At 49.8% G+C, this 57,671-nt stretch carries 55 protein-coding genes and 1 tRNA gene (2 of these 56 running past the window's edge); 23 read left to right on the top strand and 33 right to left on the bottom strand.

Annotation, left to right across the window (positions count from 1 at the left end; translation table 11 throughout):
- A protein-coding gene (locus McpAg1_RS01710) for a hypothetical protein (RefSeq protein WP_338093557.1) crosses the window boundary here: on the bottom strand, positions 1–1,722 show its 5' portion. Its footprint begins 192 nt before the window's first position; the window shows 1,722 of its 1,914 coding nt (coding positions 1–1,722); the start codon lies at positions 1,720–1,722; its stop codon lies beyond the left edge, outside the window.
- A gap of 110 nt (positions 1,723–1,832) precedes the next feature.
- Between McpAg1_RS01710 and McpAg1_RS01705 the strand changes: the two genes are divergently transcribed.
- The gene (locus tag McpAg1_RS01705) at positions 1,833–2,018 is read left to right on the top strand and encodes a DUF1858 domain-containing protein (RefSeq protein ID WP_338093556.1); all 186 of its coding nucleotides are present in this window, start codon (positions 1,833–1,835) and stop codon (positions 2,016–2,018) included.
- 235 nt (positions 2,019–2,253) lie between these two features.
- Here McpAg1_RS01705 and McpAg1_RS01700 read toward each other — a convergent pair whose 3' ends face one another.
- The 3 genes from McpAg1_RS01700 to McpAg1_RS01690 all read right to left on the bottom strand — a co-directional run bounded on the left by McpAg1_RS01700 (position 2,254) and on the right by McpAg1_RS01690 (position 5,499).
- On the bottom strand, positions 2,254–3,171 hold the full coding sequence (locus McpAg1_RS01700; protein WP_338093555.1) for an adenosylcobinamide amidohydrolase: 918 nt from the start codon (positions 3,169–3,171) through the stop codon (positions 2,254–2,256).
- Between the two features lie 7 nt (positions 3,172–3,178).
- Entirely contained in the window at positions 3,179–3,763 is a 585-nt protein-coding gene (locus McpAg1_RS01695) for a GNAT family N-acetyltransferase (protein ID WP_338093554.1), read from the bottom strand.
- 308 nt (positions 3,764–4,071) lie between these two features.
- Complete coding sequence (locus tag McpAg1_RS01690; RefSeq protein ID WP_338093553.1) at positions 4,072–5,499, bottom strand: DUF4346 domain-containing protein; 1,428 nt, start codon at positions 5,497–5,499, stop codon at positions 4,072–4,074.
- 640 nt (positions 5,500–6,139) lie between these two features.
- Between McpAg1_RS01690 and McpAg1_RS01685 the strand changes: the two genes are divergently transcribed.
- The gene (locus tag McpAg1_RS01685) at positions 6,140–6,859 is read left to right on the top strand and encodes a CehA/McbA family metallohydrolase (RefSeq protein WP_338093552.1); all 720 of its coding nucleotides are present in this window, start codon (positions 6,140–6,142) and stop codon (positions 6,857–6,859) included.
- Entirely contained in the window at positions 6,856–7,704 is an 849-nt protein-coding gene (gene truA, locus McpAg1_RS01680) for a tRNA pseudouridine(38-40) synthase TruA (protein WP_338093551.1), read from the top strand. Before McpAg1_RS01685 ends, truA begins: the two co-directional genes overlap by 4 nt.
- Before the next feature lie 244 nt (positions 7,705–7,948).
- Here the strand turns inward: truA and McpAg1_RS01675 are convergent, their stop codons facing one another.
- From McpAg1_RS01675 to McpAg1_RS01665, 3 genes are all read right to left on the bottom strand, one after another.
- Positions 7,949–8,533 carry a flavodoxin family protein gene (locus McpAg1_RS01675; protein WP_338093550.1) on the bottom strand — a complete coding sequence of 195 codons (585 nt, stop codon included), beginning with the start codon at positions 8,531–8,533 and terminating at the stop codon, positions 7,949–7,951.
- The gene (locus McpAg1_RS01670; protein ID WP_338093549.1) at positions 8,530–9,120 is read right to left on the bottom strand and encodes a flavodoxin family protein; all 591 of its coding nucleotides are present in this window, start codon (positions 9,118–9,120) and stop codon (positions 8,530–8,532) included. Before McpAg1_RS01670 ends, McpAg1_RS01675 begins: the two co-directional genes overlap by 4 nt.
- Positions 9,121–9,196: 76 nt before the next feature.
- Positions 9,197–9,278 (bottom strand) — tRNA-Leu (locus tag McpAg1_RS01665).
- Positions 9,279–9,487: 209 nt separating this feature from the next.
- On the opposite strand from McpAg1_RS01665, the gene McpAg1_RS01660 reads away from it, so the two are divergent.
- From McpAg1_RS01660 to McpAg1_RS01625, 8 genes are all read left to right on the top strand, one after another.
- Positions 9,488–9,871 carry a winged helix-turn-helix transcriptional regulator gene (locus tag McpAg1_RS01660; protein ID WP_338093548.1) on the top strand — a complete coding sequence of 128 codons (384 nt, stop codon included), beginning with the start codon at positions 9,488–9,490 and terminating at the stop codon, positions 9,869–9,871.
- Positions 9,872–10,152: 281 nt separating this feature from the next.
- Positions 10,153–10,560, top strand: a complete 408-nt coding sequence (locus McpAg1_RS01655; protein ID WP_338093547.1) for a hypothetical protein — start codon at positions 10,153–10,155, stop codon at positions 10,558–10,560.
- Between the two features lie 7 nt (positions 10,561–10,567).
- Complete coding sequence (locus tag McpAg1_RS01650; RefSeq protein WP_338093546.1) at positions 10,568–11,773, top strand: HD domain-containing protein; 1,206 nt, start codon at positions 10,568–10,570, stop codon at positions 11,771–11,773.
- 5 nt (positions 11,774–11,778) lie between these two features.
- Positions 11,779–12,327, top strand: coding sequence for a UbiX family flavin prenyltransferase (locus McpAg1_RS01645; protein ID WP_338093545.1), 549 nt, complete (start codon positions 11,779–11,781; stop codon positions 12,325–12,327).
- Entirely contained in the window at positions 12,324–13,568 is a 1,245-nt protein-coding gene (locus tag McpAg1_RS01640) for a UbiD family decarboxylase (RefSeq protein WP_338093544.1), read from the top strand. Before McpAg1_RS01645 ends, McpAg1_RS01640 begins: the two co-directional genes overlap by 4 nt.
- A 13-nt stretch (positions 13,569–13,581) precedes the next feature.
- The gene (locus McpAg1_RS01635) at positions 13,582–14,766 is read left to right on the top strand and encodes an aconitase X (RefSeq protein WP_338093543.1); all 1,185 of its coding nucleotides are present in this window, start codon (positions 13,582–13,584) and stop codon (positions 14,764–14,766) included.
- On the top strand, positions 14,759–15,463 hold the full coding sequence (locus tag McpAg1_RS01630) for a site-2 protease family protein (RefSeq protein WP_338093561.1): 705 nt from the start codon (positions 14,759–14,761) through the stop codon (positions 15,461–15,463). The genes McpAg1_RS01635 and McpAg1_RS01630 overlap by 8 nt, the downstream gene beginning before the upstream one ends.
- Positions 15,464–15,850: 387 nt before the next feature.
- Positions 15,851–16,744, top strand: coding sequence for a methionine synthase (locus McpAg1_RS01625; RefSeq protein ID WP_338093542.1), 894 nt, complete (start codon positions 15,851–15,853; stop codon positions 16,742–16,744).
- 160 nt (positions 16,745–16,904) lie between these two features.
- On the opposite strand, the gene McpAg1_RS01620 is transcribed toward McpAg1_RS01625, so the two are convergent.
- From McpAg1_RS01620 to McpAg1_RS01605, 4 genes are read right to left on the bottom strand one after another with little or no spacing between them, the layout of a single operon-like run.
- Positions 16,905–17,330: an N-acetyltransferase gene (locus McpAg1_RS01620; protein ID WP_338093541.1), complete on the bottom strand. Its 426-nt coding sequence runs from the start codon at positions 17,328–17,330 to the stop codon at positions 16,905–16,907.
- 11 nt (positions 17,331–17,341) lie between these two features.
- Complete coding sequence (locus McpAg1_RS01615; RefSeq protein ID WP_338093540.1) at positions 17,342–18,106, bottom strand: energy-coupling factor transporter transmembrane component T family protein; 765 nt, start codon at positions 18,104–18,106, stop codon at positions 17,342–17,344.
- A 2-nt stretch (positions 18,107–18,108) separates the two neighbouring features.
- Positions 18,109–20,073: an ABC transporter ATP-binding protein gene (locus tag McpAg1_RS01610; RefSeq protein WP_338093539.1), complete on the bottom strand. Its 1,965-nt coding sequence runs from the start codon at positions 20,071–20,073 to the stop codon at positions 18,109–18,111.
- A gap of 24 nt (positions 20,074–20,097) precedes the next feature.
- Positions 20,098–21,594, bottom strand: a complete 1,497-nt coding sequence (locus McpAg1_RS01605; protein WP_338093538.1) for a class I adenylate-forming enzyme family protein — start codon at positions 21,592–21,594, stop codon at positions 20,098–20,100.
- Between the two features lie 462 nt (positions 21,595–22,056).
- Here McpAg1_RS01605 and McpAg1_RS01600 point away from each other — a divergent pair, with 462 nt between their 5' ends.
- Both McpAg1_RS01600 and McpAg1_RS01595 read left to right on the top strand, forming a co-directional pair.
- Positions 22,057–22,746 carry a hypothetical protein gene (locus McpAg1_RS01600; protein WP_338093537.1) on the top strand — a complete coding sequence of 230 codons (690 nt, stop codon included), beginning with the start codon at positions 22,057–22,059 and terminating at the stop codon, positions 22,744–22,746.
- Positions 22,736–24,232, top strand: a complete 1,497-nt coding sequence (locus McpAg1_RS01595) for a hypothetical protein (protein ID WP_338093536.1) — start codon at positions 22,736–22,738, stop codon at positions 24,230–24,232. The genes McpAg1_RS01600 and McpAg1_RS01595 overlap by 11 nt, the downstream gene beginning before the upstream one ends.
- A 304-nt stretch (positions 24,233–24,536) precedes the next feature.
- On the opposite strand, the gene nadC is transcribed toward McpAg1_RS01595, so the two are convergent.
- Genes nadC through nadX form a run of 3 tightly spaced genes read right to left on the bottom strand, consistent with a single transcriptional unit; the run spans position 24,537 to position 27,021 of the window.
- Positions 24,537–25,367, bottom strand: coding sequence for a carboxylating nicotinate-nucleotide diphosphorylase (gene nadC / locus McpAg1_RS01590; RefSeq protein ID WP_338093535.1), 831 nt, complete (start codon positions 25,365–25,367; stop codon positions 24,537–24,539).
- Positions 25,364–26,266 (bottom strand): quinolinate synthase NadA, encoded by a 903-nt coding sequence (gene nadA / locus McpAg1_RS01585; RefSeq protein ID WP_338093534.1) that lies wholly within the window; start codon positions 26,264–26,266, stop codon positions 25,364–25,366. Before nadA ends, nadC begins: the two co-directional genes overlap by 4 nt.
- Positions 26,263–27,021, bottom strand: a complete 759-nt coding sequence (gene nadX, locus McpAg1_RS01580) for an aspartate dehydrogenase (protein ID WP_338093533.1) — start codon at positions 27,019–27,021, stop codon at positions 26,263–26,265. Before nadX ends, nadA begins: the two co-directional genes overlap by 4 nt.
- 105 nt (positions 27,022–27,126) lie before the next feature.
- Here nadX and McpAg1_RS01575 point away from each other — a divergent pair, with 105 nt between their 5' ends.
- Positions 27,127–28,560: a winged helix-turn-helix transcriptional regulator gene (locus tag McpAg1_RS01575; protein ID WP_338093532.1), complete on the top strand. Its 1,434-nt coding sequence runs from the start codon at positions 27,127–27,129 to the stop codon at positions 28,558–28,560.
- Between the two features lie 98 nt (positions 28,561–28,658).
- Here the strand turns inward: McpAg1_RS01575 and McpAg1_RS01570 are convergent, their stop codons facing one another.
- The 4 genes from McpAg1_RS01570 to McpAg1_RS01555 all read right to left on the bottom strand — a co-directional run bounded on the left by McpAg1_RS01570 (position 28,659) and on the right by McpAg1_RS01555 (position 30,391).
- Complete coding sequence (locus McpAg1_RS01570; RefSeq protein WP_338093531.1) at positions 28,659–28,877, bottom strand: helix-turn-helix domain-containing protein; 219 nt, start codon at positions 28,875–28,877, stop codon at positions 28,659–28,661.
- Between the two features lie 6 nt (positions 28,878–28,883).
- On the bottom strand, positions 28,884–29,468 hold the full coding sequence (locus McpAg1_RS01565) for a hypothetical protein (protein ID WP_338093530.1): 585 nt from the start codon (positions 29,466–29,468) through the stop codon (positions 28,884–28,886).
- Between the two features lie 155 nt (positions 29,469–29,623).
- The gene (locus McpAg1_RS01560; RefSeq protein WP_338093529.1) at positions 29,624–29,938 is read right to left on the bottom strand and encodes a hypothetical protein; all 315 of its coding nucleotides are present in this window, start codon (positions 29,936–29,938) and stop codon (positions 29,624–29,626) included.
- 36 nt (positions 29,939–29,974) lie between these two features.
- Entirely contained in the window at positions 29,975–30,391 is a 417-nt protein-coding gene (locus McpAg1_RS01555; RefSeq protein ID WP_338093528.1) for a DUF3566 domain-containing protein, read from the bottom strand.
- Between the two features lie 101 nt (positions 30,392–30,492).
- Here McpAg1_RS01555 and McpAg1_RS01550 point away from each other — a divergent pair, with 101 nt between their 5' ends.
- The 4 genes from McpAg1_RS01550 to McpAg1_RS01535 all read left to right on the top strand — a co-directional run bounded on the left by McpAg1_RS01550 (position 30,493) and on the right by McpAg1_RS01535 (position 34,323).
- Positions 30,493–31,437 (top strand): ROK family protein, encoded by a 945-nt coding sequence (locus McpAg1_RS01550; protein WP_338093527.1) that lies wholly within the window; start codon positions 30,493–30,495, stop codon positions 31,435–31,437.
- A 201-nt stretch (positions 31,438–31,638) separates the two neighbouring features.
- Entirely contained in the window at positions 31,639–32,103 is a 465-nt protein-coding gene (locus McpAg1_RS01545; RefSeq protein ID WP_338093526.1) for a zinc ribbon domain-containing protein, read from the top strand.
- Between the two features lie 12 nt (positions 32,104–32,115).
- The gene (locus McpAg1_RS01540) at positions 32,116–32,883 is read left to right on the top strand and encodes a zinc ribbon domain-containing protein (RefSeq protein WP_338093525.1); all 768 of its coding nucleotides are present in this window, start codon (positions 32,116–32,118) and stop codon (positions 32,881–32,883) included.
- A gap of 15 nt (positions 32,884–32,898) precedes the next feature.
- On the top strand, positions 32,899–34,323 hold the full coding sequence (locus McpAg1_RS01535) for a zinc ribbon domain-containing protein (RefSeq protein ID WP_338093524.1): 1,425 nt from the start codon (positions 32,899–32,901) through the stop codon (positions 34,321–34,323).
- 126 nt (positions 34,324–34,449) lie between these two features.
- On the opposite strand, the gene McpAg1_RS01530 is transcribed toward McpAg1_RS01535, so the two are convergent.
- A complete protein-coding gene (locus tag McpAg1_RS01530) occupies positions 34,450–35,406 on the bottom strand; it encodes an EamA family transporter (protein WP_338093523.1) in 957 nt (318 codons plus the stop codon).
- Between the two features lie 362 nt (positions 35,407–35,768).
- Here McpAg1_RS01530 and McpAg1_RS01525 point away from each other — a divergent pair, with 362 nt between their 5' ends.
- Positions 35,769–36,488 carry an SAM-dependent methyltransferase gene (locus McpAg1_RS01525; RefSeq protein WP_338093522.1) on the top strand — a complete coding sequence of 240 codons (720 nt, stop codon included), beginning with the start codon at positions 35,769–35,771 and terminating at the stop codon, positions 36,486–36,488.
- A 100-nt stretch (positions 36,489–36,588) separates the two neighbouring features.
- Here McpAg1_RS01525 and McpAg1_RS01520 read toward each other — a convergent pair whose 3' ends face one another.
- The 3 genes from McpAg1_RS01520 to McpAg1_RS01510 all read right to left on the bottom strand — a co-directional run bounded on the left by McpAg1_RS01520 (position 36,589) and on the right by McpAg1_RS01510 (position 40,974).
- Positions 36,589–37,797 carry an ABC transporter substrate-binding protein gene (locus tag McpAg1_RS01520; RefSeq protein ID WP_338093521.1) on the bottom strand — a complete coding sequence of 403 codons (1,209 nt, stop codon included), beginning with the start codon at positions 37,795–37,797 and terminating at the stop codon, positions 36,589–36,591.
- Positions 37,787–39,802, bottom strand: coding sequence for an Nramp family divalent metal transporter (locus McpAg1_RS01515; protein WP_338093520.1), 2,016 nt, complete (start codon positions 39,800–39,802; stop codon positions 37,787–37,789). The genes McpAg1_RS01520 and McpAg1_RS01515 overlap by 11 nt, the downstream gene beginning before the upstream one ends.
- A gap of 137 nt (positions 39,803–39,939) precedes the next feature.
- Positions 39,940–40,974 carry a hypothetical protein gene (locus McpAg1_RS01510; RefSeq protein ID WP_338093519.1) on the bottom strand — a complete coding sequence of 345 codons (1,035 nt, stop codon included), beginning with the start codon at positions 40,972–40,974 and terminating at the stop codon, positions 39,940–39,942.
- A gap of 126 nt (positions 40,975–41,100) precedes the next feature.
- On the opposite strand from McpAg1_RS01510, the gene McpAg1_RS01505 reads away from it, so the two are divergent.
- Positions 41,101–42,414 (top strand): uracil-xanthine permease family protein, encoded by a 1,314-nt coding sequence (locus tag McpAg1_RS01505; protein ID WP_338093518.1) that lies wholly within the window; start codon positions 41,101–41,103, stop codon positions 42,412–42,414.
- A 197-nt stretch (positions 42,415–42,611) separates the two neighbouring features.
- Here the strand turns inward: McpAg1_RS01505 and McpAg1_RS01500 are convergent, their stop codons facing one another.
- The 5 genes from McpAg1_RS01500 to McpAg1_RS01480 form a co-directional block, all read right to left on the bottom strand.
- On the bottom strand, positions 42,612–43,592 hold the full coding sequence (locus McpAg1_RS01500) for a magnesium transporter CorA family protein (RefSeq protein WP_338093517.1): 981 nt from the start codon (positions 43,590–43,592) through the stop codon (positions 42,612–42,614).
- 307 nt (positions 43,593–43,899) lie between these two features.
- Positions 43,900–44,691 carry a winged helix-turn-helix transcriptional regulator gene (locus tag McpAg1_RS01495; protein WP_338093516.1) on the bottom strand — a complete coding sequence of 264 codons (792 nt, stop codon included), beginning with the start codon at positions 44,689–44,691 and terminating at the stop codon, positions 43,900–43,902.
- Positions 44,666–45,487 carry a hypothetical protein gene (locus McpAg1_RS01490; RefSeq protein ID WP_338093515.1) on the bottom strand — a complete coding sequence of 274 codons (822 nt, stop codon included), beginning with the start codon at positions 45,485–45,487 and terminating at the stop codon, positions 44,666–44,668. The genes McpAg1_RS01495 and McpAg1_RS01490 overlap by 26 nt, the downstream gene beginning before the upstream one ends.
- 67 nt (positions 45,488–45,554) lie before the next feature.
- A complete protein-coding gene (locus McpAg1_RS01485) occupies positions 45,555–46,631 on the bottom strand; it encodes a hypothetical protein (RefSeq protein ID WP_338093514.1) in 1,077 nt (358 codons plus the stop codon).
- A 27-nt stretch (positions 46,632–46,658) separates the two neighbouring features.
- The gene (locus McpAg1_RS01480) at positions 46,659–47,468 is read right to left on the bottom strand and encodes a hypothetical protein (RefSeq protein ID WP_338093513.1); all 810 of its coding nucleotides are present in this window, start codon (positions 47,466–47,468) and stop codon (positions 46,659–46,661) included.
- Positions 47,469–47,673: 205 nt separating this feature from the next.
- On the opposite strand from McpAg1_RS01480, the gene McpAg1_RS01475 reads away from it, so the two are divergent.
- On the top strand, positions 47,674–48,909 hold the full coding sequence (locus tag McpAg1_RS01475) for a hypothetical protein (protein ID WP_338093512.1): 1,236 nt from the start codon (positions 47,674–47,676) through the stop codon (positions 48,907–48,909).
- Positions 48,910–49,040: 131 nt separating this feature from the next.
- On the opposite strand, the gene McpAg1_RS01470 is transcribed toward McpAg1_RS01475, so the two are convergent.
- From McpAg1_RS01470 to McpAg1_RS01460, 3 genes are all read right to left on the bottom strand, one after another.
- Positions 49,041–49,730 (bottom strand): hypothetical protein, encoded by a 690-nt coding sequence (locus McpAg1_RS01470; RefSeq protein WP_338093511.1) that lies wholly within the window; start codon positions 49,728–49,730, stop codon positions 49,041–49,043.
- A gap of 115 nt (positions 49,731–49,845) precedes the next feature.
- Complete coding sequence (locus tag McpAg1_RS01465; RefSeq protein WP_338093510.1) at positions 49,846–50,115, bottom strand: hypothetical protein; 270 nt, start codon at positions 50,113–50,115, stop codon at positions 49,846–49,848.
- Positions 50,116–50,291: 176 nt separating this feature from the next.
- Entirely contained in the window at positions 50,292–51,167 is an 876-nt protein-coding gene (locus McpAg1_RS01460; RefSeq protein ID WP_338093509.1) for a hypothetical protein, read from the bottom strand.
- Positions 51,168–52,136: 969 nt separating this feature from the next.
- Between McpAg1_RS01460 and McpAg1_RS01455 the strand changes: the two genes are divergently transcribed.
- Positions 52,137–52,736, top strand: a complete 600-nt coding sequence (locus McpAg1_RS01455) for a LytS/YhcK type 5TM receptor domain-containing protein (RefSeq protein WP_338093508.1) — start codon at positions 52,137–52,139, stop codon at positions 52,734–52,736.
- 269 nt (positions 52,737–53,005) lie between these two features.
- Positions 53,006–54,301 carry a uracil-xanthine permease family protein gene (locus McpAg1_RS01450; RefSeq protein ID WP_338093507.1) on the top strand — a complete coding sequence of 432 codons (1,296 nt, stop codon included), beginning with the start codon at positions 53,006–53,008 and terminating at the stop codon, positions 54,299–54,301.
- A 641-nt stretch (positions 54,302–54,942) separates the two neighbouring features.
- Here McpAg1_RS01450 and McpAg1_RS01445 read toward each other — a convergent pair.
- The 3 genes from McpAg1_RS01445 to McpAg1_RS01435 all read right to left on the bottom strand — a co-directional run.
- A complete protein-coding gene (locus McpAg1_RS01445) occupies positions 54,943–55,737 on the bottom strand; it encodes a winged helix-turn-helix transcriptional regulator (RefSeq protein ID WP_338093506.1) in 795 nt (264 codons plus the stop codon).
- 41 nt (positions 55,738–55,778) lie between these two features.
- Entirely contained in the window at positions 55,779–56,237 is a 459-nt protein-coding gene (locus tag McpAg1_RS01440; RefSeq protein WP_338093505.1) for a hypothetical protein, read from the bottom strand.
- 182 nt (positions 56,238–56,419) lie between these two features.
- Positions 56,420–57,671: the 3' portion of a chymotrypsin family serine protease gene (locus McpAg1_RS01435; RefSeq protein WP_338093504.1), read on the bottom strand. The gene runs 89 nt beyond the window's last position; the window shows 1,252 of its 1,341 coding nt (coding positions 90–1,341); the start codon falls outside the window, past its right edge; it ends in the stop codon at positions 56,420–56,422.

The raw sequence follows: 57,671 nt of genomic DNA, 5'->3' as shown, positions 1-57,671 counted from the left end.
ATCCGACGCAAGATCAATCGCCTGCTCCATAGTAACTCCGGTCAGAGCCTCGGTCACCTCGCGACCGATCAGCACATTATACGCCTTCTTCCCATCATCCAGAACTCCCTTGATCCGCAGATCATAATGGAAATTCGGCTGAATCTCGTGAACCGGACAGAAGTTCTGCCTGGACAGAACGCGGTTACATCCTTCAACAGAACACCGCTTCACCAGACCCGAGCCTCCGGAAATCTGCACAACTGCACCGGAAAACTCATCAGTTGCCGTACCGACCGCAATATCAGCCTCAGGTTCATCCGCCTCATATGTCGCAGGATTTAAGGTGAGCGAAAGCCGGCCGTTGTACTCATCCACCTTCGCGTTCGTCACATGATACACGCGGCCGGGCTCAAGCTTCTCCTTCGTATCATCCTTCCACAGAACAAACTTCACGCGGCCGGTCTCATCACCAACAAGACCGGTCTGCAGCATGCGCTCGCTCCGCGACTCCCACTCCTCAACAAACTTTACGCGAAGCGAAGCATACCCGACCGCAAGATCGCGGACGCTCGTCACCGGCAGAGGTGCCGTGGGCGCCACGCCCTGCACCGCAATATCCACCCCGTCTTCAACAACAGAGTACTCGGCACTGTTCAGCGCGAGCGACAAACGCCCGTTATATTCATCCACCTTCGCATTTTTGATCAGATACACCAGTCCCGGAACAAGTTTCTCTTTGGATGCATCCTTCCACAGAACAAACTTCGTGCGACCGGTCTCATCACCAACAAGACCGGTCTGCAGCATACGTTCGCTCCGAGACTCCCACTCCTCAACAAACTTCACGCGAACCGTCGCGTATCCGACCGCAAGATCGCGGATGTTTGTTACCGGCAGCTCCTCTTTGGGAGCAGACGTCACCACAGGAACGGAAATTTCTGCATCCTCATTCTCCATCCACACGCCGGAGTTCAGCGCGAGCGACAAACGCCCGCCAAACGAGTCCACACTCGCATAGAATATATTATACACAGACCCAAGAGTGAGTTTCTCTCTCCCTTCATCCTTCCACAGAACAAACTTCATCTTACCTGACGCGTCCGCAACAAGGCCGCTCTGCAGCATGCGCTCGCTCCGAGACTCCCACTCCTCAACAAACTTCACCTGCACCGACGCCGCAACGCCGGGCGTGAGAGTCGCCAGAGGGGCAGGAGGTGCCGGCATCAGACTTCGGTCATCAGCAATCGGCGTAACTTTGGAACCTGAATGAATCTTCAGACTCGGCACATCACGAAACGAGTCAACAACCGCCGACTCAATCCGGTACCAGTGCTCAAGCTCCATCTGGGGAATACCATCTGCCTTGGAAAACACCACAAACCGTACCGCACCCGAACTGTCCGCAAGGACACCGGTCTGCGCAATCGACGGGGAGTTTGGTGCCTGCAAAGACACAACCTTCACCTCAATGGTTACCCAGTCGTTTGGTTGAATGTCAGCGAGCGCGAACACGCCTCCTTCAGGAGCAGCTGCGGCTGCCGGCTGTTCGTCAGCCGGAATTTCATACAGCTTCAGCTGATCAGACAGAACTTTGCGTTCAGCCTCATATGCAACCACACCATACTCGTTGATGTAGCTTGCAAGTTTTTCCGTAATGCTCTGCCTGTCCGGCGAAACTCCTTTGGATTCTAATTTTTGGGAGATTCTGTCGGTAATCTGCTGGATCTGTTCTGGGTCCATAATGATCTCCAACAAACTGATTGGTGTGTTGAGATATAAAACCCTGACCACGCGTACTGAAAATGCTCAGTTCGGAAACATCAAGTAGTAAAGTAGCTAATCTACTATACATGGCAATTACCATCGATTCAACGATCGCAGAGCTTCTCCGTGAGAAACCACAGAGCGCAGCAGTCCTTCAGAGCTTTGGCATGGGCTGCCTTGGTTGTGCAATCGCAAACAATGAGACCATCCGCGAGGCCGCAATGGTTCACGGTATCCCCTTAGATGAGCTTACCAAGAAGCTCGGCATCTAAGTTTCAAAATACATTCACTTTTTTTGGCTTTGTGTTAGTTCGTTTTAGTCGCCCACGGAAAAACGGAACACACGGAGATTTCAAAGAAAAAAAACATCACGGGGCAGACGGGAACATCACGGAATACGAAAAAATTATTTCTGTGATATTCACGTCTGCTCCGTGATGTTTTTCCGTGATATTTTCAGTGTGTTCAGATTTTCCGTGGGCGGCTCAAACGTACATAATGCAACACTTACTTTTTTTGCATCAGTTTCAGTTCGGCAACGTCAGCTTCAGGATTTTCCAGCAGATGAGCCGTGACTTCAGGCACGTGAACGAGCCGGCAATCCATGCAGCTCCACACCTCTCCGTGCGGGGTTTCTATCATGGCGCCAAGCGAAGTATCCATGCAGGGGTAAAGCGGGCAGTAACAGAAACTGCACTGCTGGCGGGAGTAGTTATGGCAGGGATAATAGGGGCAGCCTTCCGGCACCCACTCGGTCCAGTGGTCTCCGCCGTAGCGGCTGTAGATAAAATAGGAGGGACGGGTCCGCTTTACGAACCCGGGAGCATCACGCGACCATCCACGGGAAACGCCCCATGTTGAAAGGAGATAGTTATCAAACCGAATCAGTGCTTCGGTGAGCGCCTGACGAACAGCTTTGGCAATCCTCTCTCCGGTTTCGGTGAGAATTCCTGCAAACATCTCAGGAGCGGAGCGGGATTTTTCTGCGGCAACCACGACTGCATCGGTAGGTGATGCGCCAGAAGGGAGTTTCCGGTCGGCAAGTACCTGCATTTTGACTTCGGTTGCAGTAGTCATTGCGCCAAGAAGTGCGGCGTCGGAAAGCGGTCGATTTGAAGTGATGATGATGTTTATGGTGCGGTTGTTGTCTGAGACGCCGGCGGTGACGAAGACGGTGATGTAGTCGTACTTGGCGATGCAAAGGTTGGTTATCGGGACTGCGGTCAGGAGTCCGAACTGGGGCTGAAGGAATCCCTGTTCGTTTGAGATGCGGTCGATTTCTCTGGACGCGTCACCGGAAAAATTTCTTGGGACGGTGACGTTGAGAACAGTTCGGACGTCGGCAATTCCGCCGCCCACTCCGCTGCTTGCCGCACGAAAGTCTCCTCTGACGATGAGGACGTTTTCTCTGAGATAGTACCGCATGGGAGATTCAGACGTCTTTTTGGTAGGTGTAGAGCGAGTAGTAGTCGACAACGGTTTTTTCAACTGGTTCTGCTGGTTTCTTTTCAAAGATTTTTCCAAGCAGTCCTTTTTTCGATTCATCGGCTGCGGAATTTTGATCGACTTTGACTGTTTTGACGTTGCGGTATCCGCGGGAGATCTCGCCTGCCGGGACGAAGCCGCATTTGGTGAGGAAATTGAGGGCGGCAGGATTCATACCTGAGACGCGTTGGCAGACGAGTGAGGAGAATCCAAGTTCGCGGGCGGTTTTGCTCGAGTGTTCGCTCATGGTTTTTCCAACACCTAAGTTGCGGAACGAGAATTTTACGGCATAGAGGACTTCGGCGATGTGAGCGCCTTTGCCGAGGTTGAGTTTGCGAAGCAGGTAGACACCGGCAACTTCGCTGCCGATTTTTGCGCAGTAAACACGGTACTGGTCCAGAAATTTTTGCATGTCTTCAGGGGTGAGGGCGGTTTCTTCGAGGAATGCATCACCTTCGGCGATGATGGAGTTCCAGACGGTCATGACATGATAGAGGTCTGTGGATTCGTATGGGCGGATGGTGATATTCATGGTACTATACAGTTATTGGGATGAATCTGATATAAGAACAATCCTGTGGGTACTGTATGATTTTTTTTGAAAAACGCGAAGAACGCGAATAGCACGAATCGCATGCCGAAGGCATGCTCACCGCTTCGCGGAATAACGCGAATAAAAATTGCCAATGGCGATATTCAAGAGTTTACTAAAGTAGCTTATTTTCAGACAAATCCATTCGTTCAGAAAAAAACAAAAAAAATATTTTCTAATGAAAAATCGCCATTGGCGATTTTTATTCGCGCTATTCGCGCTATTCGCGTTTTTCAAAAAAACAGCGTTCAAAACTCCCCATCCTGTTCAAAACTTCTGCCGAACCGGATCGCAAGCTCTGCTTTGTAGAGTTCCTTCCCAAGATATCCTGCATGGTCGAGGAGCGAGACGCCTTCTTCGGCGAGGATTGCCGAGAAGACATCATACCAGTTTGTACCACGAACGGCACGGCCGTTTCGTACCGCAACGATCATACCGTCTTCAATGCCTATGCGGAAATTGCCGCAGGGGTCGTACTGGGAGAGGTCATCTGATGCCGCAGGCACGTCAGAGATTTTTTCATACACGAGAGGAGGTTCTCTTCTGCATCGTTTTTCTTTGAGGATCAGAAGATCAACGCCGACGTCTTTGGGGTAAGGGCGGCCTTCTGATAACACCATCATCTCTGTCGCACGCCGCATCTCGGCGGTTGCGCCGTGCGTTTTGTCGGAGTGTTCGGAGACGAGGACGGCGGCGGCGGCGCACTCTGCGGCGGCTGAGGCAAGCAGGGCACAGATCCCCGGGCTGTCGGCGTCAACCATCTCAATCACGTTCACACAGCCGAGAACTTTGGGGCAGCCGAACTCAGGCAGGTAGCCGGCAAGCGAGGAGGCGAGTCCTGAGAGCGGCGGCTGAAGAAGCGGGTCGGCAAGGATCTTCAATAGACCGGCATTCTTCGCGGCGGCAACGGTCTCTTCAAGCGTTGCATTGCGGGGAATGAGAACTGCCGCGGTACCGCACTCTTTGACGGCGTCGGCAAGGAGAGGAATGGTTTCCTTGGTCAGGGAAAAGATCAAATCGCACCGAAACAGGGCCGCCCTGATAAGCTCGGGGTCGATCGTATCGACCGAGAGCGGGAGGTCGAGGTCGGCGACCGCGGAGAAACAGCGGACGACATCGTCAAAGGTCGCGTCAAATCCGAATCCGAGATCCACAACATCAGCCCCACAGGAAATTGCGGAGAAGACCGCGTCCCGCAGGGAGGGATGGCGATGGGCATCCATGATCTCATGGATGACCTTGATGCGGGAGGAGCCGCCGAACTTGACACCGCGAATGGTAAACTCAGGCGTTGCTGTGTCTTCGGATGCGGCAAGACGGGAGGCCGCAAGTTTTCGTCGAACGTCTGCGAGGAGGTCGTCGGCAGGAATGGTTTTCGAGAGTTTCCCTTCCAGAATCAAAGGAATGCAGAGCCGCATGTCTGCGGCATGGCGGGTTCCTTTTCGCACCGGAACGCCTGAGTGCTGCTCAACCGAATCGAAGGACGCTGTACACATGCCGGAGACGACAACGCAGTCGTATACCCCTGCATCCACGAGGCGGGTGAGAGTCCCCGGAGAAAGAAAGGATGCAATCTCCCCGGTCGGCACGATATCAAAGGTGAACGCATCAACACCAGCGAGAGCAGAACGCAGTGCCGCCTCACTCTGGCGGCCGGTAGGGAAGAGGACATGCATAGATGATTTATTCTATTGCCTTCCAACATCGAAATAGTTGGGGTTGAGGCTCTGCATCCTTTTGAATGATGAGCTGCCCACGATTCGCATGTTTTTGCCGCATATCGTAGCTCCGCCCACGGAAAAACGGAACACACAGAATTTTACAGAAAAAAACATCACGGAGCAGACGTGAACAACACGGAATTCGCACTTAATATAATAGATATTTCCGTGCTGTTCACGTCTGCTCCGTGATGTTTTTTCCGTGATATTTTCAGTGTGTTCCGTTTTTCCGTGGGCGGAACTACAATCAAAGATCTAAGACTGGAGAGTGAATGTAGCCGGAGGATGCGGCTACAAAATAACCGATGTTTGCGAAGCATTTTGGAAAAATACCTGTATACGCAGAAAATAAAAATAATGTAGTCGCTGAATCGACATTGTGATCTTTGGTAAAATATTACTCATAAACAGAATAGCAAAAACCCGGCTACATCGGCTACAAGATTTTTGAAAAACAAAGGAAATACCCCCATTGTTGAAAATATCCAAAATGGTTGGAAATTTTGTAGCCGCACATGTGACTACAGCTGCTCTGGCTTTAGAAATACAGTAGTAATGTTAATCAGGAATAAGAGAGAACTCCCTAATCATCAAAATGGTCCTTCTCAAATGTGATCTGCATGTTCACACAAACGCATCGCGGGACGGCGAGAGTTCGGTCGAAGAGGTCATCGCAGCAGCAGTAGCTGCAGGACTTGACGCGGTTGCCATCACCGATCACGACACAACAGAAGGGGCCATTCATGCACTCTCCCTGAAAAATCCGGGAATTTTAATCATCCCGGGAATCGAGGTCTCCACAAAACAGGGACATCTGCTGGTGCTTGGCACCACAAACATTCTTGCGCCAAAACAGGATGTGCTCAAAACAATAGCCGAGGCAAAATCCCTTGGAGCGGTAACGGTCGTTCCTCATCCGTTTCACCGGTGGCGGCACGGCGTCGGCCTCAAGTGCCGGAACGCACTGAAGGACGCGGACGCAGTTGAGGCGTTCAACAGCAGATACATTATCGGTACGGCAAACCAGAAGGCAGCAAAAGTCGCAAAGAAGTATCATCTACCGGTTACCGCAGGCTCTGATGCGCACAACTGCAGGTATGTCGGGTTTGGTGTGACCGAGATTGAGGCAGAGGAGCGATCGGTTGATGCGATTCTTGCGGCGATGAGAGCGGGAAGGATCACCTGCACCTGCAAAAAAACGCCGCTTCGCACCTACACCCGCCAGTCATGGGACAACACGGTGCGGAAAATGCGCAGACGCGTGCCAAAGTTCCGGCACCGGCCAAGGCGGAGAATGGTTCACCGGAAGAAATGAAGCTGGCATTTCTTGTCGGGTATAAGGGCGACGGGTTTGCCGGCTCTCAGTTTCAGCCGAACAAACGAACAGTCGAAGGCGAGTTTGTTGCAGCAGGTGTAGGTCTCGGCCTTTTTGCTGATGCAAAGGAGGCACATTTCCGGATAGCGGGCAGGACGGATAAGGGCGTGTCCGCACGGCGGCAGGTTGCATCCATTACTACGGATTATCCGGAGAAGGCAGTTGATGCGCTGAACTTCTGGCTGCCTGATGATATCTGGTGTCTTGGCTCAGCTGAGGTTGAGCCGGATTTTTATCCCCGCTATGCGGTGACGAGCCGGACCTATCGGTACTATTTTCCCTATCCGGCAGATATTGCTGCGATGAATGAGGCGGCGGAGAAGTTTGTCGGCGTGCACAATTTTACGCGGTTTGCCAAGATGGAGGAGGGACGCGATCCGAACCGGACGGTGACGAGTGCTTCGGTGTTTGCGGGGGCTGACGGGTGTCCGGTCTTTGAGGTGGCGGCGAAAAGTTTTCTCTGGAATATGGTGAGAGGTATGGCAGGCGCTCTTGCGTCAATAGGTGCTGGAGTTGCGGAACCTGCGATAATTGAGGAGCTGCTGAGCGAGACAGGCCATCGTGTGCATCCTGCTCCTCCTGAGGCGCTGATATTCTGGGATGCTGAGTGCGGTATTTTATTTCAGCCGATGCGGCAGGCGCGGGAGACGACAAGGATGCTCGGACGGGCGTCCACTGCCGCACGGGCTCAGGCACAGGTAGCTGAGGCTCTGATGGATGAGTCTCCCACAGAGATGTGGCGGCGGAGACTTGTGCGGGAGTATCCTGATATCAGGAAGGGGTGAAGGGTGTTTTGATCATAGCTCCGCCCACGGAAAAACGGAACACACGGAAATTTCACAGAAAAACATCACGGAGCAGACGTGAACAACACGGAACTTTGAATTTTTAAAACACAAGAAGCCTGCCCATGATTTATTCTGAATATATTTCCGTGATGTTCACGTCTGCTCCGTGATCTTTTTTCGTGATGTTTTCAGTGTGTTCCGTTTTTCCGTGGGCGGAGCTACAATCAAAAAAAAGAAAAAATCAGAGAAGGCCTGCAATCCGCCTACCTTCCTCCTCTGCCTTTGCCACCGACTCGGGCCAGCCCTTAACCCCGCCGTGCTGATCCATTCCCGGGAAGAGAACATTTTCCGTGTAGGAAAATCCGGCATCATTGAAAAACGCACGCACTACCGGAAACGCCCCGTCAAAGATGTGGGGGATGTCCTGACCCGACGTTCCGAGATATACCCCGACATGATTTGCAAGATGCTTTGGCGAAAACGACAGCGTCTTTGTGACGAACTTCTGCGCCCAGAGGAACTGGCCGCGGTCGATGAAGGACTTCATCTCGGCGGTAACCGTCATGGAGTAGATGGGGGACGCAAGCACCAAAATATCTGAAGACATCACCTCTTCAAAGATTGGCGTCAGATCATCATTGAGAATGCAGACCCCTTTTTTGTGGCATGCATTACAGCCCCGGCAGTTTTTGTGATCGATGTCCACAAGAGTTATCTTCGATACTGCGGCTCCCGCACGTTCCGCACCATGAAGAAACGCGTCAAGAACCGTCTCCGTGTTGCCGCGTTTACGCGGGCTTCCGTTGACTGCAAGAATACGGGTCATAACTCCTCGATGCCTGCCGCAAGAGCGGCGGCGATTTCTTTTGTTTGTGCGACCGCAGTTGAACTATTCACAAAGTCGGTCTTCTTATCAAGACCTTTGAGAAGGAGAAGCATTGTATGTTTCGGTTTGATGCCTGACACATCAAACAGAAATCTTGCTATCGGAACGGTGTGCTCAAAGATGTTGTCGCGGGTCTGGCCGGCGGTTGCGATGAAAAGGCCGGTCTTTTTTCCTTTCGGCTCCTCAAAGGTGTGCAGCACGTACTTTCGCGACCAGAAAACCTGACACCGGTCGATCAGAGCTTTTGCCTGCGAACAGACCGACATCGAGTAGACCGGAGAGGCGAGGACCAGCACGTCTGCTGCGAGAATTTTTTGCGAGAGGTCCTGAAAGTCATCCTCCTGAATGCAGCGGCCGAGCCTTTCACAGGCACCACATCCTTTGCAGGGAGCTACCGAGAGGTCAGAGAGGACAACTTTTTCCTTGGTGAACCGGTCGCCAAGTTCATCAAGAATCATATCAAGCGCAGACTCGGAGTTGCCGTGGCGGCGGGGGGAGGTGGCGATGGCGAGGATGTGCGGAGACATGATTGAGTATATCGACAGGAGGGGTCATAAACTCAATGGAGGGTGCAATATTTTCAGGGTTGACGAAAAAGAAAAGTGCGAGGGGAGGGATTCGAACCCGCGAACTCCTTGAGAGCAGATCTTGAGTCAGCCTCCGTTGGCCACTTGGATACCCTCGCAAAAAGATGGATAATATATTAGAGCGAAGAGAATTTCAACCTGTCGCATCTCTGATCAGCTCCGCCCACGGACCACACCGAACACACGGAATTTCAGGGAAAAAGATCACAGAGCAGACGTGAACATCACGGAAATAATGATGTAAAGTCTGATCGGTGTCTAACTTTATCATGAAGAAAAGTCCAAGTACTGAATAACGTGGTCTGCCATGCCTGAGGAGTCACCAATACATATGGAGATCTGTTTTTGTCCGCTGCACGGACTGCTTGATACGATCAGTAAAAAATGGGCTCTGATGATCATCGCGGTAATCGGGAATCACGGGTCTGCGGGATTTAATGAACTGAAGCGGTACCTCTGCAACATCAGTTCAAAGACACTTTCAAATACCCTGAAGGATCTTGAGGAGAACGGACTTATCAGTCGTCAGGTGGTGGACCAGACGCCGCCGGTTGTCCGGTATTATCTGACGGTTCCCGGCTGGGAGCTGCGTGAACTGCTTGTTCCCCTGCTTGCATGGGTGATGCGAAACGGGGGACACGCGGATGAAGGGTGCCCGATTCATTTTCACTCTGAGATGCTGGAGAAGTGATTTTTCGTTTTGCCGCCCACGGAAAATCAGAACATACGGAAATTCCTCGAAAAATCTCAAAAAAAAAATCACTTCCCGATTCCGTGCTGTTCACGTCTTCTCCGTGATGTTTTTTCCGCGGTATTTCAGTGTGTTCCGTTTTTCCGTGGGCGGAGCTACAAACAATCAAAGATGTAAATCCCGTCAAGTAACCAAGCAACCAAAAAAACCACAGCCCCATATAAAAAATCAGAACACAGTGTAAAGATTATTTAACAACCACTTGCATATAAATTACTATTATGGGAAAAAATAGCGCGGAAATCGTCGCAGTAGTAATTGCAGTAATGGTCGTATTCGCAGGAATCGCCGCAGGCCTTGGAGGATTCATGATTCAGGAGCCGAGTTCCGGATACGCAGACGCATTTGCGCAGAAAACAGGAACCACACTGACCACCGTAACCGCACCGATCGACTACGACGTCGACCAGATAGCAGTATTCGAGACACCGAACGGCATCTATATCAACGCAATATCCCTCCTCAACGCCTACCGCGGCAACGCTGACAGCGTCGTCGTCTATAATGTTGTGAACGGAACAATCGTCGGAGAACAGACCGCACCAATCACCTTCAACCATGCAGCAGGAATCCTGAACTCCGGAGCAGGACAGATGCTGATCAATTTCGCAACGGCAGCAAACACATAAACCCAGTATGCCAAAACATATCAAAGACCCAGTACACGGATACATCGAAGTACCTGCAGAACTCGTACCGCTCATGGACACCTGCGCGGTACAGCGTCTGCACCATATCCGCCAGCTGGGATTTGCATACCTGATATATCCCGGAGCAAACCACAGCAGATTCGAACACTCTCTTGGAGCAATGCATCTCGCCTCGCTCCTCTGCGGCAGACTCGGACTCAAAACATCCGAAACAAAAACCATCTGCACCGCAGCCCTTCTTCACGATATCGGGCACGGCCCGTACTCCCATGCAAGCGAACGGCTCATGCAGGAGTACCAACCCTTTTCTCACGACAACATCAGAAACCTTCTGACCGATCCAGCAATAGATGCCCAGCTTGGAAAAATTTCCGTAAGCCCGGACGAAGTAGCAGCTCTTGTCGCCGGCGGCCACCCGCATTCAGGCATCATACACGGAGACCTTGACGTCGATCGCATGGACTACCTGCTCCGTGACGCCCACTATACCGGTGCACCGTACGGAAACTTTGACGCCGGCAGACTTATTCAATCACTTGAGATCGTCTCCGGCAAACTCGTTCTCAACGAATCCGGCATCTCGGCAGCTGAGTCGCTTCTGATCGCACGAACCCTCATGGGGCCAACCGTGTACTATCATCATGCATGCAGAATCGCTGAAGAGATGTTTCTTCTTGCAGGCCGCTCCCACTTCGGCGACGACGCCGCCGGCATAGGAGAATTCATGCAGCTTGACGATGTGACAGCAGCCGCAGTTCTGCTCAACTCTCCTTCGGAGACCACGCGGGAACTGATCGACCGCATCAGAAAGCGAAGGCTCTACAAACGTTCGGTCTACGCAGGACGCGAACTGGTGGACGTCGATCATCTGCCGCAGACAAAAGAAAGCATCAGCCGCATGCATCAGGCAATTGTGGAGACCGCGGGCGTTGCGGACGAAGACGTCATCCTTGACATCCCGTCGCTTCGTAAGGAAATCCGCATGGACGTTTTAGTCAGAAGGCATCACGACCTCGTGCCGTTCAATGAAATTGTTCCCATGCTTGAGATGATGAACGCCACCCGTCACGGCCAGTGGCGGCTTGGCGTGTATGCACCTGCCGAACTTCGCGACCGGGTAGGCGAAGCCGCCCGCGAAGTATTCTCCCTGCGTCACGCAACAAAACAAGATAAACTCACAGATATAATATAAGAGAGATGAAGCGGATCGTTGTCGGAGTTACCGGAGCTTCCGGTACGCTGTACGCAAAACGGCTTATTGAAGCCCTCACGAAAACGGACGGCGTCGAAGTGTATCTGATAATCTCCGACACCGCAAGAACCGTCGCTCGCCTCGAAGAGGTCGACCTTTCCGGCTACCCGGTTCAGTATGAAGAAAACTGCGACCTTGCCGCAGGCATTGCGAGCGGCTCGTTTTTGTTTGATGCCATGGTCGTTATTCCATGCAGCATGAAGAGCCTCGCCTCAATTGCAGGCGGTTACGGAGCAACACTGATCTCCCGCGCCGCAGACGTCTGCCTCAAAGAGCGCAGAAAACTGATTCTTGTACCTCGGGAGACTCCGTATTCCCGGGTGCATTTAGTCAATATGCTTGCCGCACATGACGCGGGAGCGGTCATCATGCCTGCCTCCCCTCCGCTCTACACGCATCCGGAGACGATCAATGATCTCGCCGACATGATCGCCGCCCGCGTACTGGATCACTGCGGAATTTCCCATACACTTGGATCACGGTGGAAAGAATGAGAGAATTTATCAAACGAATGATTGCCAACGGACTGGTCGAGGAGATATCTGAACCAGTCTCTTCAGTATACGAAGCACCGAAGCAGGCCTACTACAACAGTAAGAAGATGCTCTACTTCCACAACTGCGACGGACACAAATGTGTGATGAACACGATCTTCGACCGCAGGAGTCTCTCGGTTGCGCTGAATATTCCTGAGGAAAAACTCGTGAAGACGCTTGCCGCCTGCACCTACTCAGGGAAAACCCATGACGCAGGAAAACTCACGTTTGTTCCGGCAAAACTTTCGGCACTCCCAATCATGAAGCACTTCCCCAAAGACGCCGGCAGATACCTGACGTCCGGCGTGGTCTTCTCCGCATTCAATGGTGTGGAGAACGCCTCGATTCACCGGCTGGAGGTACTTGACGACACGCATCTGATCGGAAGAATTGTGGAAGGCCGCCATACCTACAAGCTGCTTCAGCAGGCAAAGGCTGCCGGCAAAAAACTCCCGATCGCAATAACGATTGGAGCTCATCCTGCGGTAACGTTTGCCGCATGCACCCGCGTGCCGGAAGGAAAGGAGATGGCGTATGCAGCAGAAATTCTCGGCAAGGACATGCCGCTCTATGAATGTCCGAACGGCATCCGTGTGCCGGACGCAGAGATTGTGCTCTACGGCTACATGACTGCGGAGCTTCATGAAGAGGGGCCGTTCGTTGACATCAGCGGAACGTATGATCCCATCCGCATGCAACCGGTGATCGAACTCGAAGGCATGGCATGCAAACCTGACTTCATCTATCACGGCATTGTGCCGGCAGGCGCAGAACACAAGATGCTGATGGGTGCACCGTACGAGCCGAGAATTTATCAGGCCGCAGCAAACGTGACGAACGTTCGCGACGTGTACCTGACGCCCGGAGGCGCAGGCTATTTCCATGCAGTCGTGCAGGTAAAAAAGATGACCAACGGCGACGGCAAAAATGTGATCATGGCAGCGTTCGCCGCCCACACCTCACTGAAGCATGTCGTCGTCGTTGACGAAGACATCAACATCTATGACCCGAACGATGTGGAGTTTGCTATCGCAACACGCGTGCGTGCGGATCAGGATGTGATGATCATCGCAGGCGTTCGCGGCAGTTCACTTGACCCGTGCAGAATCGGTGACGGCATGAACGTGAAGATGGGTATTGACGCGACGATGGAACTCGGGCATGAGGATGAGTTTATCCGTGCTGACTGGAATGAATAAGTAAGGAGTGAAAATGGAACTGGATACGTACGATCAGGCGCTGCTGAACGGCGAACACGGCGAGAGCCGTCAGAAGATGATGGAGATTTTACTGGCTCTCGGGAAAATCTACGATGCCGAACGCTTTATTCCGGTAAAGAGTGTGCAGGTCTCCGGAGCTTCGTTCAAAACGATTGGCGATGCCGGTCTTGAGTGGCTGTCAAGTATTGATGCGAAGGCAGTTGTGCCGGCATTCTTAAATCCGATCGGCATGCCCCGCGAAGGATGGGAGGAACTCGGCATTCCGGCAAGTTTTGCCGAGAAGCAGAAGCAGGTAAACGAGGCATACGTCAGGCTCGGCATCCGGCCGACTTGTACCTGCACGCCGTACTACTTCAGCATTGTTGAGCGCGGCGATCATCTTGCATGGTCCGAGTCCTCAGCAGTCAGCTACGCAAACTCGGTGCTTGGTGCACGAACGAACCGCGAGGGCGGACCCTCCGCTCTTGCGGCTGCCCTGACCGGCAAGACGCCTGAGTACGGTCTGCATATTGTGAAAAACCGGCTGCCGCAGATTGAGTTCCGCTTGGACGACCCAGAAGCCGCGAAAAACTGGACGAATGCCGAGTACGGTGCGCTCGGTGTTGTTGCGGGCGGAGTTGCCGGCAACAGAATTCCTCTGTTCATGGACATCAGACCGAACCGTGATATGCTGAAGAGTCTTGGCGCGGCAATGGCTGCGTCAGGAGCGGTCGCACTCTATCATGTGAACGGGATTACGCCTGAGTCAAGGTTCCCGTTCTTCAAGAAACACATCGCCGAGGACGAGCGTGAGGTTGTCACGATCGAGGTTGCAGACGTGCTGAATGTGTTCGCTGATCTTGAGGTAACAGCTGTTGCGGTCGGCTGTCCGCATCTGTCAAAGGAGGAGGTGGCACGCGTTGCCCAGCTGCTTTCCGGCAAAAAAACGGTGATGCCGTTTTATGTGTTCATCGCTGAAGAGATGCGGGCGTCCTGCGCAACAGATCTTATGGTGATTGAGAAGGCAGGAGCAAAAGTGGTGCCTGATACCTGTATGGTGGTCTCACCGTTAATGGATCACACGGGAAGTGTTATGACCAACTCGGGCAAGGCGTTTTCGTACCTGCCCGGAATGTGTGGTGTGACTCCGCGGATGGGAACGCTGGAGGAGTGTGTGCGTGTGGGGTGCGGTGAGTAACTTGAGTCTTCTTGAAAAGATCTCTCCGTTTGAAAAGCGGGACCTGCTGATTGCATGGTTCTGTCTTGCGGTCGCATTCACGCTCGGTATCTCAGGGGGCATTGCGTTTGTCACCGACTTTACTAAAATTTCGATCGACACGCTTGCGCTGACGTTTATTGTTGCAGTCATAACGGTCGGGCTGTCTTTTGTTCTGCATGAGATGGCGCACAAGTTTGCGGCAATCAGATACGGTTACTGGGCAGAGTTTCGCAAGAACACACAGATGCTGCTGCTCGCAGTCGTCATTGCGGTGGTGACCGGTATTGTGTTTGCCGCGCCCGGAGCAACGCTGATCAATACTGCCGGACGCGAGATGACCAAGAAAGAGAATGGTATCATCTCTTTTGCGGGTCCTGCGATAAATCTGATTCTTGCAGTTCCGTTTTTTATCTGCATGATTGCAGGTATTGTTATGGGCGGGGCTGAGATTAGTCAGTTCACGGTTCCCGGATTCCTGTTCTATCTGGGAATGATCGGTTTCCAGGTAAATGCGATGCTGGCATTCTTCAACATGCTGCCGGTGGGCCCGCTTGACGGCAGAAAGATTCTCCGCTGGAATGTTGTGGTGTTTGTTGTGACCATTGTTGTGTCGCTTCTGATTCTCTACGTCTCGCTGCAGCCCTGGATGTTTGTGAAGATGCTGGTCTATAGTTGAGGGGGGTTCCCTCCGCGAAATTTTTTTGTGTTGCCCACGATTCGCATGTTTGTGGCCTGACCACTGCTCCGCCCACGGAAAAACGGAGCACACGGAAATTTCACGGAAAAAAACATCACTGAGCAGACGTGAACAACACGGAACTCTAAAACATTGATACAACAAAAAAATCTAATTCGTTTTTCGAAAAAAAATTTCACGAAATATTTTGTGACATCGCATGGAAATCTAAAATAATTCATTTCCGTGATGTTCACGTCTGCTCAGTGATGTTTTTTCTGTGAGATTTCCGTGTGTTCTGTGTGCTCCGTGGGCGGAGCAGAACGTAATGCACAAAGCCTGACGAAACCCAAACTTTTTTTATGTTCCCTCCCGTATGCTGTAGATATGCAGCTCCCGAAACTTCTTCCGACAACAGTTGTCGGTTCCTTTCCATGCGTGAAAGGTTCCGGCTTTCTCGGTCTGGTTGATCCCTACAAACATGCAGTGAAGTTTGCGGTTGCCGAACAGCTGAGAGCAGGCGTTGATATCATCTCGGATGGACAGGTGCGGGCCGATATGGTGCAGGCGTTTGTCTCAAAGCTTCCGGGCATCAACGGAAATACGGTGATAGGACCCATCGGTATTTCAGAAAAACCGATCACGGTCGCAGACACCAGATATGCTCTGACGCAGACAAAGTATGTGAAGGGAATTTTGACCGGACCGTGTACTCTCGCGTATGCGCTGAAGATTGAGACTCCTTCCTACCGCGACCGCGAGGAGCTGGTGCTGGATCTTGCAGCGGCCCTGCACTCTGAAGCGAAGTTTCTTGCGGCGACCGGCGTCTACATGATTCAGGTGGATGAACCGATTCTCTCGACCGGTGCGATGGATATTGAGACGGCAAAGGAAGCACTGAAGATTATTTTCAAAGGTATCGAGACACCGACCTGCATTCACACCTGCGGCCGGCTGAATACGGTCTCGTCGGAGTGGACGCGGCTGCCGGTGGATGTGATCGATTTCGAGTACTCGGTGAGTCCTGAGAATCTCTCCGACATCTCGCGTCATGATCTGCGGAACAAAAAGATCGGATGCGGTTGCGTGAAAAGTTCAGAGACGCAAGTCGAGTCGGTCGAGGAGATCGAGAAACGCGTGCGGTTGTGTGTGGAGTCGTTCGGGGCTGAGAATATTTTGATCGATCCAGACTGCGGGCTGCGGATGCTGACGCCTGAGGTGGCATTTGCGAAGCTCGCGAATATGTGCGAAGCGGTGAAGAACGTCAGAGCTGAGTTATAGGGCGTTGACATCTGTCACTCGCAATTTTTTTCAGAAAAAAAAAATAAACGAAATTTTTTGCAGCATCACATTTCATAATTCCTATTGAAAAAAAATTTTAAAAAAAAAAATCGAGTGAATTTTTTTCATGAATCACAAATAAAAATTCAAGCCAAAAAAATTATTCACAAAACCGCATCACGTACTCATCATGGCCGGTCTCGGTCGTGCGGCGCAACAAAATTACAAAACCCAATTTTTCATAAAATATTTTTGCAGCAATATTTTCCACGTACACACACAGCGTGAGATCTCTTTTGATCTCCTGCACATAACGAATCAGTGCAGAGCCGACGCCATGCCGCTGAAAACTTGGCGCAACAAAAAGTGCGCCGACCGTGTCCCCATCAAGAATGCTGACAAAACCGCGGATGAGATCATCCTCGACAAAAACATACGTCTCTGAGATCGGCAGGTACTGATCCCGCACAACAAAAAACTGTTCCTGCCAGTAAGCAGGAGAAAGAAAATCATGCGCCGTGATGCTTGCATCAAGCCATATTTTCATCACCGCATCCGTATCTGAAAAGCAGAACTGACGAATCATAAAAAAAATTTTTAGAGGAAGGTTATCGCCGCAACGCCGGCGAGCACCGCAATCACCAGAATGATCATGCCTGCGTCTGCAAGATGATACTCCAGTTTTCTCCGGTACTCAGAAGCCAGGCGGTAACCACGCATATCGATCGTTAACCCAAGGGTGTCAGCTTTTGCAAGCGAGTTCAGCATCAAAGGAAGCATGACAGGGCCGAGCTGCTTGAGTTTTCCGACAATTCCTCCGCCCGGGAAGTAGCCGCGGGAGAGCTGGGCCTCATTGATTCGTGCGCCTTCTCTCTGAAGCGTCGGGATAAACCGGATGGCAATCAGGAACATCAGCGCATAGTCGCCCGGAATCCGCAGAGTGTAGAGGGCATTCACCAGATCACGCGGTTGTGTCGAGATGACCAGCAGCTGGAAGGCAAATATAAGCACCGCAAACCGCAGAGCCATCTGCACTGCGAAGAGAATTGCTCCGGTTGTTATTGGCAGCAGATTGTTCGGCAGCAGATAGACGATGACTTCTCCCGTGGCGTTCGTGAGGACCGTCAGCACGACCAGTGCGAGGCCGAGGATGATCAGCAGCGGAACCTGACGAAGCAGAACCTTGAAGAGACCGCCGGCAGCTGCAACTATCAGCACGACTGCGATCAGTCCTGCGAGGATCGCAAGGTTCGTGGTGAAGATTGCGGCAAACATCATGCCGACAGCGAAGACGATCTTCGTCATCGGTGACAAGCGGTGAACAAACCGGTTGCCTGGGATATACTGCATAATGTCTTCCATTTTCACGCACCTCCATTTGCGGACGCACGAACTTTTGTCACGTGCCCGATCTCCATCTCAACAATTCTGTCGGCAAACATCTCGGCAAGCGAGGGGTTGTGCGTAACCATCAGAATGGTTTTGCCATTGTTTCTCATGCCGGTTAAGACCTGCATAATCTCATACGACTCCTGCATATCAAGGCCCGTGGTCGGTTCATCCATGATAACAATCTGCTGATCCATCGCAAGCACACAGGCAAGAGCCAGCCTCTGCCGCTCGCCGCGGCTTAAGTGGCGGGGGTTGACCTGCGCTTTTCCGGCAAGACCGACCGTCGCGAGCGCTGAAAGCGCTGCGGCAGGGTCAGGGTTGCCGATATTTTTGAGACCAAAGAGGATCTCTTTCTCGCAGGTGTTCTCAAACAGCATGGTGTCAGGATTCTGGAACACAAGGCCGACGGTTTTTGCAATCTCGGAGACGGATTTTTCGATGATGTCTGAACCATTCAGAAGAACTCTGCCAGCGTCAGGCCGGAGAAGTCCGTTCAAGTGTTTGACGAGGGTCGTCTTGCCCGATCCGTTTTCACCGAGGACTGCAACAATCTCACCTTTCGCAAAGGTGAGAGAGACGTTGTCAAGCGCAAGCACGTCGCCGAAGCGGTGGGTCAGAGACTCTGCCGCAAGGACAGTCTCCGTGCCGGCAGGGGTCTTCGGGATTTTCGCGAAGGAGAGGTTATCGGCCGCGGGCACTCCGTCGTAGACAATTTTTCCTGCATCAAGCCGGATCATTCTGGTGGCAAAGTCAAGCGTTTCATCAGTCATGTGTTCGACGAGAACGACGATGTGGCCGCGGTCGGTCAGGCTCCGAAGGAGTGTGTAGACCTGACGGCGTGCATTCTTGTCAAGCTCGGACGTTGCCTCGTCAAGTACGAGAATTGGGGTTTCGCGGGAAAGGGCAGCAGCCATTGCGACACGCTGTTTCTGTCCGCCGGAGAGGGCGTGCGGTGCCCGGTCCTTGAGATGACCGGTGCAGGTAACTTTGTAGATCTCATCCAGCTTTTGTGCGACCTCATCTGCGGAGAGTCCGCGAGTCTCAAGAGCGGTGAGAATTTCTTCTTCGACGGTGGTGAAGATCAGCTGTGCGTCCGCGTCATCGAAGACCATACCGACCTCTTTTGAGAGAGCGGTCACATCCTCGTACTCATCAGCATACTTTCCGGCGATTGCAATCGAGCCGGTAAGGTCGCCGCCGTAGGCGTGGATGAGAACTCCTGAAACCGCACGGGCAAACGTGGTCTTGCCGGCACCGGACGGGCCGGTTACCACGACGAACTCACCTTTCGCAAAGGAGAGTGAGATGTCGCGAAGCGACGGAACGTCTGATGCCTGATAGGTGAAACCGACATGATCGAGAACTATCGGAGCATTGGTCGGGGCAGGCGTTGTGTGCGGGGAGGCGGTGACGCTGCGGGTTTTCTGCATGACGGCGGTTGCCGGCATTGCAATTATCTGGGCGATGATTGTGTTGACAACTGCGGCGCTCGCAACGATTGGAACCATGGCGACGGCAAATGCAAGCACTGTTCCAACAGTTGCGTCCGGAGCTGTTGCCAGCATAACGCAGCAGGTGATGCCGATGAAGGTGAAGCCGCTCGCAGGAGTTGCGATTGCGGTCGCAATTGCCGGAGCGAGTCTGGTGTGATCTTTGATCAGTTTATAGACCGCAAGACAGACGACCGCACCGATGGGTTCGGAGATGAGGTTTCCGAGAGGAAATATGGAGTGCGAGAAGACCGCACAGATGATACCGGCCACAAGGCCGATGCCGAGTGCTTCCCGGAACTTCGGGACGACAAGGATGATCGCAAGGCAGTAGAAGGCAATCGTTAGGTTTGCAACAATTGCTCCCGGGACAAACAGGGAGATGTACCGGGCGATGGCACCGGCAGCAAGCAGTATGCCGACCAGTGCAATATCGCGTGATTTCATGAAGGTGACTTCCAGATATTGATATTATGAGAATTTTTCACGAAGCTCGCGTCTGAGGAGCTTCCATCCGTTTACGCGGGGGAGGGCATCCACCGTGTAAATTTTTCTGGGAACTTTGTACCCTGCCAGATGTTCCTTGGCAAATGCAAGGAGACCGGCTTCATTGTCCGAGCCGTCCCGGCCCGCCCGCCACACGACAGCGGCCGCGGGAACTTCGCCGCGATGCGGGTGCGGGATACCAAACACTGCAATCTCGGCAACTTCCTGATACTGAAGAAGGGTCTCCTCGACCTCGGTCGGATAAATTTTCCAGCCTGACATGACGATCATGTCCTTTTTGCGGTCAGTTAAGCAGAGCCTCTGATCTTTGTCAAGGTAGCCGATGTCGCCGGTAAGGAACCAGCCGTCCGGAAGAAATGCCCGTGCGGTTTCTTCAGGCAGTCCCCAGTATCCTTTGGCAACGGCGGGCCCTCGAAGAGCAATCTCTCCCGGGGTTTCGGGAGGCATTGTTTTGGAAGCATCAGCTTCGTCAACAATTTTCACTTCTGAGAAGCAGACCGGATGCCCGACACTCTGGAACCGGTCAGCGGAAGCATAATCTTCGGGTCGGATCACGGTTCCTGTTCCAATGACAACGGTCTCTGAAAGTCCGTAGGCGTTGATGACCGGAATGTTGTACCGGTAATGGAAGTTTTTCCAGGTTTCATGATGCAGAGGGCCGCCGCCTGAAATTATTTCGCGGGCGGTTGCAAGCATCTCTTCGGTTCCGGCAGGCGCTCCTTCCAGAAAGTGGATGACCGGCGGCATGCCTGAGAGAACAGTGACCTGATGTTTTTTGCAGAGGGCAAGATAGCTGTCAGGGTCGTACCTCTCCATCATGATGTAGAGTGCGCCCGCACGCATTGCGGCAACTCCCCATGAGAGGCCGACATGTCCCATCGGATAGATTCCGAGATACACGTCGTCCTGCTTGAGGGTGAGCACGTCGCACTCGTTGTGAACTGCGGTAAGCCAGTTGCCGTGCGTAAGCATGGCACCTTTTGGTTTGCCGGTCGTGCCTGAGGTGTACTGCAGCTGGCAGAGATCGTCTGACTCGGTTGGCTCGGGAGGAAGTACGGGCGCGGTTCGAAATGATTCGATATTTTCCGGGACAAAAATTCTGACACCCAGATCTTTTGCAATCTCTGCGCCATCAGGATCGGTGATGAAAACATTTGCTCCGGCATCTTTGATCATATAGCTGAGTTCGGTTGCGGTGTAGACGCGGTTTGTCGGAACAGCGACCGCACCAACTCTCCAGACGGCGAGGTACGAGAACAGATATTCAGGGCTGCTGTTCAGGTAGAGAAGTACCCGGTCACCTTTGTCAACGCCAAGGGATTTGAGGGTGCGGGCAATCTCTGAACTGATTCCAAGAACTTCGGATGAGGTATAGGAGGTGTTCCTCTCAGGGCAATAGAACACCGGCTTTGCAAGACGGCAGGCATTGGCATCAAGGAACGTGGTTATATTCAGCATCATACATCACAACATACAGACGTTGATGTATAATTATGTTCATCGAAGATATAAATGTGATAGATTTGGAGGTGATGTCTATTACATTCTGCTCCGTCTACGGCTCGCATGTTTCCACCTTGATCACTGCTCCGCCCACGGAAAAGCGGAACACACGGAAATTTCACAGAAAAAAACATCACGGAGCCGACGTGAACACCACGGAACTTTGAATTTTCAAAATACAAGATGCCCGTTCACGATTTACCTTGATATATTTCCGTGCTGTTCACGTCTGCTCCGTGATGTTTTTTTTCCGTGAAATTTTCTGTGTGTTCAGTGTGCTCCGTGGGCGGAGCTACAATGACGTCCACGCTAAATTTTTCATGAGAAAAATAATTCTTCAGAAAGCGCATTTTCAGAGAAAAATGGTTTCGTCACTGACAAAACATCTATGTGCGAAAACACGCATATATTCACGTATCTATGGCAGATGCACCAGAGGGGATGATAGTACATGAGCAGCAGGTCTGCGCATGGGTGATTCCTCCAAAAATAGGGGAGGAGGAGGCTACAGGAATTGTCCGCAAATGGCTGGGGTCAGATACAATTCCCTTCATTTCAATGGAAAAAGTTCGTTTTGGAAAAGCTGTGATGGTATACTTCCCTTTCTGGCGGTTCCGGCGCGAGGACGGCGGAGAGAACAAGACCCTCTACCGGCCGGCCGCAGGCACACTGCTGACCGGACTGCAGAACATCAGGTACTATGAGGATACAGGCCTCATCGAAACTCCGGAGGATGCAATCATTCTTCCGGCAACTGTGGATTCTTCCGTGTATCTGCCAGATCTTCACGGAATTGCACGCGGAGAGGAACTGATCGGTGTTCCGCTGTGGCTGATCAGCTATAAAGCGAAGAGCAATGTCTACATGATTAAGGTGGATGCAAACTCAGGCTCGGTGTATCCTGAGTGGCACCCGATCAAAGAGCCGATCAACTGGAAGAAGACCGCACTCACCGCATTCATTCCGATGTTTGCCCTCAGCCTTATTGCGATCTATCTCAACCCGTGGGTCTTCATTATTGTGGTGATCCTTTTGTTTATCTTCCTGTATCAGAGCGAGATGCTCGGAATAATTACCAAGAAGGAGAAGGAGGAAACACATGGGCCTTGAACGTTCGGTTGAGGACCGCATCGCTGAGGTGATGTACCGGTCAAAGATCACGAAGGGAGTTGCAGACCGCACCGTGCGCGACTGGTTCACGAAAGGAATCAAGGCGCCCGACCTTCCGGCAAAAGCGAACATGAACGAGCTGTACCTGGTCTACATTCCGTTCTGGCGGTTTATTGCTCAGGGAAAAGCGATCGCATGCGGGTACTCTGAGTTTGAGGAGAAGACCGGCAATGTGATCCGCAACATCTATGAAGAGATCATCGATGATGAGTTTGTGTGGACTGAGGCGGCGTGCGATACCGGAAAGTACGGCATAACAGAACTCTGGCTGGATCCGGGAAATGAAATTGCGTTCACTCCGGGAAAAGTTGTTGCAATGGAGCCGGGAGGTTCGGCAATTGAGGCAAGCAAGGCCGGCCGTGCAGCGATCCGGCAGATGATTGATGATGCGGCAGCGAAACGTATCGATACGCTGACGCTGGAGAAGTCGTTCCTGCTGCCGAAGGTGTTCGAACTGGTGTATGCGCCAATCTGGGTAGCGCACTATGAGTATCTGGGCGGCGACTATACGGCGATCGTTGATGCGGTGCGGGGAGAAGTCCTAGGCGGTACTGCCCCCATGAATCTGACGGCGAGATCACGAATGATGATTCTGGCTCTTGCCGCGGGAGGTATCATGATCGGATCTTCTGTTGCCATGCTGCTGCATACCGGAACTCATCAGATCTCTGAGCTGTTCCAGGTGATTTTGCTGCTGCTTGGTATTGCAATGTCGATGGCAGCATACCCGGCATTCAAGGAAGGACGAACGTATGTGACGTTTGGCACGATGAAAAACATCAACTCCCTCAGGCCCGCAAGCCGTGTGCCGAAACAGCTGACGGATCATGAAATTCTGAAGCGCGACTCAACCATTCTTGTCTGTCCGAAGTGCGGCGAGGCGGTGGAGCAGCCGTGGGGAGAGGTTATCTCGGTTTGTAAAAAATGCAGCCGGCTGCTGAATGTGACCGCAGACGAGGTAAAAATTGTGCCATACGATGTCGCGGAGCCTGACATTCTTGCAAAGACTGCGATGGAGGAGGAGCCGGAACATATTCCGTTCTGGAAGTTTGATGTGGATATCTCGGTGACCGATAAACTCGCCGGCGGGTCAACCGAGACAGGCCTTCCGGAGATTGCAGGAAAACGCAGTTACTACATCTGTGCGGCAAACACTCCCCGCTATCTTGCAGAGAAGTGGGAGGTGGATCTCACCATCCGTAATCCGGTTATTGCCGAGATTCCGCTGGACAAAGAGGTGGAACTCCAGCCGATCGTTATCAATCAGAATACGGCACGGGAACTGACAGAGTTTTTGTTCCTCAGATACGAGGCGGAAAAGCCGGGTGTTTTGCAGGTGCTGCGGTATGAGTATGCGGTTGATGAGGCACGGATTGTGTATGTGCCGTACTATCAGATGAACAAGACCTACATCCCGGGCATCTGAAATTTTTTTCTTTTTTTTTAATCATGTTCTGCTCCGCCCACGGAAAAACGGAGCACACAGAAAATTTCACGGAAAAAAACATCACGGAGCAGACGTGAACAGCACGGAATTCTAAAACATTGATACAACAAAAAAATTTAATTCGTTTTTCGAAAGCTCGCCATGAAAAAAATTTTGTGGCATCGGATAAAATTTTAAAAAAATTTATTTCCGTGCTGTTCACGTCTGCTCCGTGATGTTTTTTTCCGTGAAATTTTCTGTGTGGTCGGTGTGTTCCGTGGGCGGAGCTGATCAATGAAAAAAATTATTCGATCTCAAGACTCACATCAGCGTACTTCACCGAATGTGTAAGAGAGCCCATGCTGATAACATCCACATCAACCCCGGCCCACTTCTGAACATTCTCCACAGTGATGCCGCCCGAGACCTCAAGCACCAGCCGCTCGCGAAGTCCCCGGGAAGCGAGAGCAGCGATTGATCCGTGCACCGCAGAAGGCGTCATATTATCAAACATAATAATATCAGCGCCAGCTTCAGCAGCGGCGACTGCATCGATCAGATTTTCCACCTCGCACTCCACCTTGTGGTAGACCGAGTACGCCTTCGCACGGCGGACGGCTTCGGCGACCGGCAGAAGAGAGCGATGCGTGTCCTTGATCAAAAACGCATCAGACAAACTGTCGCGGTGCGGCTCACCGCCGCCGAGACGAATTGCTTTCTTGTCAAAGTAGCGAAGGCCCGGAGCAGTCTTTCTCGTTCCCGCAACCTTCACATGATCATTCACTGTGGCCACAAGCGTTTGCGCAGCAGCGGTCGCGGTCGCAATCCCGCTCATTCTTCCAAGAAGATTCAGACAGGTACGCTCAAGCGACAAAATCGCATGAACCGATCCTGCAAGCGACAGAATTTTTGTTCCCGCAGAAATTTTTTCGCCGTCATCAGCATGAACCGTTGCCCCGACACCGAAGTGTTCAAAGAGCCAGACGCACTCCTCAACGCCTGCGAGAACCATATCCGTCCGTGCTTCAACGCGGGCAGCGACAACTTTGTCCTCGACAAGAGCAAGCGTCGTGATATCTCCGAAGGGAACGTCCTCGGCAAAAAAAGAGAGAAGTTGATCAGTTGGCAGCATCATTTCGAAACCTCAATCATCCGCTCAATCGCGGTCCGCGCCTTTGCGGCGATGTGATCAGAAACCTGCACAGGATACACACCGTCGCGGAGCGTCACGTAGAGATCAAAAAGATCAATCAGCTTCATGTTCGGGCAGACCGCAGACGCCATCACGTGAAAGATTGTGTCAGGATATTTTTTCTGCAGCGGATGAGCGATGCCCTCCTCAGTAAAGATCACCCACTCCTTCTCTGTTCCGCAGTTGCGGATCATGTAGCCAGTTGATCCAACCATGTCGCTCGCCAGCTGAACCTCTCTGCTGCACTCGGGATGGCAGATGATCGTGGCATTCGGATACTCGCGGCGGGCGATCTCAACATCCCGCACCGAAAAGTTGTGATGCGTGGGGCAACCTCCGTTCTCTGGGACTGCAATGATCTCTTTTTCCGGCAGCTGGGCCTGCACCCATGCGGCAAGATTTGCATCAGGGCCGAACAGAATTTTTTTCTCCGGCAAGGATGCTGCGACTGCCGCGGCATTTGCCGAGGTGCAGGTGATGTCGCACTCAGCTTTTGTCGCTGCGTTTGAGTTCACGTAGACCACAAACGGCGAGCCGGGATGAGCGGTTTTTGCTGCACGCACGATTTCCGGAGTCAGCTGATCGGCCAGCGGACATCCTGCGTCAGGACGCGGGATGAGGACGGTCTTTTCCGGCGAGAGAATTTTTGCGGTCTCTGCCATGAAGTAGACACCGCAGAGAACAAGCGTGGACTCTTTTGCTTCCTTGGCAAGCCGGGCAAGCTCGAGCGAGTCGCCCGTGATGTCAGCGACGTCCTGAATCTCAGGCGGCTGATAGTTGTGGGCAAGGATCACGGCATTTTTTTCTGCGGCAAGTTTTTTGATCTGCTGTTCGTAGTTCATGCGCCTATCACCAAGGGGTTGTCAAGATTTTTCAACAGCGTGAGAATCGATAAGGCCGCAAGGTAGCTGGTTGCCGGGTTGTCGGGCGAAGGGAGGTTTCTCACTCTGATGTATGCTTCGCCGAACTCTCCTTCGAAGAATATTTCATGCATGTTGCGGTCTTCGTCTGGGTCCATCCACAGCTCGACGTCAACGTCGCGGCCGCAGGCGATCGACAGCGACTCGGCGACGTTGGTGTTTTTCGGGTACTGGCGGACACAGTCATGAGCTTTGCCTGAGAACAGCTGGGTCCGCTCGGTTGCTTCGCGGGCGAGGGATGCCGGATTTTTGGTTGTTCTCAGAACAAATTTGTCGATGCGGCTGATCTGGCCGATGCTGATGTTGTCAAGGCCCATGATGGCGCCGGACGGGATATGGATTTTGCGTTTCAGCTGCCGTGCGGTTTCGATGAGTCTGGAACGGTACTCAATATCTGCGAGTGCCCCGACACTCATGATGACGATGTCTTTTCCGGCCTCGAGTACCTCCTGCGCATGTTCGGTGGCGGCGAGAACTGACGCTGCTTCGACAATAATATCGGTTGGTTCGGCAAGGAAGGCGGTGAAGTCTGAGAATGGTTTTGCGTCGAACTCTTTGCCGAACGCCTCTACCCGCGCCGGGACTACGTCATACACGGCGGTTATTTTGAAGTTTTCCTGACCTGCGGCGATAACGCGGCCGATATTTCCGCATCCAAGCAGACCAACGGTGATCATATTACTAAATATCAGAGTTTACGTAGTTAAGGATTATGTAGAGGCACGTTTCCGATGCTTTGATCACACTTGATTTAATTGAGGAGAGCAGATTTTATTTTACTCATGTCAACGAAGCAGACGGCGGTTCTTCTGATACTATTCCTTGGAATTTTTGCTGCCGTTCTGATCTTTGTTCCCTCAGAAATTCCGCCTCCGCCACCGGAGGTGATCACCGCAAAGGAACCGGAGATTTGCACCATCAGTTTTGCCCGGTCGTACGGAGAGACCTGGGAACAGGCACAGATTCACAGCGGTGATGAGCATTACTATACACAAATTGAGAGTTGGTTTGAGAATGCTGATGATTTTCGTGAGGAGATGGATGCCTGGTACGGCAAGGACAACTGGCCGATTTACGGCGTACAGTTTGGATGGGCGGTAACTTTTCTCGCCCGTACCGGAACTTCAGAGGAGGAGATCGACCGAATCTATACAATGATGAATGCGTCGATGGAAAAAGTTGGGCTGGAAAATGTGGCGGTTACGTTCAAAAGCAGAATTCCGGTCACGGTGGTACAGCCTGTGATACAGGTCGCCCCGTACAATACGGTGGTGAAAACTTACGGAACAACGTGGGAAGAAATATGGGAGCGGGAAGGAAAGGAGTATGATTATGGGCGGATCTGGAGCTGGTACTACAACAATACCGGAAATTATGGAGAGGTCACGAAGGGCACAAAATATTATGGTGATCCTCTGAGAAATCCGATAAACCGGATTGAGTACGGCTGGACGATTACCGTCTGGACTGATCCGATCTCGCTTACGGAGATGGATCAGGTCTATGAAAAAATAAATCGATCAATGGCCAAAGAAGGACTCTGGGGAATTCCTGTTCAGTTCAAATACGGAGAAAAGTTCATTGCAGATTCCCAAGTCTACACAGTCTACATCACCGGTCATCTCACGTCAGGTCTCACGCTCACCACGGAAAAAGATTCCATCGTCCGAACGCGGCCGCAGCAAAATCATCTCAAATCATTTCTTCTCATCCTCCTGACCGCGGCGGTTGCGGCGGTAGGATTTTCCCGGGTTCTTGAACTGCCAAGCGACCCTGAGTCGCGGCCGCAGAAAATTGCAAAATTCATCGAAGTACATCCCGGCTGTTCGCAGAAAGAGATCACCGATGCCACCGGCTACTCACGGGGCTCTGTTCTTTACAATCTCAAACTGCTGGAACAGAAAAAGATCGTGCGGGAGGCGGCCTACTATGGAACCATCCGCTACTTTTCGCGGGAAGCGAACACGTCGGCGATGGAGAGAATGTTTCACACCATCCTTGATCAGGAAAAACCTGCACGCGTACTTCGTGCGATTGTAGAAAGTCCTGGAATCTCTGATACCGAGCTTGCAGAAAAAATTGGAATAGCAGGGACTACCCTTGCCTGGCATCTGGGAAGGTTCGCCGACGCAGGTATTGTCATGAGAACAAAGGAAGGGAGTGTGTTAACGCCAGAGGCTCTGGAGGTCTGGCAGAATTTATTTTACTCGGAGTGAGCACGGATCAAACAAAAGCTACGTCCACGAATAAACGAAACGCATACCAAAGGCATGCGTTTCGTTTTTCCGTGGAGAGCAGAATTTAGCCGGTAGGATCACTGACTCTCTTCATCAGGCTGATACTCAAGAATATCTCCCGGCTGGCAGTTGAGCGCCTTGCAGATCGCCTCAAGCGTCGAGAATCGTATCGCACTGATTTTACCGGTCTTGATCTTCGAAAGATTGACATTGGTCACGCCGACTTTTTCCGAAAGCTCGTTCAACGACATTTTTCGGTCAGCCATTACGCGGTCAAGTCTTAAAATGATGGACATAGTACCTCAGAGAGTTTCGTCTGCCTGCTGCTGCAGGAGAACACCGTACTCAAATATGTGGGCGAGGCAGTAAATAACTGCTGAAGCGATCAGAAGTTCAAAGCCAAATGGAATCAGCTCAACGTAAACGCCAATGATGAGACTGCCGACAACACCGATCAGATACGGAACAACAGCAACGAGAGCCATATAGATGGCAGCCTTCTTCAGCCGCTGGGCGTTTGCAGCGGTAAACGGCAGCAGGGTTTTTCTGACCTCGGAAAATATCTGTCCCATTGAGCGAAGCATTGCAGCAAGCAACCCCACATAGACAATTGCGGAAACAAGGAACACCGCGCTGGTTCGCACGAACATATCAAGAGGCGAAACTCCCGCGGGAAGAACAACTCCCGGACCGAAAATCTCCAGAACATTTTCTGCAGTGATGAACATGGAAAATCCTTCCGGCCCTGCAGCCGCATAGATCAGAAGCGTCAGCAGAAACACTCCGCCAAAGATCACAATAACAATCCACAAAAGGATCCATGCGATCTTAACGGCAATATCGGCAATCCTCGCACTTTTTTCAATATTTACTTGAATGGTATTCATAGAGATACACGTTTTTCTACATATAAATTTGGTCTTTGGTCTATACGAAATTATCGTGAAACGATAAAAATTCTCCATCGAAGGCGGCATTGAGTACTTTTTTTCTTCCGGAGAGTTTGGTGAGTCAAATTATTTTGAATACAGATTGATTCATGTCAGAGTTCCTTTTGCGGTGCTCCCGCACATTCGGTTACGGATGCCGCGAGGGCTCCTCTCTTCTGAATTTTGCGGGTGGTATGCAGATATGTGGTGATTGAGCGATACATTAGCGCCATCCAGAAGAGGATGTACACTATGCCGGAGATGAGTATGACAACAGCGGCGATGGAAAGAAATGCAGAGATCGATACGAGATGAATACCGGAGAGGATCGCCCATCCGAGGAGGATGAGAAGAGTGGTGAATGCCGCCGCAATTATGGCAGAGGCAAGAGTCAGCCGGTAAAGACGTTGGGATTTTGCTGTTGTCATGATTGATTTTTTTTTGGTGTGTTCGAATTTTTGAGATCAGGCGAGGTCGATTTTTATGCCTCCGAAGACTCCGGCAGCAATGTTGTAGATGAACGCAGCGATGGCGCCTGAGATGAAGCCGATGATCACTCCCATGACGGCAATTATCAGCATGGTGAGAGCCAGTGCGGCAATGCCGTTAGAGAGCGTGAGCGTGGTGGTGTATGCGTCAACTACGTTGATGCCGAAGTAGAGAAACAGGGCAGAGAAGACTGCACTGATCAAAGAAAAGATCAGGCAGATTGCAGCACAGAATTTTGCGACGGAAAGTACGCCGACATGTCTGATTTCACGGGTTTCCATCAGAAGTTCCTCCGGGTGTAACTGTTTGATCTGTTCAGGGGGTTGTTGTTCTGTTTTGTTGAAGATTCGTTCATGCTGAAGGTCCTCTTCTACATATAGATCATCATGCATTAATAAATTATCGTTTATCGATAAATATTATCTGAGAAACAAATATCGATTCGGAAAGGAATGGTTCATGTGGAGAGAGGTCAATAGAATATTCAAGGGCTATGAACGAGAACACCCATGTTGCATCAGTTGATCTCGGCGCAACGAACATTCGTGCGGGAATTATTCGTAAAGACGGGACGGTTGTTGCGTTTTCCGCAGAAGGTGTTTCGAAAGGTTCCTGCGCCGGCGGCAGGGCGGTGACCGAGCAGATCGCATCCATGATCTCGTCCATGATCAAAAAAACCGGCATTACTCCTGATGCGATCGGCATCAGTACAGCAGGCCCGGTGGATCAGAAGGCAGGATCTGTCATCAGGTCGCCGAATATGCACTGCCCGGAAATTTTTCTCCGCGAGCCGCTCAGTGATCTGTTCGGGGTGCCGGCAGTGATGCTCTCTGACTGCAAGGCAGGAGTTCTGGGCGAGTACTTTTACGGCGATGCGGCATCAGCGCACACCGTAGTTTACCTGACATTTTCAACAGGTATTGGCTGCGGCGTGATTGCAAACGAATCGCTTCTGTCGGGAGCTGATGGAAATGCCGGAGAAGTGGGGCATGTTCTTGTTGATATGAACTATCATGTTCAGTGCGGCTGCGGCGGTTTCGGCCACTGGGAGGCGTATGCGAGCGGGAGCGGCATTCCGAAATTTTTCCGCTCATGGTACGAAAAAAAATGCGAAGGCCGCTGCTTGGCAAAGGCAGATCTTTCCACGGGACAGATTTTACAGTCTGCAAATCTTGGAAGCAGACTATTTCTTGAGTTCACCGAAGAGCTCGCGGTGGTGAACGGCCGGGGACTCTCAACAGTGATTGCGGCATACAATCCTGATCTCATGATCCTTGACGGGCCGGTTGTCAGAAATTATCCGTCGCTTGTTGCAGGAAAAATGGCGACACAGGTTGAAGGGTATTTGCGAATGCCTGAGATCAGACTGACGAAACTTGAGGGAAAAGCTCCATTGATTGGGGCGGCTGCGGCGGCGTTTCGGATCGGGGTTTTGTAACTATACGTTGTGGTTCTGCAGTGAATTCATGAATAAATCCACAAAGTCATGGTTGGAGTTACTTTTATTATAAGCTATACTGAATATACTATCATCGGAGGATTTTTGCCCACTGAAAAAAGTCACATTTGTCGCAAAAAATAATTGATTCATCGAATAATCACGAAAAAATCACTCTAATCTGAAAAGCATTCGATTGTTGTGGAATTCAGATCAGAGGCTGTGGTTATCCGGCAATTGAACTCCAAAAAATCAGGATCTCTCGGCCCGGACCGCTGCGGCAGAAAAAAACATGTTTGTAAAATCAAGGAGAATACCAAGATGGCAAGCTACAAACAACCCTGTATTCACTGCGGAACGCTGGTTGATCGGGACGTCCGATTCTGTCCGTCCTGCGGCAGCCAAAGTCCATTCGGCTACCAGTGTCCCTCATGTCTCCTGCCGATTACCAAAGGCCAGGCACGATGTTCCGGATGCGGCAGACCACTCTATGTTATCTGCCCACACTGCGGAGAACAGACTTTTGTACAGGATACGTGCGAACACTGCGGCGGGAGCATGATGGTGCCATGCGAAAACAAACGCTGCGGCGTTCTGCAGTTTTTTGAAAACACCAAATGTACCGCCTGCGGAAAAAAGATCAAGCCAACGCTTGGCAAAAAATGAGGTTGAGAGAGTATGCTGAAATCATTTACCCGGAACTTTGAGGACAACTCAACAGATGCCGGATTCCAATTTACCTTTTACTGCGACATCTGCAGTGACGGATACAAAAGTTCCTTTATCGAAAGTGAGACCTACAAAAAGAAAAGCGGCCTGAAAGGACTGGGGCAGGGCATCGGAATTGTAGGCAGTCTGTTCGGAGGAGTGGCAGGTTCTGTCGGCAACGCCGCACAACGGGGAGGAAGTGTTCTATCCGAACGGTTTGACGGCAAAAGTCCCGAGTGGCAGAAGGAACATGAACGTGCCTTTGAAATGGCGCAGAACGAATCAAGGCAGCACTTCCATCGCTGTCCGTCCTGCAACAAGTACGTCTGTGATGCCTGCTGGAACGAAGAAGAAGGTCTCTGTACCGACTGCGCCCCGCGTCAGGAAATTTATGTGGCAAAAACCCGTGCGGATGCGATGAAACGCAACATCGATTCGGCAGGAGAGACGGCAACAGTCTGGCAGGGGGCGATTGAAAGCAAGACCACGATCTGCCCGGTCTGCGGCAAACCTGCCGGCAACGGAAAATTCTGCAACAACTGCGGAGCTTCGATGGAGCTGAAAGCCTGCCCGAACTGCGGAGCGAAAAATGCTCTGACAGTTCGGTTCTGCAACAACTGCGGTACAAATCTTGCTGAGGCTGCGGCGCCTCCTGCGCAGCCGGGAAAGTGTTCCTCCTGCGGGGCGGAAAATCCGCCGGGCACGAAGTTCTGCGGAGATTGCGGAGCGAAACTCTGAGTGCCGGAGAGCCTGATGTTGGATCAGCTGATGAAGGGCATGATGCCTGACGGCGGAAAAGAAAAGACCAAAGAGGAGAAACCAAAAAAATCAGAGTTCGAGGGGTTTGCGGAGTGCCTGCTGTTTTCCGAAACAGCGAGGATCACCGTCGATGAGGACGCTCTGCTGATCACCACTGCGCTTGATCAGCTGCCAATTCCGTACGGTGAGATCATCAGTTTTGTGTTCACAAACTACCGGCTGGAGATCGTGACCGTTCACGAAACGATCACGATCTCGCAGATGGGCCAGACCGGGCAGTGGCTGTACGATCATCTGTATGCCGCCTACAATGCTGCGGTGCTGAAGGCCTTTCTTGTGGAAGGCAGTCCTGAGATGGAGGTCAGGGGATCGTTCGAGACTGAGGATGCCGGAGGGACCATACAGGGGGAGGCGGTTGTCCGGCTCTATAAAAACTGTGTCTGTATCCTGCCTGCAAATGATCATGGCCGCAGGATTCCTCTCTGCTTTGTCTCTGGAATCGAGAAGGGAAATTTTTCTCTTACCCTTTCCCTTCTGACCGGCGAGCGGTACATGCTCTCGAAGATGGGATACGAGACCGACCATTTTATCGGAAAAGTGACCGAAGGTCTTCGCTCACTGCGGGAACGGTCAGTCACGCAGCTACAGGAATGTGATTCATCGCTTCGTTCTATGCAGGCGGCGATGGCAGCAAAACTGATGCCCGAAGGTGTGAACGCTGCGGTTGGAAAACTTTCCGCCGCAGCGCCCACACTTATGGCAGAGCTGGAGAAACTGATCAAAGAAAGCAGAATTTCCGGCAGTTATCCGGTACTGAAACGTTTGTGCGGGGACGAGCGATTATTTTTCGGGATGAAAGCGCCGGTAAAGGAGGAGGGAAAACAACCAACACTATCTGGAATGCCAGTGATCTCTGGCGGTGACGATTCCAAGATGAATGCGGCAGTACCCGGACCACAAAAGCCGCTGTTCTGGCTCATAGCTGTCGGGAAGGAAACAGCGGCAGTGGAGCTTGCACTGCCCGGAGATGAGGCGGCGGCAACGTATCTCTACCGCATTGAAGGTGAACCGGAAACGTTTGCGCTGATTTTGAATCACGGGATGGAGGCAACGGACTTCCGGCGGGAACTGTTCACGCTGACGGATGAGGAACTTGCAAAGCCCGGCCGTATGACCGAAGCCATGCTGATTCACAGAACACCTGCATTGCAGTTGATGCGGAAATGTTTTGTCGGACGCGTGATTCACTCAAGTCCAGAGAAATGGGAGAGAGAAATGGAAAAATATCTCTCATCCATACACGAGAGAGGAAAAGAAGGAGAGCAGCAGCAGCAGACGCGGTTCTGTACAAACTGCGGTGCAAAGATCAGCAGCGGCGCTAAATTTTGTGGAGAGTGCGGAGCGAAAATATCACTCTGATATTCTTACAGATATTTTCAGAAAAAAATACTACGATGAAACATTGTGGATGAACTGAGGAGAAATCATCACAAAATTTTTTTACAAAAAAAATTTCAAAGACGCAAACAAAAAAAATAAAAAAAATTATGCAGCGTCCTCAACAAGGCCGCTCGAAATTTTTTTCTCCATCAGATGCGGGAATGCAATACCTGCGAGAATGATCAACACACCAAGCCACTGCCATGCAGACACCGCCTCGACCAGAACGATCGCTGCGGCAAGCACCTCAACAGGCAGCTCGATGGAGTTTAAGATCGTCGCCATACCGGTACTGATACGGGGAGCGCCAATCGCAAGGAAAAGAACCGGCAGCGCAACACCGAACAGACCAAGGGCAATACCGTAGACAATCGCATCACTGCCGAAGATTCCTGCAGGAATTGCTGCCGGGCTGTCGATGCAGGCAATAAGAGCACAGACAAAGATGAATCCGGCGGTCGCAATGAAGAAACTCCGGTTCATCGGTCGCATCGAAGGCTCAACACGTCCGCTCAGGAACACGAAGAGTGCGTAGAAAAATGCTGCAAGAAGACCAAGCACAACACCGAACGGATTGATGTCCATACCAAATCCGATCGTTCCTCCGGCAAAGATCGTGCCGACAAAAATAATCAGTACCGCAATAAGCTGATTGCGTGACGGCATTTTGCGGTTTGCCACGGCTTCAATGACTACACCCATCCATGAAAACTGGAACAGAAGAATCACGGCAACCGAAACCGGCAGATAGCTCACCGAGTAGAAGTAGCAGACCGTCACCAGACACATCACAATGCCGGTAAAGAAAAGAACAACACCGCGTTTCCACGGAGGCAGCGTACTCTTTGCCGGTTTATCCGTTCTCGGGAACAGGAAGTGAACGACAATCACAAGAGCCAGAAGGATGACCCATCCGTAGAAGAATTTGCCAACCAGAATTACCGGGATTCCCACACCGTTTCCAAGAGCGATCTTGACGATCGTTGATAAAATACCGTAACAGCAGGCGGCAAGTACCACGAGAACCGAGCACAGCACTACTGATCCGGACAGTTTTTTCATATCCATATCAATCTTGAGTTATAGTGGGTGAAGAGCCGTATAATAATTATGCATTTATTTTCCGTAACACAGATTTGCTTGATGAGCGGGCAACTAAAAATGTGTGGGATGTACCTTCACTCGTGAGCCGCCCACGGAAAAACAGAACACACGGAAAAAACATCACGGAGTAGACGTGAACAACACGGAAGTGAATTATTTTTGATTATTTTCAGATTCCGTGATGTTCACGTCTGCTCCGTGATGTTTTTTCCGTGAAATTTCAGTGTACTCCGTTTTTCCGTGGGCGGAGCTACGATTCGCATGCCAAAACAAAAAAGAGGAAAAACTACTTTAGCAGAGGAAAAGATCTATTGAGTACCATGGACTTTGCGGAAATTGAAACAATAACACAGGGAACGCTCAAAATCATGAATCCGATTTCCGAAGAAAAGCTCCTGCAGGCAGGAAAGACAGCAGGACTTGCGCCAAAAAAACGGGTGCTTGATATCGGCTGTGGAAACGGAACCACGCTTTCCCTCTGGCACAAAGCATTCGGGATTACCGGAACCGGCATCGAGTTAAGGCAGAGCTCTGCGGCAACGGCCAGAAACACCCTTGCCGGAACAACGATTGAAATCCGCTGCGTCGATGCCGCAACACTTGTTCCAAAAGAGCCTTACAACACCGTTGCGGCTCTTGGCACATCCTTCATCTTCGGAGGAGCAGAAAAAGCCCTCGCACACCTCGCCGAACATGCAGACGAAAACGGCAGCACGATTGTTATCGGCGACCGGTTCTGGCGCACCGACCGAGTACCCGCAGAGTTCGCACGCGAGTGGAGGGAGGTTCCGACAGCCTACGAGATTGCCTCGACCGCACGCGATCTTGGATTCACGCTTGCCGGCATGATAACCGCATCAACTGATGAATGGGATGCATACGAATCGGCAATCTGGAAAAATGCCCTCGAGTACATCGATGCCCGCGAAAATGATCCGGCATCCGACGAGGTGGCGCTCTATCTTGAACAGATACAGGATGAGTACCTCGCCTACGGTCGCGAGTACATGGGATGGGGACTGTTTGTCCTGCGGCAGTGAGCTGATATTCTGAAACGCGAAGAACACGAAGAACGTGAATAAAAAATCGCCAATGGCGATTTTTTATTCGCGTCATTCGCGTTTTCTTTTCGAAAAAAATTTAGTGCGATAAATTATAATCGTAGGTCAGAATCTCATTCCACTTTAACGACTGCCATGATCCGTCCCGGATAACCATCAGATCATACGCTGGCTGCACATCACCATTCTCATCAAACACCCTGGGGCCGACAATACCGACATACCTGATCTTATCAAGCGAATCCTTCACTCCCTCATACGAATACCCGCCGTCCGCAATACAGGTCGCAAGAAGCATCACCGCATCATACCCGTACGACACTGGGAACGAGATCGACGTCGTCTCATTGTAGGTCTCCAGATACCGTTCACCAAACGACGGTGTTGTCAACCGGTGAGCCTGCGTGAACCCGACCATTCCCTCGGAATACTCGCCGACCTCGACCGGAACATCATGCGAAGTCATCGTATCCGAACCAAACCAGATAGGATCAAGACCTGCTGCGTTCGCGGCCTGCATGATATCAATACCCTGATCAGGATACACAATCAACACAACAGCGTTAGGATTAGCCTGTTTCATCACAGAGGTCACCTCTGCCGTATCGATCGGCTTGTTTTCATCAACCTCAATCTTGGTTACAGAGGTCATCGGCAGATAATAATCGACATCATGCTCAAACGAAGACAGCAGACTCTTTCCGTACTGATTTCCTAAGTAAAAAACAACCACCGAGTCCACACCATCAACGCCGCCAAGAATCTTGGTCATACCGCCGCCCTGATACACATCAGAAGAGACCGTCCGGTATGCATCCTGAAAACTGGTCAGGGCTGCCGCGGTCGAACCCGGAGACAGCATCAGAATATCATAAGCCTGTGCGTATGGAGCAATTGCAATCGAGTTTCCGCTGCCGATCGCACCGATCATTATCGGAATTCCCCTGTCCCGTATCTCATTGATCTGGGAAACAGAGATGTTCTCATCACCTTTGTCGTTAAAGTACTCAACCCTCAAAGGAACACCGCGGATACCGCCAGCCGCATTCACATCCTCCACCGCCATCTCGATACCGTGCTGATACTCAACACCGAAATCACGCAGAGGACCTTCCAAGGGAAGCATCGCGGCAATCACCACTTCATCCTCAGGGAACGGTTCGGAAAGTGTTGTCCCGAACGGATGAAACACGATGACGAACAGAACGATCATTATCACAATCAGCACTACGTCGATAAGATTCGTCCATTTCGTACGCGGCGGTTTGTTGTGGTGGCTACCTGACATTGTTATCCTCCTCTTCGTTTTCGTCCCCCTCTTCATCCGACGGACTCATCAGCTCACGAAGATCATTCCGGAATTTTTGCAGGTTAAAGAGCGGAGCTGTTCCTGAGGCGAAGGCATCATATGTTCGCACAAAGTAGGCAAAGATCAAAAGGCCTGCAATGTTGACCATACACATTGGAAGAATGGTGATGGTGATGATGTTCAAAACACCCTCCGCAGTCACCGAGCCAAACGGAATGGTAAGCGCCGGGAGAACAACCAGCAGATGCAGACACTCAACAAAGATGGCAAGAATAGCCGCACGGAACATTGAAAGTCTGCCCTTCCAGTACCGGATCACAAGACCCGCAACCACTCCGGCAAGAACGGTCGCGGCAAAGCAGGGAAGTGCGGTCGGCCCTCCTTCAAGATAGCGGTGGATGCCGCCGATAGCGCCAGCAGCAGCTCCAATGAAGGGGCCGCCAATAAGGCCTGCAATCATGGGGCCTACATCGCGGAAGTTAATGATGATGCCGCCGACGTCAACCGGAATGCCGCGGACCGTTCCGTAGATGGAAATCGCGCCAAACAAAATCACCGTCCAGAACTTGTCAAGGAGGTTGGCAGTTCCGTTCAGCAGTTTTCTGAACAGCTGGGTTTTTGAGAAGATGTAGAGCACGAACGCAACGACGAGCATCCGCTCGATTAAGGGAACGCCGTAGGTGAGGAACGCGGACTCAAGCAGGAGGGCGACGTAAATCGAGATGACGCTCCCGATTCCCATGATCATCAGCCACAGCCGGTTGCCGCGGGCGTACTTCGGAAGTTTGAGATCCAGATAGATGACGATGAATCCAAAAATACCAAACACGATCGCAGAGAATGCGGCAATTCTTCTGATGATCAGCATCGGGTCGCTGATGACAAAGGAGGCGATGATGATTCCTGAAAAGACGAGGAGCATTACCTGATAGAGCGTGTGTTCGGAAGGGAGCTGTCTGCCGGTGTCCTCGCCGACTCTGCCAATCACTTTTGCTATTGCACGGGCACGGCCGTCCATTCCAACAACAACCGCTCCAAAGAAGATGAAGGCAACGAGTGCAAGGAACACGTAGGCACCGTAGGGGATACTGCCGACAATGTAGAGTACCTGGGTGATGAGGGTGTCAAGGCTGAGGGTCGCACCATGACCCATGAAGGAGACGGTGTAGCCTGAGTAGCCGAGGAAAAGGAAACTGATGGTGATGAGGGCGACGAAGAAGAAACCGATCAGAACGTCAACGTTGACGCTGCGGATGTAGCGACGGAAGTGGGTCTCGTTCAAAAGGTCGCAGGATTTATCGATCTCTGCATGACGGCTGGCTTTTTCATGCAGCCAGACAGAGTAGAGCATGAGGTTGAGACCGGAACCCACAACGCCGATGATTGCAAGGATTGCCATCTCAGAGCCGGCAGGAATTGTTGGAATGACGCCTTCGAGGAAAAGGTTGAGCGGGATGGGGAACTCGACAAGGGAGATGACGATTGCAAGCGAAAGAACGCCGACGAGGACGGCGATGAACAGTTCGAGTACTTCATACGAGTTGGTCCGAAGCATGGCGAGGGCAACGACGAGTAAAAAGAGGGCGATCAGTACCGCACTGTAGACTCCGGGCAGCAGGTAGTCAAGGAAGTATGCGGCGAACATGAGCATGCCGCCAATCGCAAGCATTTCAACCAGGTAAACGATGATGATAAGAACAGAGCCCCAGTACTTGGGACCAGGGATTCGACCAAGGGCGTCAAATATGGTATGGCCGGTTGCGAGAGTGTAGCGGGCGATGCCGTTGGTGAATGCGTATTTGAAGACGAGTGTGAACAGAACAACCCAGATGAGAGCGAGACCATAGTGCGCACCAATCTCGGTGGCCTCGGTGACTCCCGCCTCACCTGCGGCAGTGATTGCAAGAAGAAGACCCGGACCGAAAAACACGAAGTTTTCCCGGAACCATTTTTTGAGCTTTTGCAGTAGAGAGGTTTCACTCATCGTTCGTTTTCGAAGTTATGTTGAAGAGAAGACCATATATAATTTGGGGAGGGCAGGACGCTGCGTTATTTCTGAGGCATTCGCGGAAAATCGAGGCGCATGCGTAAAGAAGCAACACCTGTAAAAAAGTAGAATGATCAGAACAAGGGCAGTTTTTTGCTCTGACTAAACACGGCGAACGCGAGGTAGACTGCAATTACCAGCTGAATAATATTCAGTGAACACAGGAAAACTGGATTTCCTGCGGTACCGAAAAATGAAAACAGCAGTACGCAGGAGCCGGACAGCACAATCATTATCGCTGGAAGAATTCTTGCATCGCTTCTCAGTGCCAGGAAAATTCCAACAAAGATGACCATCACACCAATTGGAACAAGCATCTCGATTGCACTCGTCTGCGACCCGAGGGCGAAGAAAAGTCCGAGAAGGAAAAACATGATCGGCGTGAACTTCATTTTCCCGACAGCCCAGAGAAGGATGCCGACAAACATCAGCATGAGACCTGCCGCAACTTCGAGAGCCGCAACATTTTCCGGCAAAATAATTGTCCATGCGGTACTGTGCAGAAGAGCCCAGACGGCAAAGATCATGCCAAGCAGCAGATAACCCAGAACCGAGCCGCTGGTTTTGAAGTCGGTTTCGGTATCTGCTCTGAGTGTATCTGAAAGTGGCAGCTTTAGTTTCTCACTCACACAAGCGAAGGCATAGTAGATCAGAATTACCGCGGCGAGAATCAGAAGAGCGGCGGAAAAACTGTTCGCCTCAAGAGCGGACGTCCACATCCAGTACACTGCAATAAGAATGAGGGGAACAGACAGCAGATATTTTGTTTTGTCCTTAGCGGTGAGGATAACCAGCGCTAAAAGGAGAAGGAACACTCCGGTAATAAGGGTCACCATATCAGGGGAGACAGCTTTTACTGTCTGAAGCGCCGGAAATGCGGTCACCAGTCCGGTCATGAGAAACGCAATTGCGGCGATGTCGCGTTTTCTCTCAATCGCAAGAATGGTGCCGAAGATTATCAGCGCAAGAGCGGCAAACAAGGAAACATTTCCGATAAAAGCCGCCGGCATTATCTGACAGATAAAAAATTCCATCAGAATAAATGCCAGAACGAGAAAACCTGCCGCAGTGGTGTAGTTTCTCATCTCTGATAATGAGGATTCATTCATGATTTTGTATATCGGCTCAAGGGTGATAAAAATATCCTTGGTTCTGCATATCATCTCTGAGTTGCCCACAAAAACAGTGAATTATGTTATTAATGATCAACCACACATACATCTAATAATTATTCCATGATGTTCCGCTACCAGATTGATGACCGGGTTCCCCTCAGAGAGTTGATAACATCCGGCATCATGTGGTCGATCTGTTCCTCGATTTTTGTCATAATTATCGCAAGTGTTGTGGGAAACCTCTACGGCTTCACCCTCGCAGACACCATCTGGTACACGCAAAAGATGCTCATCATCTCAGGAGTCGCCGTGATTTTGCAGGTGATCTTCGGCCACAAACTGCCGGTGGTGTTCGGGCCGTCCGTCATTTTTCTCACCGCCGTGACCGCGTCGGCTGATTTTTCCGTGGACGTTCTTGCAACATCCATCATCCTCTGCAGTGTCGCAGGAATTATTATTGCCAGAACAAAAATTCTCGAGTTCGTCGCACGGCTGTTTACGGTCAGGGTCATTGCAACCGTTCTGATGCTTTTGTCCATCACTCTTGTTCCGACATTCGTCCGGCTTCTGGTAAATATGGATCAGCCGGGAGGGACTGCGGCAAAACTTGCGTTCGCTTTTGTGCTTCTGGTGTGTATTATCGCCCTGAATCACAGGTTGAAGGGATTCTGGCGGGCGACGCTGATGTTGTGGATGCTGGTGCTTGGAACGGTTGCGGCATTTTTTTGTTTTCCCGGAACAACGCTGCCGTTTGTGGATATGTCAGAGCAGACCCAGGCATTTTCGGGTCTGTTCATCACGCCCGGGTTTGCGCCCGGGGTGTTTCTGTCGGTGTTCATCTGTTATCTTGCGGTGATGGTGAATGATATTGGAAGTGTCAAAAGTGTTGTCGAGGTTACCGGAGCCGATCCTGCCCAGACCGAGCCGCGTCTGCGGCGTGCTCTTTCGATTACGGGTGTGATGAATATCATCTCCGGAGCGTTCGGTGTTATCGGCGGTGTCAACTACTCCATCTCTTCAGGGATGGTGCTTGACACGAAGAATGCCAGCCGGTATCCACTGATTGCAGGAGGAGTTCTGATGATCGTCTGCGCCTGTATTCCGACGCTGATTATTCTCATCGATTCGATTCCAACCGTCGTCACCGGCTGTCTGCTGATTTTTATCATGACCACCCAGCTTGCCGCAGCGTTTGGTGTCCTTGCCGGACGCGACGATGCTCCTCCGATGACCTTCAACGGCGGAGTTATTATCGGATTTTCCCTGCTGATAGCAGCGACCGTTGCGTTCCTGCCTGCGGAGTTAGTGGATACGATTCCGGCAGTGCTGCGGCCGGTGGTGGCAAACGGGTTTGTGGCGGGAACTGTTGCGGTGATGATTCTTGAGCATGTAATATTCCGAAAATATGATGATGAAATTTTGAAACGCGAATAGCGCAAATAGCGCGAATAAAAAATCGCCAATGGCGATTTTTCAAAATAAAATTGTCTGTGATTTTCGGAAACGTGAGTTATCTCTAAAAATAAATAATTTTAGTGAATTTTGAAAAATCGCCATTGGCGATTTTTTTATTCGCGCTATTAGCGTTATTAGCGTTATTCGCGTTTCAGAATCACGCGTTTACCAAAAAATCAGATAACCCGCTTGTGGAACAACAGCCAGAGCAGTACTGCTGACATGCCAAGAGATCCTGCGATCAGCAGCAGAAACGCAAACGGATTGTCGGAGAAAAGATCAGGGATGATGACGTTCATCCCGAAAAAGCTCGCGATCATAGTGGGGATGGTGAGAACGATCGTCACAACAGTGAACAGCTTCATGATGCTGTTGACATTGTTGTTGATGATAGAAGCACACGTATCCATGATGCTGCCAAGTGTGCTGCTGTATGTCTGTGCCATCTCGAGTGCCTGCCGGTTTTCGATGATGGTGTCGTCAAGGAGGTCCTCGTCCTCTTCGTACATGCGGACTTCGGGTGTGGGAAACCGGGAGAGTTTGTCCAGCACGGCACCGTTCGCCTTGAGAGCGTTGGTGATGTAGACGAGGGATTTTGAGACGCGGAGCATGTCATACAACTCCTCGTTTCTGGTGGCCTTGTAAAGGTTTTGCTCTATTTCAACGGTAAGTTTGTCAATCTGGCGAAGATGCTGGATGAAGAGTTTGGCGTTTTTGTATAAGAACTGAAGAAGGAACCGTGTTTTTTTCACGGTGGAAAAATTTTTTATTTTTCCTTCGATGAAGGACTGAATTACGGGGTTTTGCCGAAGAGAGACAGTGATGATGATGTCGTCCATGACGATGAAACCGGACGGAATAGTACTGTAGCTCGCAACACCGTGCGGTTTTTCGGCAGAGGCTGTATCAATGTAGTCAGTTTCGATGTACGGTGTGTCAACAATAATGAGGGTTCTGCCGTCGTCATGTTCGATACGGGGGCTTTCTTCGTCATCAAGCAGGGTCGTGATGTCGTCGCGGGGGATTGATAAGGTGGTACAGACGCGGGTGATCTCATCTTCGGTCGGCTGAATCAGGCGAACCCAGCATCCGCTGGTGATCTCGTTTACGCGGGATGGTGTTGCGGAGTTATCTTGGGTTCGGTAGATTTCAAGCATGCAAAATTCCCCGACAGTATTTTGTGCGGGTGCTAAATGATGTATTTGTATGGAGAATATATAGGCTCTCGGGAAGTACTGTGATCTTCTGTCGCCCACGAAAAAGCGGAGTACACGGAAATTTGACGGAGAAAATATCACGGAGTAGACGTGAACAGCACGGAATCCGAAAATAATCAATTTCAGTGATGTTCACGTCTGCTCCGTGATGTTTTTTTCAGTGGTCTTCAGTGTGTTCTATTTTTCCGTGGGCGGAGCTACGATCAATACCGAAAGTACCGGAACTATACGAAAAAAATAGTGATGGTTATTCGTGAGGAAATATTCGCATGCCGCGTCCTGCCCGCTCGACCGTGACAAGATCATTCTTCTCAAGCCTGCCCAGATGCCACGTGAGTGTTCCTGAGGTGATTCCCGCACGAGCGGCAAGCACGGTTCCGGAGATGCCGGGATCTTGTTCGATGATCTCCAGAATTTTTTCGGTGGTGGGATTTTTGCACACGGTCATTTTGACGGTGTCATGATAACTCAGTGTTGAGCCGTTTGGGAAGTAGTAGTAGGTGTGTCCGGCATTTCTTGAGACAATCTGATGTTCTCTTTCCAGAACTGCGAGATGATATCTGAGGGTTGCATGATGGATGCCGGTTTTTTCCCTGAGGGCTGATGCAGAGCTGCCGGGCGCTTCGCGAATTTCATCAAAGATTCTGTCACGTACCGGACTGGGCGGGGCCTCGCGGGTTTTGCCGATCATAATCGGAAGAAAGTGAAGGGAGACGAAGACGATTACGGCAATGCTTGAGACTCCTGCGGCTGCGAGAATCCATGAGGGAACTTCGGACTCGGCACGCGCAGAATCGGCACGATTGATGTCTGAAAACCCTCCCGGATGTTCGGGAGGATTTTCATTGACATAGTAGCCTCCTTCAGAGGGAGTTTTTACTCCAAGTCCTCCGGTGATCCATGAAGGAACATCAGCAAAGCTGCGGGGGGCGTCGCCGCTCGCGGCAGTATCATCATCTGCGACCGCTGCGGGTATGAGACAGAGGCAGACGATGAGGACGGACGCAATCAGGTTAAATAGTGTAGTTCTGAACTCCATCGACTTTCACTCCTTGAATGCAGTACCACCATTCACCTTCGGCAACGCCTTCAGGACGAACGATGTAGGTATGAATCTGCATCTTTTGCGGGTTGCTGTAAAACGATTCAGCTTCAATGAACGGACCAAACACACATCTGTCCGGCGAGTAGATGGTGATGCTGAGATTGTTTTGGATGTTCGCAGGATTTTCCCACTGGAGATCAACAGAGATCCGGGTCACGTTTGCGGTGACATTTTTAGAGAACCATTGCGTCTCACCTTCGGTGATGGATGCACCACCGCGAACGCCGACATCCGGGCCACGCTGGGCACGTACCATGCCGCTCAGATGTTTTCTGAGATCCTCAGAGAGATCTAAATAAATCTCAGTCTGAGCAATTGCCTGATACTCACCTTCGGTGATCTCCAGTTTCTCAATGGCATCCATCAGAGCAAAACGCTCCCTGCCGATAGCTTCATTGAGAGTAAATCCAATACCGGTTCCACCATCAGTTCGATCAAGCTCTTTCAACTCCCATATATGAGTGAAAGCAGCGAGCTTTTCCTTGTGCTCGGGAGAGATTTTTGCATACACCTGAGGCCAGATCTTTTCCAGATATTCAGCGGTGGTCATTTCGGTCCCGTTGTACTGTTCCATCAGGTCAAGACTTTTTTGGATCTGCAGATAATTTTCCTCTGCTGGATCCACAGCGAGAGCAGGGATTATCAGCAGCAAAAACAGGAAACCTGCCAGAAGAATGGTTTGAGGTATTTTTTTAATTGATAGCACCTCCTTTGTTCGATATGCTTTCATTCGCATGGAGGCGTATATAATATCTCTGGCAGTTGTGTCAAAATGAATGTGAAAAAAATTTGAAAAATTATTTTTTTCTCCAGAGAACGGCAAGCACACATGCCAAAGCAAACGCGATCAGGCCGACGGTCATGCCAAGTGGTGTTCCTGTTTGTGTAGGTTGCGGAGACAAAGTTTGTTCCTCCATTTGAGATACGATAGTGGATCGAACAATAGGGGGAAGATCAACTTCAACAAGTTTCACCGTGATCACGCCGGTTCCTTCATCCCATTGAGACATGAGAGCATGTGGAGGATAGATCTGAGATGGATGGATCCCATTAGGAAGGATCAACGGTTCTTTCTCATGAGTTTTCAAATTGAGCATACGGTACTGCAGTGGATCTGGATACTCATTGTCCACAAGACTGAACAAACTATAGACGATAGTGTCCCCCCAGATATTTTCAAGATACTGGCTGTACCCATTTTCCTTTGGAAGAGTGGTCGTTTCTCCTGACGAGATGTTGTAGGCATAGAGATATCGTTTGGATGGATCTGCTACAAGCATTCCTGAATCTGAGTACACAAAATAATCTCCGGAAAGAAACATTGGATTATTTGGATCAGGATACCCACCGGGAAAAATCTGTTTCTTCTCCCCAGTTTGGAAATTATATAACATGAACGTAAGATCTCGTGGCCAGTAATTTCCATACCAATTAATAAAGTGAACTCCATCCGTAGCAAAACCATTACCACCCGAACTAACAGAGATATCGAGCTTAACTAATGTGTTGGATTCGGGAATATACGAGTAGAAGCCATTAGTTCCAATAAAATAAATTACTCCATTTGCCACAACTACGTTAGAACCGGCGGCAGAAAGAGACTCTGGAATAGTTGAAAGAGAGTGTTGAGACAGATCATAAAGATGTACTCTTCCTTTTTTATCCTTTTTTAAATGAAACTCGGGCATGACAATATATCTATCATCAGATACAGAAAGCCTCACAAAATAATCTGGCGTTGATTCATGAATTATCTGTGGCTCAGAGAGCGTCTTTACTTCGAGAGCTAATGCAGTGGGGAGACACATAATAATTAAAAGAGAAAATATGAATGTAAATAATAATTTAGATCCCATAATTAAATCAACTTCCATATAAAAAATAAATGATTTCCTAGATGATCACGGCCATCCGGGGTAATAAACGGATGAACTATCTGTTGCCTGTTCTTGATAATATGAGGCAGTTGATGCATATGCCATTGCATCTGCACGATAGGAACCTGCTGGAAGGTGATCAATCATATTGTTAGATGAAATATGATTATATCCAGAACTTACAGTAGGTATCTGAGATCCATCTTCATATGCAACAGTACTTCCTACTTTTGTGTTGCCACTGTTGTAGATAAATGTTTCTGCATAGTGGAATGTGGGCCGATAATAGGCATCAGTCCATGTCGCACCTGATGACAAATAGAATTTGAGATACATCCTGTCGATGGTAAATGTCGTATCAACATCCACCATCAATGACGAGGAAAGGGCAGACACCTGTCCACTTAACGCGATTTTCGTAGCCGCAGAATGCATGTTCGGGAGGTTTGCAAGATGGGCCTTCGTTTCGGCACTCATGTCTGCCCACAGTTCGGGCCAAACGATCTGCATGTACTCAGCCTCAGTGATTTCCAGATTCTCAACAGCATCCATCACAGCAAGGCGTTCTGGGCGGAAAGAGGTTAAAGCCATGGTTTTTCCATCGATAACAGTGCCTGACTCCATCTCCCAGACCTGATCAACTGTGGCAAGTTTTGCCTTGTCTGCGGGAGAAATCTTCTGATACACCTCTGGCCAAACAGTCTGAATGTATTGACCAGACGTCATCTCAGTTCCGCTGATCTGATCAATCAGTGCAGCACGTGCCTGATCCTGCAGCGGGCTATATGCCTGCACATCTGCAACCACAGGAACTGCTGCAAAAAGCAACAGCAAAGCGATTGCACATGACAGTACAATAAATAATCTGTTTTTCTTCATTTTCGACACCATTGTTTCCGTCAGTAAAGAACTGACTAATGACTCACTTGATCGGACACACTATAAATAATATCTGGCAGATCTATCAAAATATCATGAACAAATACTTTGAGAAAACTTAGATAAAACATAAATATCGTCAAGAGAAAGAACAAAAAACATGAAAAAATATTTTTCAGGAGTTTTTGCATTATGCGTGGTGGCAATATTGATCAGTTCTCCGGCATATGCTCTTGAAATATCCGAAAAACCAGAAATAATCTACGAATTTCAGGACGAATATTTTTACAAAAATATTGCAACAGATGGAAACTACATTCTGATCTCCGAACTCAAATCAAACAAGGATCAACAAAATGATCTCACATCTGAATTCAGATGGATTGGAAATTTCTACCTTTACGATATCAGCGACAAAACATTGCGGGCAATTGCGGGAGACTCTCCGGTTCCGGGACTCGCAAAAATTCTTGATGGTGTCGTGTACTACAAGAGTGCAAGCAAGCAAAATCCCGCTTATTATCGATACAAACCTGAAACTATCTCTCCTGAAAAACTCAATATCCCGACAGATCGGGGAAGTGAAAATTTCATTACTGATGGAACATACTTCATAGTTGCAACAGGAACTTCCTGGCCGGATAATGTTATTTTAACTCTCTATAATCTTCAGACAGGTGACAGTCAAAAAATCCCGACCCTCGTAAATCCTGATCCTGATAGATTTTACCTCTCCGGCACAGACATTATCTATCAGCAGTTGAGAGATGCCGGAAACAACCTCATATACATCTACAATATAACCTCAGGACAAACAAAAACCACTGGAACGCAGGATAACTACCAGATGCTGTTGGGTGCCTCAGAAAACAATATTCTGTATCTTTGGAATGAAGAAGCTACTCCGCAGGATGGAAAATATCAGCTGGACGTGCAGGATATCAAAACCGGAAAGACAACGATCATCTGTGATGAGCCAATGTATTTGGCAGCGGCACCTGAAAGAAAAACCATGAACTATCAGATGGCACAGATTGGGGGGTCTACCATTCTCTGGCCAGGTACCACATATGAATCCGATATTCGTCATTCGAGCACACAACTCTACGGGATTTCGCTGAACGAAAATACCGGAGTACAACTTCTTTTGAAAGATTTCCCAGGATGGGAACAGATATTTTCAAAAGATATTCTCGCATGGATTGATACCGATGATCAAACAGGCACAACCACCGTGTACATGACAGAGCTTATTGTATCTCCGGCAACGGAGACACAAGGACCGGTTTCCGTTGCACCATCATCAACAACAGCAGGAAGTTCGATTGGCATGGTTGTCGGAACAGTTGCATTCATCTTGGCTTGCGTACTTGCGGTTCTTTGGAGAAAAAAATAATTATCATAATTTCAATCGAAAATAGAGACAACTGAAAAAAAGAGAAGTCACTACAATGGGCTTCGCCAAATTTTGGATTGGATTTTTTTGGAAAAAATTCAAAAAAATATTGGAATAAAAATTCCGAAAAATTATTTATTTCTCCAGATGATCGCGAGAACACATGCCAAAGCAAATGTAATCAGGCCGAAAGTCATAGCGAGAGGTGAGCCAGCACGAGTGCTCTCCGGGAGAACCATCTGCTCTGTACTTGAAACTGCAGCGATTGACTGAACAACGGGAGGCATCTCAAGAGTGGCGAGTTTTATCAAAATTTTATCCGATGCCTCATTATACTCAGGCAATACAGCGTACGGCGGATACACCCAAGAGGGATTGCTCCCCTCCGGTAACTGAAGAGATTCAGTCTCGTGGGTTTTCAGATTGATCGTTTCAAAACGTGGAGGCGTCAAATTCGATCGTTTCGCGGGATCTCCCAGTTCACACGCAAGGATGTCTCCCCAGATATTCTGAAGATATCGGGAGTACCCTTCCTCATTGTTCTCAATCAGATCTTCAGTTTCGGAACTGAGATTGTAGACATGGATTTGATCGGCTGCATCAGAGATTCCTGCAGATGGATCAGGAAAATATACGAGATAATCTCCGGAAATCAGTATCGCATCGGGAGATGGCGTCCCTCCTAAATACAACGGCTTCTGCTCCCGGGTCAGAAGATCGGAGAGGGTGAAGGTGATATCACGCGGCCAGTAGTCACTCTGCATGGAAAGGAAGTAATGACCGTCCGTAACAAAATCCTCACCCGGTACATTCAGCTTCACGGGAGCGGAATCTCCCGGAGTATAGGAGTAGAATCCTGTATGCCAAGAAGGGTTTCCATACTGATCAGCATTTGGAACGCAATATTTGGGAGTAAGCCAGTACACCGTTCCATTTTTAGCAAGTTGGGCTTTTAGTGAAGGAATATTTCCAGGGATAGTAATGAGTATTTTTTTTGTCAATGTCATAGAGATACAGGGAACCGCCACTGAGATATCCTTCTTTATGATCGCGGGATGCGGCCACTGAATCATTCCAGAGAAATTCGGTCATCAGGATGTAGTTTTCATTGATGAGGAGATCATTCAGAGCATATCCTTCCTGAAACTCACAGATAACCTCCGGCTCACCGACGATGTTCACGTCAAGAGCCGATACAGAAAACATACAGCAGGACACAACAACACAAAACAAAAACACGTACACACATTTGCTCATGTCGCTTCCTTTTCAAATGTATGTATTTATTTTTTCTCTGACTTGTGTCAAAAGGTCAGCACAAAAAAATTCTGATAAAAATATTTCAAAAAAAGAGAGTGAAAACTCTCAGATTATTTTTCTAATCAGATATTTTTCCGCATGTTTGGAATGCGGGCAAGATTCTTGCGGGTATCATCATTCATATCCAGATACAACTCAGGATTGACGATCTGCATATACTCAGCTTCGGAGATATTCAGTTTCTCAACCGCCTCCTGAATCGCGAACCGCTCCGGCCCCTGTGGATCATGGAGAGTCAGACCGATTCCGCGACCGCCCTCCGTAACATTCAGAGGTACCAGCTCCCACACATGGGAAAACGTTGAAAGCTTCTCCTTGTGTTCCGGCGCAATCATCGAATACACATCCGGCCAGACTTTTTCCAGAAACTCAGCGGACGTCATGACTGTTCCGTTCAGCTCCTCAATAAGAGCAAACCGTTTTTTACCGGTCAGATCATCTCCAAGTCTGTCAGCAAGGCGATCACGTTCCTCCTCGGAGATGACAACCGGCTGAGAGGTTGCGGTTTCCTTTGGATGGTGCATGTTCGGCATGTGGGCAAGCTGTTCACGATTTGCCTCGCTCATATCTGCATACAGCTCTGGCCATACAATCTGCATATAGACAGCTTCAGAGATGTCAAGATCTGAGACGGCATCCATCAGAGCATAACGCTCCACAGCCTGAGGGTCCTCAAGCGTCATGTCAAGACCATGACCACCTTCGGTTTTCTTAATCTCCTTGTACTCCCACACATGAGGAATGGAAGAAAGAATATCTTTGTTTTCAGGCGTGATCTGAGAGTACACGCCCGGCCAGTACGTATCAAGATACTCTGCCGAACTCATCGGTTGGTTGGCGGGTTCCTCAGAAGCACTCATCGGAACTGCTGCAAATGCAAGCAGCAGAATTACTACGGCAGCTCCGAGAATACCTGCAATATTATAGGATTGTTTCATGATAATTCACCTGTTCTATCAGGAATATTCCTGACATACAGCAAACTGGGCATTACAGGATATAAGAAAACTCTCTCAGATCTATCAAAATATCAGAAAATTTCAGAGGATAAATAAAACAGATCATCAAAAGAGTTAGAGAGAACCAAAAAAATTTGTGAAGGACCAAAACAACGGGTACTGTCATCTGTTTTTCAGTTCTTGGGGTGTTACAAAATAAAATACGACATACCAGCATATAAACCCCGGACCGCGCGTACTGAAAGTGCTCGTAATTCATCATTGCGAAAAAATAACAGCCGCCAAATACACAACTGCGAAGCCGAACCAAAAACATAACAGAAATAACACCCTCGAAAACGAAAAACTCCGATGCCCAAAATATTTTGATCATCAGTCACAAATTCCTGCGAAAAGAGTAGGAGAGGCAGGGACTCATGAAGGACCAAAACCACGGGTACTGTCAGAGGGCCGCTGTCTCGAGGGGTGTTACAAAATACAATACGACATATCAGCATATAAACCCCGGACCGCGCGTACTGAAAGTGCCCCCACTGATTTTTCGGGACAAACATGAGTCTCCCAAAATGACAACGTCAAAAAACCGGATGGCAGCCAGAAAGGAGAGAAGGGCATCCCTAAATCCCTCATAAACAAGGATTTTCGGGTTTTTGAGGGATTTTGCAGTACAGACCCTCATTCTCAGAAGGATGAATCACCTTAGGGCACTATATATAGAGGTTTAAAAGGCGTTTACAGAGGTCAGGTATGGGAAGGGTATCTGAGCAGAACAAAAAGATGAAATTTTCAGCAAATTACCAGAGATCTCAACCCCTCAATGCCCCCACATGGCAGAGATAGAAAGTTGACGCGATAGTGTATCTCTAATGCATGAAAACTGAAAAATTTTACCTCATATTCACGCATAATTTATTAGGGAATTAGCGAAAATACCCTATCTGAGTACATATGGACATAGTGATTCTTGCCTGTTTTTTAATCATAAACCTCGGTCTTGCGGCATTGTCCGGTTACTACCTTGGGAAGACAAAACTGTTGGATATCGAAGGGGGAAAACTCACCGGATGGGCCCGCAACCTCTGCGGAATTGTAATCTTCGGCGTTATCTCGATCATCGGAACCCTGTCCGCAATCGATGTAAACGGCACGATTCTCAACAACCGTGACAGTGGACCGGTTTCCGGCGGTCTCTACTTCGGACCGGTAATTGGTATCGGGGCAGCAGCAATGAGTGCACTCTTCCGCGTAACGCAAGGCGGCGTTACGATGATCCCCTGCAGTCTTGGAACATTTTTTGCCGGATGTATTGCCGCGGCCGCAGGTTACTACTTCCGTGACCGCCCGTCCATCTGGCTCGCCGCAGTTATCGGTGTGATTGTTGTTCTGGTACACTCGATTCTCGTGATCTTCCTGAGCGAGGGAGGCATTGAAGCAGGATGGCACATCGTCATGCAGACGCCGGCAGCCGCAGGATACGGAATCACTGTGATCATCTCGATTATTCTTTTCTCGTGGACCTACAAAATCGCGAGAGAGAAAACAGAATAATTTTTTCTTTTTTCGATCTCGTTTCAAAGATTGGTCTGCTCCGCCCACGGAAAAACGGAGCACACTGAATATCTTTGAAAAACATCACGGAGCAGACGTGAACAGCACGGAACTCATATTCAACGTGATATTTCCGTGGTGTTCACGTCTGCTCCGTGATGTTTTTTTCCGTGAAATTTTCTGTGCGTTCCGTTTTTCCGTGGGCGGAGCAAATCAAAACCAAAGCCCCCCACACCTTATACCATTCAAGCACAAAGAGATCATAACGAATGTCCTTTCGCTACAACGTCAATGACAAAGTCCCCGCAAAAGAGATGGCAACGTCCGGCCTCATGTGGACAATTTGCTCCGCAGCATTTGTCATCATCTTTGCAAACGTTGTAGCAGGACTCTATCAGGCAAGCCCTGCGGAGACCGTCTGGTACGCCCAGAAACTTTTAGTGATCACCGGAGCTGCCGTAATTTTGCAGGTGATGTTCGGCCACAAACTGCCGGTGGTGTTCGGGCCGTCCGCAATTCTTCTGACCGCCGCAGTTGCTTCGACCGACTTTGCGCCCGCGGCATTTTCGACAGCCCTTGTTCTCTGCGGTGTTCTCGGTATTGTGATTGCGCAGACAGGCCTGCTTGGTCTGCTTGCAAAATTGTTCACGCCCAGAGTAATCGGGACAGTGCTGACGCTGATTCCCCTCACGCTCGTGCCGACATTTGTGAGCCTTATCGCAAACCCGAGTCAGCCGGGGAGCCTGGCCGGAAAAGTCATCTTCGCATTTGTTCTGCTGATTGTAATCTTTGCAGCAAATCATCGGCTGAGAGGATTCTGGCGGGCGACGCTGATGCTGTGGATGCTCATCTTTGGAACAGTTGCGGCTCTCGTCTGTTTCCCGGGAACGATGCTTTCCTTTGGAGCGGAAGGGGCTGTTCCCCTGACCGAGGGGCTGCTGCTTTCGCCGCTTGTTGCTCCGGGCGTGATTCTCTCGGTATTCATCTGTTATGTGGCGTTGATTGTGAATGATGTCGGAAGTATCCGCGGCGTTGCGGCGGTGGCAAAGTCGCCGGCGTCGGAGATAAAAGGGCAGCTTCGCCGCGGAATTACGATCACCGGCATTGCAAATATTTTGTCGGGCGGGGCAGGGGTAATCGGCGGAGTAAACTACTCCATCTCGACAGGAATGATTCAGGATACGAAGAATGCGAGCCGGTATCCTCTGCTGATCGCAGGAGTCGTGATGATCATCTGTGCCGCAATTCCGCAGGTGATTGCGTTGATTTCTTCGATTCCAACCGTTGTCACCGGCTGTCTTCTGATCTTTATTATGACGAGTCAGCTCTCTGCGGCTCTGGGTATTCTGATCGATCATGCAGAGTCAGCGCCGTTCACATTTGACAACGGGGTCGTGATCGGATTTGCGGTAATTATTGCGGCGACGTTTTCGTTTCTGCCGGAAGCAGCGGTCGCGGCAATTCCTGCGGTTGTCCGGCCGGTGCTTGCGAACGGATTTGTTGCGGGAACTATTGCGGTGATGGTGCTTGAGCATGTGGTGTTTCGGGAGAAAAAGCGTCGATAGAAACTACACCGGCATGGAAAAAATATTTTCAGATAGGAGTTACGCGGTGTGGTGCCAAAAAAAAATTGAATCTGTTTTTTTTGAAAATTGTAAGCGAGTAACTAATGAACGTGGTCTCATGTGAAATAACCGCCACGGATTCACACAGATTTCGAATTTGCCAATCGCTGTTATCTTGCGTTCGGTCGGGACTCCGGCTAATCGCCTGCGTCCTTTTCGCCCTCACTGGATAACAGCTGGCAAATTTCTTCGGTTTTTTGTTGAGTGGTGAATATAATTTATCTCATCCCCTCCCCTCCCATTTTTCAGAAAACACCATCTATACGAATATGTAATTGATTTTTTCCTTCCAGACAAAGCCGCATTTACCACTCCAACAAAAAACCGATAAAATTTGCCAGTTGTTATCCAGTGAGGGCGAAAAGGACGGAGGCGATTAGCCGGAGTCCCGCCCGAACGCAAGATAACAGCGATTGGCAAATTTGGAATCTGCGTGAATCTGCGGTTGGTTTTTCTCATCATACCCATCCACCACTAACCCAGTCAACATTTTTCAGAAAAAAAAACGGATAAGTTTTCCTTGACATCATACCGCGTAACTCCTATTCAGAGAAATTTTTCAATGCCGAAGAATTTTCTTATCACGACGATTGAGTTTTTGCAGAATCAGATTTTTCATGTTCGCCAGAAAATCCGTACTGATCCGCGTACTTCTGAGAAGCAGTGTACTGCGTCAGGTTTCGATCTTTTTCCATGCAGATCACCTGATATTTTTCAAGACGGGATAGATGCCACCTCAGAGTGCTTGTTGGAAGTCCGGTACGTTCGCCAATCTGCTTTTGCGAGATGCCGGGATTTTTGGCAATGACGGTAAAAATTTTCAGCGGCTTTTCATGAGTGAGAAGTACCAGACCAAGATCCTTTTCATCATATTTGGTTCCGGCAGGAACATAGGTCACCGCCTCCTCTCCGTCAATTTTTCGGATTTTCTTCTTCCGAATAAGACGTATCAGATTGTACGAAACAGAGCCGCGGGAAAAACCGGTACCAGTGATGATGTCAGACTGCCGGCATCCGTGATGCTCGGTGATGAAGGCAAGTATCTGCATCGGGCGGGAGGCCGGGTCTTCGGAAAGTTTTCTGCGGGTAAAGAGAAATGCAGCAAAACCTCCGGTAAAAACTGCAAGGGCAAGGGCAATGCCTTCTGCTGCCCATACCGGGATATCATGGATGTTGAAAAGATCCAGAAAGAGGGCGACGAAGGCGGGTTTGGAGAAGTCAAAGCCGGTGACTTCGATAATAGGATTTTCATCATCCATTCCATCTGAGATGAGATCAGGATCTCCTGGGGAGACGGTGATGCCGGAGAGGGGAAAATATACGACTCCTTCCTGAGCAGCTGTTACCGAGCTGACGCTTATACAAACAAACAGCAAGGCAAGGCAAACAATTCTCAGGAAAGATTTACGGGAGGACATTAACGACTGTTAATAATTATGTTGAATGGCTGAGAACCTGATACTTTTGTTCCAACTACCTCACTGCGCCAGTACCCACTTTCAAGAGGAGATGACGAGGTAATTGCTATCGGAATGATTCCGTTTTTGACGGATGATTCATAGGTATCAGTGTATTCTCCCACAAGAAAACCCTTTGGAGTGAAGAGTCTGAGAGTCAGTGAGTTGTAATTCGGTAATAAATCCCAAGATACTTTGATGTCCAGTTGTTTGCATCCGGAGGACACATAGTAATCAAATTTCTCCACCCCGTTTTGCACAACAGATGAGGACTGGGAAGAACGAAGTTCTGAAACAGAACTATCGAACCACGGCATTATCTGATATTCAGATACAGTTAGATCATCTACAGCTGCGACCGGAATGGAACATAATGCTAGTAAAAGAAATATTCCAAAAACCGCGTAAATCCATTTCATAATGTGTGATAAAATGGATCATCGTAATATATGAAATGTGTGAGCATACTCTAGAATAACACTCATCATGTATGTGTGTATCAGTAGCTGCGAATTATGACAAACAAACGAAAATTACACGAAAAAATGAGGAAGAGGATTGACTCTATCCAAGAAATTACACCCACATATAATTGGGGAAATCAAACAGTAATAGGAGTGACCTGAAGTTTATCGAGAATAGGTTGCAAGGGCTGAACAATAATTCTCTGACCACCACCATCGGTAAACGTACCGGAAACAGTACCGATCAATTTGTGTTTGTTTCCAAAAATTGATTCATCGTAGGTCTGATATACAGGAGATCCACTATCACCGCTTTGGAGGGTGCCAGTCAAAATAATTGCGTTCTGAATAGAGACATAACCACGATCTGAATCAGCTTGATCACAATTGTTGGTAATAGGAAATGCAGTAGTTTCGACTCTAGCATATGATGCATCCATATTACCACAGACATAACCACTGATTCTTACGTTCTTGTTGACATCTATGGGTCCGTAACTATTGACGTTTATTCCCTCAGCAAATGAATACCCACCGTTGATTTTACCTTCGCTGGTGACACCACTGCTACATTTAATCCAAGCCGCATCCACTGTGGCTAATGAACGTGAAGTGACCGTACCGATGAAGTTGTTTTCTGTTGACCGATAAGGCTGATAAATTCTCGCTCCAACAGGATTAATGTGTCCACAGGTTACGATACCATAATTTCCGGATCTGTCCTTTGCAGAAAAACCAATAGTGCTGGAACCATATTGATTTTCTGCGTAAATACCACCCCAAAGGGGTCTTATCCGATCCAGTTTACTTCTTAATTCTGCATTTTGTTCCAAAACTAAAGCACTACTTGGGACGGAAGAAATCATGTCAGGCGTAATAATTGTAGCTTCAAGAAAAATCACAGGAATACCCATATTATATCCATTCATTGAAGCTGTTTTCTGAATAAGATTGTAGATATTTACCATGTCATTTTGTGAATAGGGAGACAATGTATCAACACGAACTTCGAGGTATCCAGAGCTACTCATTCCATAACTCCAGAATGTGGTGTCGGTCATATCAAGAAGCTCGCCAAGAGTGATGTCACCAGTTACATAATTATTATTTTGATCATAATACTGGAGGTTGGAAAGAACGAGATTTTTGTACTCATCTGAATACCCCGATAATCGATTTCTGTTTGATCCTGTAAGAAGTAAGCCATCATTCAGAAATTTCATAGAAGGATCATAAAAAAATGTCTGAACAGTTACCCAGTTAGGAGAAAGAACCGGTACTTCATCACCTGAATCGATTTTTACCAGATCGTTATATGCATTTGAACGATCTATTGCTTCCTGGGAGGGAAGCTGCTGTACCATCTGCTGTTCATCAATGCTAAGATCA

It is taken from the genome of Methanorbis furvi (genome assembly GCF_032714615.1).
GTDB lineage: Archaea > Halobacteriota > Methanomicrobia > Methanomicrobiales > Methanocorpusculaceae > Methanocorpusculum > Methanocorpusculum furvi.
Note: the sequence above shows the minus strand (reverse complement) of the source record. Positions and strands in the feature narration are given on the sequence as shown.

Bases quoted from the DNA above. Each gene is read 5' to 3' on its own strand.
- McpAg1_RS01705 (WP_338093556.1), top strand. From the start codon at position 1,833: ATGGCAATTACCATCGATTCAACGATCGCAGAGCTTCTCCGTGAGAAA.
- McpAg1_RS01700 (WP_338093555.1), bottom strand. From the start codon at position 3,171: ATGCGGTACTATCTCAGAGAAAACGTCCTCATCGTCAGAGGAGACTTT.
- McpAg1_RS01695 (WP_338093554.1), bottom strand. From the start codon at position 3,763: ATGAATATCACCATCCGCCCATACGAATCCACAGACCTCTATCATGTC.
- McpAg1_RS01690 (WP_338093553.1), bottom strand. From the start codon at position 5,499: ATGCATGTCCTCTTCCCTACCGGCCGCCAGAGTGAGGCGGCACTGCGT.
- McpAg1_RS01685 (WP_338093552.1), top strand. From the start codon at position 6,140: ATGGTCCTTCTCAAATGTGATCTGCATGTTCACACAAACGCATCGCGG.
- truA (WP_338093551.1), top strand. From the start codon at position 6,856: ATGAAGCTGGCATTTCTTGTCGGGTATAAGGGCGACGGGTTTGCCGGC.
- McpAg1_RS01675 (WP_338093550.1), bottom strand. From the start codon at position 8,533: ATGACCCGTATTCTTGCAGTCAACGGAAGCCCGCGTAAACGCGGCAAC.
- McpAg1_RS01670 (WP_338093549.1), bottom strand. From the start codon at position 9,120: ATGTCTCCGCACATCCTCGCCATCGCCACCTCCCCCCGCCGCCACGGC.
- McpAg1_RS01660 (WP_338093548.1), top strand. From the start codon at position 9,488: ATGCCTGAGGAGTCACCAATACATATGGAGATCTGTTTTTGTCCGCTG.
- McpAg1_RS01655 (WP_338093547.1), top strand. From the start codon at position 10,153: ATGGGAAAAAATAGCGCGGAAATCGTCGCAGTAGTAATTGCAGTAATG.
- McpAg1_RS01650 (WP_338093546.1), top strand. From the start codon at position 10,568: ATGCCAAAACATATCAAAGACCCAGTACACGGATACATCGAAGTACCT.
- McpAg1_RS01645 (WP_338093545.1), top strand. From the start codon at position 11,779: ATGAAGCGGATCGTTGTCGGAGTTACCGGAGCTTCCGGTACGCTGTAC.
- McpAg1_RS01640 (WP_338093544.1), top strand. From the start codon at position 12,324: ATGAGAGAATTTATCAAACGAATGATTGCCAACGGACTGGTCGAGGAG.
- McpAg1_RS01635 (WP_338093543.1), top strand. From the start codon at position 13,582: ATGGAACTGGATACGTACGATCAGGCGCTGCTGAACGGCGAACACGGC.
- McpAg1_RS01625 (WP_338093542.1), top strand. From the start codon at position 15,851: ATGCAGCTCCCGAAACTTCTTCCGACAACAGTTGTCGGTTCCTTTCCA.
- McpAg1_RS01620 (WP_338093541.1), bottom strand. From the start codon at position 17,330: ATGATTCGTCAGTTCTGCTTTTCAGATACGGATGCGGTGATGAAAATA.
- McpAg1_RS01615 (WP_338093540.1), bottom strand. From the start codon at position 18,106: ATGGAAGACATTATGCAGTATATCCCAGGCAACCGGTTTGTTCACCGC.
- McpAg1_RS01610 (WP_338093539.1), bottom strand. From the start codon at position 20,073: ATGAAATCACGCGATATTGCACTGGTCGGCATACTGCTTGCTGCCGGT.
- McpAg1_RS01605 (WP_338093538.1), bottom strand. From the start codon at position 21,594: ATGATGCTGAATATAACCACGTTCCTTGATGCCAATGCCTGCCGTCTT.
- McpAg1_RS01600 (WP_338093537.1), top strand. From the start codon at position 22,057: ATGGCAGATGCACCAGAGGGGATGATAGTACATGAGCAGCAGGTCTGC.
- McpAg1_RS01595 (WP_338093536.1), top strand. From the start codon at position 22,736: ATGGGCCTTGAACGTTCGGTTGAGGACCGCATCGCTGAGGTGATGTAC.
- nadC (WP_338093535.1), bottom strand. From the start codon at position 25,367: ATGATGCTGCCAACTGATCAACTTCTCTCTTTTTTTGCCGAGGACGTT.
- nadA (WP_338093534.1), bottom strand. From the start codon at position 26,266: ATGAACTACGAACAGCAGATCAAAAAACTTGCCGCAGAAAAAAATGCC.
- nadX (WP_338093533.1), bottom strand. From the start codon at position 27,021: ATGATCACCGTTGGTCTGCTTGGATGCGGAAATATCGGCCGCGTTATC.
- McpAg1_RS01575 (WP_338093532.1), top strand. From the start codon at position 27,127: ATGTCAACGAAGCAGACGGCGGTTCTTCTGATACTATTCCTTGGAATT.
- McpAg1_RS01570 (WP_338093531.1), bottom strand. From the start codon at position 28,877: ATGTCCATCATTTTAAGACTTGACCGCGTAATGGCTGACCGAAAAATG.
- McpAg1_RS01565 (WP_338093530.1), bottom strand. From the start codon at position 29,468: ATGAATACCATTCAAGTAAATATTGAAAAAAGTGCGAGGATTGCCGAT.
- McpAg1_RS01560 (WP_338093529.1), bottom strand. From the start codon at position 29,938: ATGACAACAGCAAAATCCCAACGTCTTTACCGGCTGACTCTTGCCTCT.
- McpAg1_RS01555 (WP_338093528.1), bottom strand. From the start codon at position 30,391: ATGCATGATGATCTATATGTAGAAGAGGACCTTCAGCATGAACGAATC.
- McpAg1_RS01550 (WP_338093527.1), top strand. From the start codon at position 30,493: ATGAACGAGAACACCCATGTTGCATCAGTTGATCTCGGCGCAACGAAC.
- McpAg1_RS01540 (WP_338093525.1), top strand. From the start codon at position 32,116: ATGCTGAAATCATTTACCCGGAACTTTGAGGACAACTCAACAGATGCC.
- McpAg1_RS01535 (WP_338093524.1), top strand. From the start codon at position 32,899: ATGTTGGATCAGCTGATGAAGGGCATGATGCCTGACGGCGGAAAAGAA.
- McpAg1_RS01530 (WP_338093523.1), bottom strand. From the start codon at position 35,406: ATGAAAAAACTGTCCGGATCAGTAGTGCTGTGCTCGGTTCTCGTGGTA.
- McpAg1_RS01525 (WP_338093522.1), top strand. From the start codon at position 35,769: ATGGACTTTGCGGAAATTGAAACAATAACACAGGGAACGCTCAAAATC.
- McpAg1_RS01520 (WP_338093521.1), bottom strand. From the start codon at position 37,797: ATGTCAGGTAGCCACCACAACAAACCGCCGCGTACGAAATGGACGAAT.
- McpAg1_RS01515 (WP_338093520.1), bottom strand. From the start codon at position 39,802: ATGAGTGAAACCTCTCTACTGCAAAAGCTCAAAAAATGGTTCCGGGAA.
- McpAg1_RS01510 (WP_338093519.1), bottom strand. From the start codon at position 40,974: ATGAATGAATCCTCATTATCAGAGATGAGAAACTACACCACTGCGGCA.
- McpAg1_RS01505 (WP_338093518.1), top strand. From the start codon at position 41,101: ATGATGTTCCGCTACCAGATTGATGACCGGGTTCCCCTCAGAGAGTTG.
- McpAg1_RS01500 (WP_338093517.1), bottom strand. From the start codon at position 43,592: ATGCTTGAAATCTACCGAACCCAAGATAACTCCGCAACACCATCCCGC.
- McpAg1_RS01495 (WP_338093516.1), bottom strand. From the start codon at position 44,691: ATGGAGTTCAGAACTACACTATTTAACCTGATTGCGTCCGTCCTCATC.
- McpAg1_RS01490 (WP_338093515.1), bottom strand. From the start codon at position 45,487: ATGAAAGCATATCGAACAAAGGAGGTGCTATCAATTAAAAAAATACCT.
- McpAg1_RS01485 (WP_338093514.1), bottom strand. From the start codon at position 46,631: ATGGAAGTTGATTTAATTATGGGATCTAAATTATTATTTACATTCATA.
- McpAg1_RS01475 (WP_338093512.1), top strand. From the start codon at position 47,674: ATGAAAAAATATTTTTCAGGAGTTTTTGCATTATGCGTGGTGGCAATA.
- McpAg1_RS01465 (WP_338093510.1), bottom strand. From the start codon at position 50,115: ATGTTTTCTGTATCGGCTCTTGACGTGAACATCGTCGGTGAGCCGGAG.
- McpAg1_RS01460 (WP_338093509.1), bottom strand. From the start codon at position 51,167: ATGAAACAATCCTATAATATTGCAGGTATTCTCGGAGCTGCCGTAGTA.
- McpAg1_RS01455 (WP_338093508.1), top strand. From the start codon at position 52,137: ATGGACATAGTGATTCTTGCCTGTTTTTTAATCATAAACCTCGGTCTT.
- McpAg1_RS01450 (WP_338093507.1), top strand. From the start codon at position 53,006: ATGTCCTTTCGCTACAACGTCAATGACAAAGTCCCCGCAAAAGAGATG.
- McpAg1_RS01440 (WP_338093505.1), bottom strand. From the start codon at position 56,237: ATGAAATGGATTTACGCGGTTTTTGGAATATTTCTTTTACTAGCATTA.